This window comes from Actinacidiphila glaucinigra (genome assembly GCF_035918135.1).
Classification (GTDB): Bacteria; Actinomycetota; Actinomycetes; order Streptomycetales; family Streptomycetaceae; genus Actinacidiphila; species Actinacidiphila glaucinigra.
The window spans coordinates 1,087,610-1,141,741 of sequence record NZ_CP109144.1 but is presented as its reverse complement, the minus strand read 5'-3'; the positions used below and the strand labels follow the sequence as shown (position 1 = coordinate 1,141,741).

The window sequence follows — 54,132 nt, the reverse complement described above, 5'->3', positions numbered from 1 at the left end:
CGGCGGTAGGTGTCCATCTCGTTGCGGGGGCTCGTCACGTGCAGCATGAGGCCGTCGCCCGACTCGGATATGACCGACTCGATGCCCGCCATGAAGGCGGGGAAGAAGGGGTCGGTGCCGATCAGGTCGGGCTCGCGGGTCAGGACCAGGCCGACGGCCCTGGCCCGCCCGGTCGACAGCGCGCGGGCGCTGCGGCTCGGCGTCCAGCCCAGTTGCCCGGCCGCGGCGCGCACCCGTTCCTGGGTCGCGGCGGCCACGCCGGGGCGGTCGTTGAGAACGAAGGAGACCGTCGCCCGGGACACACCTGCCAGTTGGGCGACATCGGCGATCGTGGGGCGTCGGGCCATGCGGACTCTCCGTGTACGGCGGCGGAAGGTGGCCACATCCGCAGCCGCAGGTTCCGTCGACCGGCGTGCCCCGCGGGGCACGCCGTCCGGCGGCACCTTTGGCGCCGGAGGCAGCACGTTCTGGCACTCGCATACCGGGGCAACCAACGCGAAAGAAAGCTTTCATCTCGCGTTTGAACCGGTTTAAACGAGCGATGTGGGAACCATGAACCCCAGGGGGCGGAGTGTCAAGGGGCTGCTTTCGGTTGGGGAGTTGTATGTGGCAAGTGTGACGATATGTCCCAAATGTCGAGACGCTCTGCCGTCACCGCGGACCGAGTGAGCGGCGACGCTGCGTCACGACCCCGTGAGGCCGCCGATGTGCCGTGCCGGCCTGCTGCTACCGTCTGCCCAATCCCCCGGCCCGCGGCGGACGGAGAGAGCCACGGAAACGGATGTGTTCCCCGACACGGTCCTGCGCACCGAGCGATTCGTCCTGCGCCCGTTCACCCCGGACGACGCCCACGACACCTGGGCGAGCTGCGTGGACCCCCTCACCCAGCGGTGGCTGCCCCTGCCCCGGCCCTACAGGCCCGAAGAGGCGACGGCCTGGTGCACGACGGGCTCCCACGCCCTGCGCGCGTCGGGCGACGGCATCCACTTCGCCGTCGCCGAGCCGGACGGCGGGCGGCTGCTGGGCACCGTCGGCCTGAAGCGCACCGACTGGCGGGCGCGGACGAGCGAGGTGGGCTACTGGGTCTCGCCCTGGGCGCGGGGGCGCGGAATCGCCGCGGAGGCCACCCGGGCCCTCGCGACATGGCTGCTGGCCGAACAGGGCTTCCGGCGCCTGGAACTGCGCGCGGCGACGGGCAACACCGCGTCCCGGCGCGTCGCCGAGAAGGCAGGCCTGCGCCGCGAAGGCGTCCTGCGCGACGCGGGTTTCGTGCACACCGGCCGCGTCGACCTCGTCGTGTTCTCCCTGGTGCCCGGCGACCTGGTGGCTGCGCCTGCGGATGACCGGAGCGTGGTCGCGGACGGGTCGCCGACCGAAGCGGAACTGGACGTGATCGAGGAGCGCGCCGCGAACGCGTCGCCCGGTCCCTGGACGCCACTGCCGGAGACCCGGGCGGGGATCGGCCGGGCGAGTTTCCTCCGGATCGGGGCGGCCGGTGGTGAGGGGGACGACGAGTGGCGCCTCACCAGGGTCACCTCCGGGCGCGAGGTCGCCGGCCCGGACGAACGGCCCGACGCCGACCTCGACTTCATCGCCTCCGCCCGCCAGGACGTGCCGCGGCTGGTCGCCGAGGTGCGCCGGCTGAGGGCCGCGCTTTCGGCGGAGAACTCCTGAAGACGCCTCAGGCCCCCGCCGCGTCATTGCGGTGGGGGCCCGACTCATGGCGATGGGGACTCCGGCAGGGAGAAGCGGAGCCCTCCGACTGCACCACCGTCCAGCCTGGTCGCGGGACCGCGTAGGCGCATGTCGCGCTGGGCCGGACGGGTGACGTCCCCGCGCGCGGCGTCGGTCCGCCGGCCGGGTCTTCCGGCCGTGGTGCGATGCGGGTGGGGCCCGCGCGGTCCTTCACCGGGCGACACGACCGGTCAGGTCTGCCGACCGGTGAGGTCGGTCATGCGGCCGCGCACCCGTCACCCGCGTCGGCGACGCCCCGGGGCAGTACACCTAGAGCGGCGCCCGGCCCCAGGCCATGAGCATGCCGGGGGGCAGATCGGCGCACTCCGGGGAGTCCAGGTAGCGCACCGCCTCGTCGACGAGGGCGTCGTCGACGAGGCCCGTGGCGATCATGGTCGATCGCGTCCGGTCCAACGTCTGCGCCCAGAACCGGCTGATCGCGCTGCCCGGCACGAGTGGCGGCACGTGGATCTCGGCCGCCACCGATCGGAGCCCGGCCGCCCTGAGCATCCCGGGGTAGTGGGGCACCCCGGAGACGTCGGTGCCGATCGAGTCGCCCAGCCCCCGCCACATCGCCCGCATGGCCAGCGTGTACGGCGTGTCGGGGGCGTCGGCGGTGGTGAGGTCCACGGCGTCGCAGACCACCAGGACACCGCCGGTGGCGAGCAGGCGGCCGAGCGTGGCGATCATGCGCTGCGGCGAGGGCAGGTGCATCAGCACGAACCGCGCGTGGACGAGGTCGAACCGCCCCGGTGGGAAGTCGTCCGCGGTGACGTCCGCCTGCCGCACCGTCAGGCCTGGCGTCGGGCGTGCCGCGAGGAAGCGCACGTCCCGGTCGACGGCGACGACCTCGCAGACCCCGGCCTCGCGCAGCAGCCTGCGCGCCACGGTGCCCGTGCCGGCGCCCACGTCCAGACAGCGCCATGCGGGGCCTGCCCCGAGCTGCCGCAGGCGGGCGAGCGTGGTGTCGTCGAACGCGGCGGCGGCGAGGTCGACGCGGTCGCCCTCACCGGCGTCCTCCGGGCGGAAGAAGCACTCCCCGTAGCGACCGGCGCTGGTCATGCCCTCATTGTGGCAACGGGCGGGCGCGGCCACACGTCGGCGGCCGGTCGCTACACCGCGGTGAATCCGCCGTCGACGGTGAGCGTGGCGCCGTGGATCTGCGAGGCCTCGTCGCTCGCCAGGAACACGACGGCCGAGGCCACCTCCGCCGGGGTGCCGGCGCGGCGCGATGGCATGCGGGAGATGATCGGGGTCAGGTGCTCGCCCATCGCCGCGACCTTGTCGGTCAGGGTGGGGCCGGGGGCCACGGTGTTGACCCGGACCCCGTGCGGACCGTACTCCGCCGCCCACGACGTCGTCAGCGAGTGCACGGCCGCCTTGGTCATGCTGTAGAGCGCCGAGTTCGCCGAGCCCCGCATGCCGCTGATGGACCCCAGGTTGACCACGGTCCCGTGGCCGCGCTCCGCCATGGGCGGCGCCAGCAGGCCGGTGAGCAGGAACACCGACCGCACGCTCACCGCCAGCGCCTGGTCGACGGTCTCCTGCGGGACCTCGGCGGTCGGCGTCGGGGCGAGCAGGAGTGCCGCGTTGTTGACGAGGACGTCGATCCGTCCGCCGGCCGCCGCGAGCGCGTCGGTGGCGAGGCGGCCGACGGCGTCGGCGCCGCCGGACAGGTCGGCGCCGACGAACGCGGCCGAACCGCCGTCCTTCTCGATGCGTGCCACCACGTCGGCACCGCGGGCCTCGTCGCGTCCGCTGACGACGACGAACGCGCCCTCGGCGGCCAGGGCCGCCGCGATGGCTGCGCCGAGGCCCGTGGTGGAACCGGTGACCAGGGCCGTCCGCCCGGTGAGTCGCTGGGTCATGTGCCGCGCCTTTCTCCGTGAACCGGCTGGGAACGGCCAAGGTGCCACCCAGAAATTGGACCTGCAAGTCCAGAAAGTGGCAGGATGGAGGCATGGCAGCACGACTGACGGCCAAGGGCGCCGCCACCCGGCAACGCATCGTCGAGGGGGCCGCGGAGCAGATCCGCGAGCGCGGCGCGACCGAGACCACCCTGGACGACATCCGCGCCCGCACGGCCACCAGTAAGAGCCAGCTCTTCCACTACTTCCCCGGCGGCAAGGAGGAACTGCTGCTCGCCGTCGCCCGGCACGAGGCCGGCCGGGTGCTGTCCGACCAGCAGCCGTACCTCGGCACGCTCACCTCGCGGCAGGCCTGGTACGACTGGCGGGACGCGGTCGTCGACCGCTACCGGCGGCAGGGGCAGCAGTGCCCGCTCGGCACGCTCGTCTCGCAGCTGAGCCCCGCCACGCCCGGGGCGCAGGCCGTCACCAGGGAACTCCTCGCGTCCTGGCAGGCCCAGATCACCAGCGGCATCCGGGCCATGCAGGAGAAGCGGGAGATCTCACCGGAACTGGACGCCGACCGTGCCGCGGCCGCACTGCTCGCGGGCATCCAGGGAGGTGTCTCGATCCTGATGTCTACGGGCTCGCTCACCCACCTGGAGGTCGCCCTCGACCTGGGCATCGAAGGGCTCCTCGTCGCACCCGCGCCGGTACCGGCACCGGCACACGTACCGCCGACCCACTGACCCGGCGCGGCGCCGCTCAGAGGACCTCCAGCGGCACGGGCCCGTGGGGCGGCGGGAAGGCCGCGTCCAGCGCCGCCAGCGCGTCCGCGGGAAGCCGGAGGTCCGCCGCGGCGCGGTTCTCCCGCACGTGCCCAGGCCGCCCCGCGCGGGGGATCGCCGCCACGCCCTGCTCCAGCACCCACGCAAGTGCCACCTGGGCGGGCGTGGCGCCGAGGCCGTCCGCCACGGCCCGCAGCGGTGCGGAACGCAGCAGCCGGCCCTGCTCGACGGGGGAGTACGCCATCACGCCGGCCCGGTTGCGCCGGCACCACGGGAGCAGGTCCCACTCGATGCCGCGCCGGGTGAGGTTGTAGAGCACCTGGTCCACCGCCACCGCCGACCCGCCCGGGACGGCGACCAGTTCGGCCATGTCCCCGGCGTCCAGGTTGCTGACCCCCCAGGTGCGGATCTTGCCGGCGGCCATCAGCTCGGTGAACCCGGCGAGGGTCTCCTGCAGCGGATGCCGCCCCCGCCAGTGCAGCAGGTACAGGTCGAGGATGTCGGTGCGGAGCCGTCGCAGGCTCGCCTCGCAGGCGGCGACGACGCCACGGCGGTCGGCGCGGTCCGGAAGCACCTTGCTCACGAGGAAGACCTCGGTACGGCGTCCCGCGATGGCCTCCCCGACCAGTTCCTCCGACGCGCCGGCGCCGTACATCTCCGCGGTGTCGACGATCGACATGCCCAGGTCCAGACCGAGCCGCAGAGCGGTGATCTCCTCGCGGCGGCGATCCGGGTCCTCACCGAGGTACCAGGTGCCCTGGCCGAGCGCGGGGACGTCCCTCGATGACAGCCGGACCGTACGCATCGACACTGTCGCCATCCCTGCCTCCCCGGCACGGCACACCTTCAGGCCACCACCCCGCATCCGGACCTGCAACCCGGTGGAGGGCGACGGCCGCTACTCGTTCACCGGCAGGCGGGCGTCGCCGGTGAACGACGGGTGGAGGCGGGCGGATCCGAGCAGTTCGGCGGCGCCGCGCACCGCCGCGGTGTCCGGCGCCGGTACGACCTTGACGGCTACGTGGAGCCGGCGCGCGAGGCGGTGGACGAACTCGGGGCGCAGCGCGCCGCCGCCGGCCAGGAGGACGCCGCGCGCCGGGGCGGACGGCGCGGCCGCGGTGCGGTCCTCGTCCGGCACGGACGCCACCATGGCCGCGACCGCGTCGACGAGGCGTGCGGCGGCCGCGGGTTCCCCGTCGAGGCCGCAGGCGCCGAGCGTGGCACGGTGCGCGTCGGCCACCGCGCCGTCGACGAGCAGGACCGCCTCCGTGAACCGGGCGCCGACGTCCACCACGAGCAGCGGGCGGGACAGGTCCTCGCGGGCCGCCGCCGCCACCGCCCGCGCCGTCGGCAGGGTCAGCACGGCGCGCGGCCGCAGGACCTCCACGGCGGCCCGGGCCGCCGCACGGTAGGCCACGCCGTCCAGGACGGGCGCCGTCAGCACCACGAGCGGACGGCCGAGACGGCGCGGCCCCTGGCGGAGCAGCCGGTCGAGCATCCGGGCGGTGCCGGCGACGTCGATGTCGCGGCGGCGGACGGGGTGGAGGGTGCCCGGGCCCCGGCCCGCGTCGGAGAACGTCACCGGGGGCACGTCGAGCACCATGCCCCCGCCGAGCGCCCAGACCCGTGTGCGGGTGCTGCCGAGGTCGACGGCGAGACCCGTCCGCCGGCGCGCCGGCGGCCACGGCGCGCTCATTCCCCGGCCCCCCTCGCCTGCCGGCAGCGGCCGCAGTAGCGGGCCTGGGGGACGACCACCAGGTGGCTCAGCGGGATGGGCCCGCGGCACAGCGGGCAGTTCCCGTACCGTCCCTCCCGCATGCGTTCCAGGGCCGCCTCGACGTCGGCGAGCACCATCCGGGCGGAAGCGGCGAGCGCGGCGCGGACCTCCTCCCGGGCCGCCGCCCGTCCGTCCGGCGGCCGGTGCGCGGGGGCCGGTACGGCCGCACCGATCTGCCGCAACTGCTCCCGGCGGAAGAGGCGTTGCTCGTGGAGGCTCGCGCGCAGTGCGGCGAGGTCCTCGGCGGACAGATGCGCGGCGCGGCCGTCCGCGGTCCGGTGGTTCACCACGTCACCCTTCTCCGGCTGGTCCTCGGATCACGCGGCACGGCGCCCGCAGGCCACGCAGCGGCGCGCGTACGGGAGGATCTCCAGGCGCTCGGCCGGTATGGGACCGGCGCAGTCGGGGCACACCCCGTAACTGCCGTCCCGGAGGCGCGCGAACGCGGCCTCGATCTCCCCCAGCACCCGCTGGATGGCCTCCCTCTGCACGACCATGACGTGGTCGTCCGCAGCCCAGCCGGCCTCGGCGACGGCACGGAGCTGGGTCAGCCGGGTGTCGCGCTCGTGCTCGAGTCGCTGACGGGCCTCGTGCGCGGCCATGCGGCCGGGCGGGGGCTCGGGCCGGGGTCCGGGCCGGGCGGTGTCGGTGGACACGGCGTGCTCCTTCCTGGGAGGGGATGCGCGGGCGGCCGGCGCCGAGGAGGGCGCCGGCCGGGACCACGCGGGGGGTCACCATCCACCGTGGCCGAGCGGGCGGCTCCTGCCCATCGGCCGTGACACCCATCTCCTGTGGGCACCGGACCCCATCCGCGGGCCGGCCGGCGACCTCATGGCCAGCCCAGAGATGGGGGTCGCACCCCATCGACCAGGGCACCCGGGCGCGGGCAGGCTGGAGGGAGGCCGCCATGACGGCGGCCGCGCCCGCCTGCCGGAACCCGCGGAGGCGGGCGCCAGGTGTGCGCGCGTGGAGCGACGAGGGAAGAGCGGGAGAAGGAGGCCGACGTCAGGTGTCCCTGTTCTGGCGGATCTTCGGGCTGAACGCCGTGGTGCTCGGTACGGCCACGGCACTGCTGTTGTGGGCCCCGGTGACCGTCTCCGTACCCGTGGTGCTGGCCGAGGCGGTGATCCTGGTCGGCGGCCTCGCCGTGATGCTGGTCGCCAACGCCGTGCTGCTGCGGGTGGGCCTGGCCCCGCTGGACCGGCTGACCAGGCTGATGACCACCGTCGACCTGCTGCGCCCCGGGCAGCGGTTGCCGGCGACGCGCGGCCACGGCGGTGTGCCCGAGCTGATCCGCACCTTCAACGCCATGCTGGACCGGCTGGAGGCCGAGCGGGCCACCAGCAGCGCCCGCGTCCTGTTCGCGCAGGAGGCCGAGCGCCGCCGCGTCGCCCAGGAACTCCACGACGAGGTGGGGCAGAGCATGACCGCCGTCCTGCTCGAACTGACCCGGGCCGCCGACCAGGCGCCCGAGCCGCTCCGCGGCGAACTGCAGCAGGCGCAGGAGATCACCCGGGAGAGCCTGGACGAGGTCCGCAGGCTCGCCCGCCGGCTGCGTCCCGCGGTGCTGGACGACCTCGGCCTGGTCAGCGCGCTGACCTCGCTCACCGGTGACTTCGCCACGCACACCGGGCTGGGAGTGCGGCGCCGCTTCGACACGGACCTGCCCTCCCTCGACCACGAGACGGAACTCGTGCTGTACCGCGTCGTCCAGGAGAGCCTGACGAACGTCGCCCGCCACGCCGAGGCCGAACGCGTCGAGATCAGCCTGCGCCACCGCGGCGACCGGGTCGTGCTCGGCGTCAGCGACGACGGACGCGGCACCGGCATCGTCCACGAGGGCGCCGGCATCCGCGGCATGCGCGAACGGGCCCTGCTCCTCGGCGCCGTGCTCGACATCACCTCCACACCACGGGCCGGCACCCAGGTCCGGCTGACCGTGCCCGCCCAGAGGGAACGCTGATGACCCCGACCGAACCGGCCCCGATCCGCATCCTCCTCGCCGACGACCACGCCCTGGTGCGCCGCGGGGTGCGGCTGATCCTCGACCGCGAACCGGACCTGAAGGTCGTCGCCGAGGCGGGCGACGGCGCGGAGGCCATCGCGCTGGTCCGCGCCCAGGACGTCGACCTGGCCATCCTGGACGTCTCGATGCCCCGCCTCACGGGCCTGCAGGCCACCCGCGACCTGGCCGCGCTGAGACCGGGGCTGCGCATCCTGATGCTGACGATGCACGACAACGAGCAGTACTTCTTCCAGGCCCTCAAGGCGGGTGCCTGCGGCTACGTGCTGAAGTCGGTCGCCGACCGCGACCTGGTCGCCGCCTGCCGGGCCGCCATGCGCGACGAGCCCTTCCTCTACCCGGGCGCGGTCACCGCCCTGATCCGCAACTACCTCGACCGCGCCCGCCACGGCGAGGAGACCCCGGACCACGTGCTGACGGCGCGGGAGGAGGAGGTGCTCAAGCTCGTCGCCGAGGGGCACTCCTCCAAGGAGATCGCCGAGACGCTGGTCATCAGCGTCAAGACCGTCCACCGGCACCGCGCGAACCTGCTGGGCAAACTCGGCCTGCACGACCGGCTGCAGCTCACCCGCTACGCGATAAGGGCCGGCCTCATCGAGGCGTGAGCCGGCCTCCCGGACCCCGACCCTTCCCTCCCCACCCCCGACGACCGACGAGGAGGTGCCGCATGGCACGACGTGCCCCCGCGGCCTGCCCGCGCGGCTCCCGCCGGTCGGCGAGGGCGGTCGCCGGGACGCTGGTCGCCACCCTGTTCGCCCTCCTCGGGCTCCTCGTCCCGGCCGCCGCGACGGGAGCCGGGCACGCCCCGCCGCCCCGTGCCGCCGCCGGTGACCTCGGCCCCGGTCCGCACGCCGCCGGTCCGCACGCCGCCGGGCCGCGCACCGCCGGGCCGCGCACCGACTGTGCGGCACCCGCCCGGACGTGGCGCGACGCCCCGGGTGAGCGGCACTCGCCGACCCTCGACGCCGCGGCCTCCTCCGCCCGGACCGCCCTCCCCTGTCCGCGGTACGTCACGCCGCGACCGGCCGCCGCCCCTGCCGCCACCGCGAGCGCGCACGCCTCGCTCCGCCGCGGACGCGCCCCACCCTCCTCCACCGGCATCTGACGACCTGTCACCTCACATCTGTCACTTCACCCTCGCACGCCGCCCCGCGCGGCTGCGCCATGCCTGCTGGAGGCCCCGTGACACGCGCCGCGCGCGTGCGGGCGTTGCTCGCCCTCGTTGCCGTCGCCCTGTCCCTCTACGTCGCCGCCACCGTGCCGGTCCGCCTCGGGCTCGACCTGCGCGGCGGCACCCAGATCGTCCTGGAGACCCGCTCGGCACCCTCGGCACCCTCGGCGCCCGCCGGCGCGGAGGCCACCGCACGCACCGTCGAGGTGCTGCGCGGCCGCATCGACGCCCTCGGCGTCGCGGAACCCGTCATCGCGCAGTCCGGTGACCACCGGATCATCGTGGAACTGCCCGGCGTCGAGGACCCGGCGCAGGCCGCCGCCGTCCTCGGCCGCACCGCCCAGCTCACCTTCCACGCCGTGCTCGGCACGGCCGGAGACACCTCCGCCCCGCAGCCCGGGGGGCCCGTGGAACGCGTACTCGCCGACGAGTCCGGCCAGTCGCTCCGGCTCCGCGCCGCCTCGCTCACCGGCGGGGACGTGAAGGGCGCGCGCGCCCGCTTCGACCAGGACACCGGCGCGGGCTGGACCGTCGACGTCGACTTCAAGGGGGAGGGCCGGGACAAGTGGGCGCGTCTGACCGGGGAGGCGGCCTGCCACCCGGCGGGCGACCCCGCCCGCCGCGTCGCCATCGTCCTGGACGACAAGGTGATCTCCTCCCCGCAGGTCGACCCGTCGGTGGCCTGCGGGACCGGCATCACCGGCGGGTCGACGCGGATCACGGGCACCTTCGACGACGGCGGGGCCCGCGAACTGGCGCTGCTGATCAGCGGGGGCGCCCTCCCGGTCCCCGTGGAGACCGTCGAGCAGCGCACGGTCGGCCCGACCCTCGGCGCCGCGGCCGTCACGGCCGCCGGCTGGGCCGCCGGCATCGGCACGGTGCTGACCTCGCTGTTCGTCATCGGCGTCTACCGGCTCGTCGGCGCCCTGGCCGTCGTCGCGCTCGCCTGCCACGGCCTGGTCTCCTACGCCGCGCTGGCCGCCCTCGGCGCCACCCTCACCCTGCCGGGACTCGCGGGCTTCGTCCTGGCGATCGGCATGGCGGTGGACGCCAATGTGCTCGTCTTCGAACGGGCCCGGGAGGAGTACGCGGCACGGCGCCGCACGAGCCTGGGGTCCGCGCTGACCGCCGGCTTCCGGAACGCCTTCAGCGCCGTCGCCGACACCAATGTCACCACGCTCATCGCCGCCGCGCTGCTGTTCTTCCTGGGCTCCGGGCCCGTGCGCGGTTTCGGCGTCACCCTCGGCATCGGTGTCCTGGCGTCCATGCTCAGCGCGCTGGTGATCACCCGGGTCCTCGCAGACCTGGCCGTCGCCCGCCGCGGTGTGCGGCGGCGGCCGCACCTGTCCGGTATCGCGGGCATCGGCACCGTACGGGAGTGGGTCACGCGCCGTGACCCGGACCTGATGCGTCGTCCGAGGCGCTGGCTCGCCGTGTCGGCGGCGGTCCTCGTCCTGGCGGGCTCCGGCGTCCTCGTGCGCGGTGCCGACCTCGGGGTGGAGTTCACCGGTGGCCGGCTCATCGAGTACGCCACGGACCGGCCGGTGGACGCCGACCGGGCACGGGACGTCCTCGCCGGTGCCGGGTTCCCCCGGGCGGTCGTGCAGACCTCGGGCGAGGACCGTCTCACCGTGCGCACCGCGGAGCTGACGGAGGCGGAGGAGGACCGCGTCACCGCGGCGATCGGCGACCTCGGAGGGCAGGCGGACAAGCTCCGCGACGAGTCCGTCGGACCGGGCATCGGCGAGGAGTTGCGACGTGGTGCCGTCATCGCCCTCGTCGTGGCGCTGGCCGCCCAGCTCGTGTACCTGGCCGCCCGGTTCCGGTGGACGTTCGGCGCGGCGGCGGTGGTCGCCATGGCGCACGACGTCGTCGTAATGGTGGGGGTGTTCGCCTGGCTCGGCAAGCCCGTCGACGGCGTCTTCGTCGCGGCCCTGCTCACCGTCATCGGCTACTCCGTCAACGACTCGGTCGTCGTCTTCGACCGGGTCAGGGAACTGGCCCGGCGCGACCGGAGGCGCCCCTTCGCCCGCGTCGCCAACGCGGCGGTCCTGCAGACGGTGCCCCGTACGGTCAACACCGGGATGGGCGCTGCGTTCATCCTCGCCGCGCTCGCCGTGCTGGGGGAGGGATCGCTCGCCGACTTCGCGCTGGCCCTGTTCATCGGGCTGGCCGTGGGCACCTGGTCCTCCGTCTTCACCGCGGCGCCGCTGGCCGTGGAACTGCACCGGCGCGGGCGGGCGCCGGTGGCCGCGCGTCGCGTGGCGGCCGGCTGAGCGGGCGCCCGGCCCGGCAGGGTCCGGCGACGATGCTCCGCCCGGGTGGTCGGGGGCGCACGGCCCCCCGGGCGGGGTAGGCAGCACAGCGGGGCCAGTCCTCGCCGCCGCCGCAACCCACGGAGCCGTCGTGAAAATCGGGATCTCGACCTTCATCACCGACCAGGGCATCCGGCCCGCCCCACTCGGAACCGCATTGGAGGAACGGGCGTTCGACTCGCTGTTCATCGCCGAGCACAGCCACATCCCGGTGCGGCGCGAGAGCCCCTATCCCGAGGGCGGCGAACTGCCGGGGATGTACTACCGCACTCTCGACCCCTTCGTCGCCCTGTCCGTGATCGCCGCCGTCACCCGGCGCCTGCTGCTGGGCACCGGGATCGCGCTCGTCCCGCAGCGCGACCCGATCCACACGGCCAAGGAGGTCGCCTCCCTCGACCTGGTCTCCGACGGCCGCGCCGTCTTCGGCGTCGGCGTCGGCTGGAACCGCGAGGAGATGCGCAACCACGGCACCGACCCCGCCACGCGCGGTCTGCTCACCGACGAACGCCTGCGGGCGATGCGCGAGCTGTGGACCTCGGACGAGGCCGAGTTCCACGGCCGGTTCGTCGATTTCGACCCCGTCTTCGCCTGGCCCAAGCCGGTGCAGCGGCCGCACCCGCCGATCTACGTCGGCGGCGGCGAGGGCGGGTTCCGCCGGGTCGCCGAATTCGGTGACGCCTGGATCGCCAACAGCGACGGGCCGGACGACCTCGGCCCGCGCATGGAGCGGCTGCGCGAGGTCGCCGGACGGGACGTGCCCGTGACGGTGTACGCGGTCCGCGGCGGCCCGGACCACCTCGAGGGCTACCGGCGGCTCGGCGTCGAACGGGTCCTGCTCTACCTGCCGACGCTGCCCGAACGGGAGACCCTGGAGCACCTGGACCGGCTGGCGGCGCTCGCCGACGGGTTCCGCTGACCGGCGGGCCACGACGAGGGGAGGCCCGATGCCGGCCCTGACGAGCGGCGAGGCGCGCGAGCGCTTCGCCGCGGCACGCGTCGCCCGCCTGGCCACCGCCGACGCCGCCGGAACACCGCACCTGGTGCCGGTGGTCTTCGCCGTGGACGGCGACACGGTCGCGCTGGCCGTCGACCACAAGCCCAAGCGGACCACACGCCTCAAACGCCTGGCCAACATCGAGGCCAACCCGGCGGTCTGCCTGCTCGCCGACCACTACGACGAGGACTGGGACGTGCTCTGGTGGGCCCGCGCCGACGGCACGGCCCGCGTCCTCCCCCCGGCCGGTGGATCCGCCGCGGCCGCCCGCCTCGTCGCCCTGCTGACCGCCGAGTACGGCCAGTACGCCGGCCGTCCGCCCGCGGGGCCCGTGGTCGAGATCTCCGTACGGCGCTGGAGCGGCTGGCGGGCCGCCTGAGCCCGCGGCGCCTCATCTGACGCCCCGTCAACCCGTCAGCCGGCGTGCCAGGTAGGGCGCCGTACGGCTCCCGTCCGCCCCGGCCACCTGCGCGGGCCGCCCGGTGGCGACGACCCGGCCGCCCGCGTCCCCGCCGCCGGGGCCCAGGTCGACTACCCAGTCGGCGCCCGCCACGACGCTCATCTCGTGCTCGACGACGAACACCGAGTGGCCCGCGTCGACCAGCCCGTGCAACTGCCGCATCAGCAGCTCCACATCGGCCGGGTGCAGCCCCGTGGTGGGCTCGTCCAGGAGGTACACGGTGTGCCCGCGGCGGCCGCGCTGCAGTTCCGAGGCGAGCTTGATGCGCTGCGCCTCGCCGCCGGACAGCTCGGTGGCGGGCTGCCCCAGCCGCAGGTAGCCCAGCCCCACCTCCTGCAGGGTGCGCAGGCTCCGGGCGACCGGGGGGACGTCCGTGAAGAAGCCGGCCGCCGCGTCCACGGTCATGCCGAGCACCTCCGCGACGTTCCGCCCCCGGTAGCGGACGGCCAGCGTCTCCTCGTTGTAGCGGTCGCCGTGGCAGGTCGGGCAGGGCGCGTAGGTGCCGGGCAGGAACAGCAGCTCGACGGCGACGAACCCCTCGCCCTGGCAGGTCTCGCAGCGGCCGCCAGCGACGTTGAAGGAGAACCGCCCGGCCTTGTGGCCGTGCCGCCGGGCGTCGTCGGTGGCCGCGAAGAGCTTGCGCACCGCGTCGAACAGGCCGGTGTAGGTGGCCAGGTTGGAGCGCGGGGTGCGGCCGATGGGCTTCTGGTCCACCCGCACCAGGCGGTCCACCACCTGCAGCCCCTCCGCCAGGACGCCGACCGCCGGCCCGGCGCCGGCGCCGTCCCACGCGTCGCCGTCGCCCTCGCCCGCGTCCGCGGGATCGGCCGCCCCGTCCGCGGTGCCGGCCGGCCCCAGATGTTCGGTCAGCACCCCCGCGAGCACGCCCACCAGCGTGGACTTGCCCGAACCCGACACCCCCGTGATCGCCGTGAACACCCCTAGTAGCGTGTCGTTGCTTAATCCTGGGTTATTTGGTTGGGATGGTGGTGTCCGGCAGATGTTCCTTCCCTTCTGTCGAGCGGGAGTTGGTGTGATGGGTTCGCAGAAGAAGAGGCCGGTGGTGCTGACCGCGGGCGATCGTGAAGTGCTGGTTCGGGTGACCACGACGGGGGTCCATCCGGCCTCGGTGATCAGGCGGGCGCGGGTGCTGCTCGCGCTGGACACCTCTGCTGGTGAGATCGACTCGCAGGATGCGATCGCTGCCCGGGTCGGGGTCTCGGGCGAGACGCTGCGGCTGGTGGCCAAGCGGTTCGCCGAGAGCGGTGGTGACGTCGAGGCGACGATCCAGCGGAAACCGCGGGATCTCCCGCCGGTGCCCTCGCCGGTGACTGGTGAAGTCGAGGCCCGGCTGATCGCCCTGGCGTGCTCCCAGCCTCCTGCAGGCCGTGCCCGGTGGTCGCTGCGGCTGCTGGAGAAGCACGTCGCCCTGGTCGAGGGCATCCCCGATCTGGACCACTCAACCATCGGGCGGATCTTAAAAAACGAGGCTGCGTCCTCATCTGAGGAAGTGCTGGACCATCCCACCACGAGCAAACCCGCAGTTCGCGGCCCGGATGGAAGACGTGCTGGCCGTCTATGCCCGACCTTATGACCCGGCCCGCCCAGTGGTGTGCATGGACGAGAAGCCCTACCAACTCCTCGCCCATGCCCGCGACCCGCTCCCGGCCCGCCCCGGCCGCGACGCCCGCCAGGACAGCGAGTACATCCGCTGCGGCACGTGCTCGATCTTTGTGTGGGTTGAACCCCTGCGCGGGTGGCGCCGAGTAGACGCCCAGCCTCGTCGCACCCGGATCGACTGGGCCGGCCAGGTCAAGCGATTACTGACCGAGGACTACCCCGACGCCGAGACCGTGGTCCTGGTCATGGACAACCTCAACACCCACGACATCGCCTCACTGTACGAAGCATTCGAACCAGCCGAGGCCTTCGCCCTGGCCCAGCGCCTCGAGATCCACCACACCCCCAAACACGGGTCATGGCTCAACATCGCAGAGATCGAACTCTCCGCACTGACCCGGCAATGCCTCGACCACCGCATCGCGGACCTCGACACCCTCAACACCGAACTCTCAGCCTGGCAGAACACCACCAACACCGACCAACGTCAGGTGAACTGGCAGTTCACCACCCACGACGCACGCACCAAACTCCGCCACCTATACCCCACACATTAGCTGCGACAGTCTACTAGGGGCAGCTCGACGTCCACGCCGCGCAGATTGTGCCGGGTGATACCCCGCAGGCCCAGCCACGACGACGGCTGCCGCGTGGTGCGGCCGGCTGCCGGATCGGGTCCCGAGGCGAACAGGAAACGGCGGGTGGCGGACTCGGCGACCGCCTCCAGCCCGTCCACCGGGCCGCTGTACAGCACCCGGCCGCCGCGCTCGCCCGCGAGCGGGCCGACGTCGACGATCCAGTCCGCGCGGCGCACCACGTCCATGTCGTGCTCGACGACGAACACCGAGTTCCCCGCCTCCCGCAGCCGCACCAGCACGGTCAGCAGCGCCTCGCTGTCCGCCGGGTGCAGCCCGGCCGAGGGCTCGTCCAGCACGTACACGACACCGAACAGTCCGGAACGCAACTGGGTCGCCAGGCGAAGGCGTTGCAGCTCCCCGGGGGAGAGCGTCGGCGTCGTGCGGTCCAGGCTGAGGTAGCCCAGGCCGAGTTCGGTGACGACCTCGATCCGGGCGACGAGGTCGGCGCAGAGCGTCGTGGCGATCCGCCGCTGAGGGCCCTCGGGCAGGTCGTCCACCGCGCCCCGGGCGACCGGGCGCAGCACCTCGGCGAGCCGGGCGAGCTGCATCGCGTTGAGTTCGGCGATGCTCCGCCCGGCGAAGGTGACGGCCAGCGACTCCGGGCGCAGCCGGCTGCCGCCGCAGGCGGGGCAGAGCGAGCTCTCCAGGAACCGTTCCGCGCGTGTGCGCAGCGCCGGGCTCTTGGAGTCGGCGAAGGTGTGCATCGTGTAGCGCCGCGCGCTCTGGAAGGTGCCCTGGTACGGACGCTGGATCCGGCCGGCCTCCCGGACCGGGTGGACGGTCACCACCGGCTGCTCGTCGGTGAACAGGATCCACTGCCGGTCCCGCGGGGACAGATCGCGCCAGGGCCGGTCGACGTCGTACCCGAGGGTGCGCGTGACGTCCCGGAGGTTCTTGCCGTGCCAGGCGCCCGGCCAGGCGGCGATCGCCCCGTCGCGGATGCTCAGCGAGGGGTCCGGGACCATCAGTTCCTCGGTGGCCCGGTGCACCCGGCCCAGCCCGTGGCACACCGGGCAGGCGCCCGCGGCCGTGTTGGGCGAGAAGGCGTCGGAGTCCACGGCCTCCGCGCCGGGCGGGTAGCGGCCCGCGCGGGAGAAGAGCATCCGCAGCGTGTTGGACAGAGTCGTCACGGTGCCCACGTACGAGCGGGAGGTCGGTGCCCCGCGGCGCTGCTCCAGGGCGACCGCCGGGGGCAGCCCCAGGACGTCGTCGACCGCCGGGGCGCCCACCTGGTGGATGAGCCGGCGGGCGTACGGGGCGACGGACTCGAAGTACCTGCGCTGTGCCTCGGCGTAGATCGTGCCGAACGCGAGCGAGGACTTGCCCGAGCCGGAGACCCCCGTGAACACCGCCAGCGCGTCCCGGGGGACGTCCACGTCGACGTTCCGCAGGTTGTGCTCGCGGGCGCCGCGCACCCGGACGTACGGGTCGTGGGCCGAGGTGTTCATGCCCCTCCGGGGAACGGCGCTACGGTACGGGACGGGGGCGCGGCGCCGCGCCCCCGGCACCAGTGTGCGCGCGGGTACGGGCGCCCGCAGGTCCACGGCGGGGCCGCCGGCGCGGGCGGGAAAGGCGACGTCACGGCAGGTAGGACAGCAGCTTGCGGGCGGCGGGGGAGACCCGGTCCTCCTGGGGCAGGGCGGCCGACACCTCCCAGATGTGGTCCTCGGCGCCCGCCAGCTCCACGGTGCGCAGGCCTGCGGCGTGCTTCTTGCGGGCGATGGGCTGCGGCACGACCGCGATCCCCAGGCCGTGGTGGACCAGGTCGATCAGGCTGTGCACGTCGTTGACCTCCAAGGCGACCCGGCGCTCCACACGGTTCGCCGCGAAGGCCCGGTCGGTGAGCCCGCGGGCACCCCAGTCGGGGTGGAAGTCCACGAACTCCTCGCCGCCGAGGTCGGCCCAGCCGGCCGTCTCCGCCCCGGCCAGCCGGTGCCCGGGATGGCAGAGCAGGACCATCGGGGCCCGGGTGATCGGCCGCAGCCGTACCCCCTCGGGCGCCTCCCCGCTCAGGGCGGTGAAGGCCACGTCCAGCCGGCCGCTGGTGATGTCCTGCACCAGGGCCGCCGACCCGGCCTGCCGCAGCCGGACCTCGACGCCAGGGTGCCGGGCGCGGAAGCGGGCCAGCAGTGCCGGCACGTCGACCCCGGCCAGGCACTGCTCGGTGCCGATGGTGAGCACACCGCGCATCAGGCCCTGCACCGCCGCCACCGCCTCCTTCGCGGCCCGTACGCTCGCCAGCGTCCGGCAGGCCTCGTCCAGCAGGGCCCGGCCCGCAGCGGTCAGCTCGACGCTGCGGGTGCTGCGCACGAACAGCGGCGTCCCGAGTTCCTGCTCCAGGGCACGCACGGAGGCGGACAGACCCGACTGGGAGATCATGAGGCGCTCGGCGGCGCGGGTGAAGTGGTGCTCCTCCGCTACCGCGACGAAGTACTCCAGATGACGTAGCTCCATGATTCAGAAGCCTAGCTCCTGAATGTGTTCGCTTTCTTCTATTGGACGTGTGGGTGCAGCTCCGGCGAGGCTTGCCCCGTGCCCGCACGGCCGCGGCCCGTATCCGGTCGTGCCGGCACGCCATCAGCGCCGTCGGTACGCAAGAGCCGAGACGCAAGCCCAGAAAGGCCACGGACACATGCAGACTCGCCGCATCGGCGCCACCGAGGTCAGCGCGATCGGCCTGGGCGGCATGCCCATGTCGATCGAGGGCCGGCCGGACGAGGCGCGGTCCATCGACACCATCCACGCGGCGCTCGACGCCGGTGTCACGCTGATCGACACGGCGGACGCCTACCACCTGGGGGCCGACGAGGTCGGCCACAACGAGACCCTGATCGCCAAGGCGCTGGCGTCCCACGGACGCGGCTCCGAGGTCCTCGTCGCCACCAAGGGCGGCCACCTGCGCCCCGGCGACGGCCGCTGGACCCTCGACGGCTCGCCCGAGCACATCAAGCGGGCCTGCGAGGACTCGCTGCGTCGGCTGGGCGTGGAGGCCATCGGCCTCTACCAGTTCCACCGCCCCGACCCCAAGGTCCCGTACGCCGAGTCCGTCGGCGCGGTGCGCGACCTGCTCGACGAGGGCAAGATCCGCATGGCCGGCGTCTCCAACGCGGACCCGGAGCAGATCCGGCAGGCGGACGAGATCCTGGGCGGCCGTCTGGTCTCCGTGCAGAACCAGTTCTCCCCGGCCTTCCGCTCCAGCGAGCCGGAGCTCGAACTGTGCCACGAGCTCGGCATCGCCTTCCTGCCGTGGAGCCCGCTCGGCGGCATCTCCCAGGCGGGCGAACTCGGCTCGTCCTACGCCCCGTTCGCCCGGGTCGCGCAGGTCCACGGGGTCAGCCCGCAGCGCGTGTGCCTGGCGTGGATGCTCGCCAAGTCCCCGTACGTGATCCCGATCCCGGGCTCCAGCCGCCCGGAGACCATCCGCGACTCGGTGGCCGCGGTGGAACTCGTGCTCACCGCCGAGGAGATCGCGGAGCTCGACGCCGTCTGACGCGGCCGTGCCCGGGACGGGGCGGGGCGGTGCGCCGCCCCGTCCCGGCGCACGCGTCAGGCGTTGGGGTCGAACGGGATGCCCGCCGGCTTGGCCTTCGCCAGGTGGGCGTTGAAGTTGCCGTCCTTCAGCCCGAAGACCGCGCTGCCGAAGTCGGCCTGGCTCAGCTTGTCGCGCAGACCCGCGGGGTAGCCGTTCCAGCCGATCAGGTCCGGGAACTGCCAGCCGTGGTAGTGGTTCTCCGGCGGCTCGTCGTTGGTGTTGGCGGGACGGAAGCAGTGCGTGCTCGCGCCGTCCTTGTGGTAGACGACCTTGGGGTGGGTCCCGTCCCAGCGGATCTGGTCGCGGCCGTAGACGTTGAAGTTGCCGTGCGCCGACGTGGACACGTACTGGGCCTGGTCGTCCTTCACCCAGACCACGACGTGCTCCCAGTCGTGGCGGTGGCCGCCGAGGCTGATGCCGGGTATGGCCTGGTCCTTCTCGAAGTAGAGGCCGTAGATGATGGCGCACCAGCCGTTGTTGCACTTGTAGCGGGCGTAGCCGTTGGTGTTGTCCAGGTCCGACTGGTCGCGGCAGTTGCCGTTGAGGGCGCCGGTGGGGTTCAGGCCCGGGTTGATGGTGCCGTCGGGGCCGATGGCGGGGGTGGCGTAGCAGCCGTCCGTGTCGTAGTCGAACGCCGGCTGGAACGTCTGCTCCAGGCCGTCCGCGTTGGCGGGCAGGGCGGTGGGCGGGGCGGCGAAAGCCGTCCCCGGAAGGGCGATCACCAGCGCGACCGCGCTGCCGACGACAGCCGGGACCCTGCCGATACGCGAGCTTCTCTTCACTTGCTTCCTCCTGGTCGACCGCGGTGGGGGAGTGCACGGCCTGATTGACATGCCCGGATCAGCCTGGCCGAACCGCGTTGACGTGTCGAGCCTCGTCGGATGTCCCCTCGATGAAGCGTCAACCAATAGCGGGAGCAGGCCTCTTCGGCCGTGACGTCCGGTGACGGTCACCGCCGGGTACCGATCCGGCCCGCTCCCGGGACATGCGCAAGACGATGCCGTTGGATGGCGGTGCCGGAGGCCGTGGGGGTGTCCCGGAGGAGGGGGGAATCCATGAAGTACGCAGTGTCCGCGGCCCTGTTGCTGCTGCTCCTGACCGCCTGCGGCGGCAAGGGCGCCGAGGCCGGTGGCGGACCGTCGACCAGTGCGCCGGCGCCGGACGCGAGCGCGAGCGCGTCGCGGAGCGCCTCGGCGGGGGACCCGTCGCCCGGCGGCGACGCCAACCCGGTCGACGCCTCCTCGTTCTGCGCCTTCGTCACCGATGAGCAGTCCAAGGTGGAGGACACCGGCTCCGGTGTCGGTGCGCAGGCCGCGCCGGCCATCGACGTGGCCACCTGGCTCGCCGACCACCCGGAGCACCAGCCGTGCACCGCCGCGGACTTCGACGCCGCGGCGCAGGAGGGCTGCCCCGGGCCGGCGAGTCGATCCTGGCCGCCACGGGTCACGACAGCCTCATGGAGGCGCTCGGCTGACGGGCGCGTCGGTACGGCGGTCCGCCGGGCTCCGGCACAGCGTCCCGGGCGGGCGGGGGGTGAGCCGACGGCGGCCGGTCGGCGTAGTCCGCCGCGCGCAGTGCGGGCCCGGCGCCGAAGCTGGTGAGCAGCCGTCCGCCGGCACGACCCGAGGAGACCCCCATGACATCCATGAGCGCGGAGGCCGACGCCCGCGACTCAGGCACCTTCGAGCTAGGCGGTGACCTGCCCGTCCGCCGGCTGGGGTACGGGACGATGCAGCTCACGGGGGAGGGGGTCTGGGGCGATCCCCCGGACCCCGAAGAGGCCGTACGGGTCCTGCGGCGCGCGGTCACCCTCGGCGTCACCTTCATCGACACCGCGGACGCCTACGGCCCCTTCACCGCCGAGCTGCTCATGCGCAAGGCCCTCCACCCGTATCCGCAGGACCTGGTGATCGCCACGAAGGCCGGCTTCGCACGCCCGGGACCCGGTGAGTGGGTCGCGGTCGGGCGGCCCGCCTACCTGAGGCAGCAGGTCGAGCTGAGCCTGCGCCACCTGGGCGTCGAGCGCATCGACCTGCTCCAGCTGCACCGTGTCGACCCCGAGGTGCCCATCGCGGACCAGGTCGGCGAACTCGCCGCCATGCAGCAGGAGGGCAAGATCCGGCACATCGGGCTCAGCGAGGTGACCACGGCCCAGATCGAGGAGGCCTCGAGGACCGCGACCATCGTCTCCGTCCAGAACCGCTACAACCTCGCCGACCGCGCGTCCGAGGACGTCCTCGCCCACGCCGAGCGGAACGGCATGGCCTTCATCCCCTGGTTCCCGCTCGCCACGGGCGGACTGGCCCGGGAGGGCGGCCCCCTGGACCGCATCGCCGAGGCGCACGGCGCCCAGCCGTCCCAGCTCGCCCTCGCCTGGCTGCTGCGGCGTTCACCGGTCATGCTGCCCATCCCGGGCACGTCGAAGGTCGCCCACCTGGAGCACAACATCGCCGCCGCGGGCATCCGGCTCACCGACCGGCAGTACGAGGAGCTGACGGCGGCGGTCTGACCCCCGGACGCGGACGCGACGCCGCCCGGTGGCGCGGGTACGCCGCCATCGGGCCGCGCAGCGGGTCCCGTCAGGAGTCCTGTGTCTTGAGGCACTGCGCCTCGGGGTCATGGGCGTCGATCTCGCCGCCGAGGTTCAGGACGCGGGCCTGGAGTTCGTCTGCGTCGTCCGGGCCGTCGGACTGCGTGGTACCCGCCTGCAGGTCGGCGAGTTCGAGGCTCGCCGAGGTCTGCTCCGCCACCCGGGACAGCCCCAGGGCGAGTTCCTGCCAGTCCGAGTCGAGGCGGGCGGCCTGGGCGGCCTGGCGTGCGCTGTCCTCGAGAGCGGGTACGACCCTTCTGTGGGCCGTCGCCCGGTCGTCCGGAGTGCCGAAGTCGGAGGAGAGGAACATCTCGTAGTTCGCGCACGCCTCACGGGCGAGGTCGCGCGCCCGGTCGGCGTCACCCGATCCGCAGGCACCGACCGAAGCCGTCACGGCGAGGACGAGGGCGAATGCGCCCAGGGATGATCTTGGCATGGTGACATCATTCCTGTGGCCGGGGATATGCACGTGCGAATTCCCCGTTGCCCGCGCGACACTGCGGGGATGACGTCCGACACCGACGGCCTGACTCCGCGGGAGCGGGCCCTGCGACATGTGGCGGGGCTGTCGTCGGGACCTCCGGTCGATCCTGCGCCGCGTGTGACGCTGAACTTCCACCCGGACAGGGTGGCGCGGGGCGAGACGGTGCTGGAGGCCCTGGCCAAGGGCGGGGTCTACCTGTCGCAGTTCGCCACGGGGACGAGCAACGGCGGCCTGACCGCCCGCCCGGGCGGCGACCGGTGGCGGTGGGAGAGCCGCATCTTCAACGGTGCGTACGATGCCGTGCCGGCCGCCGAACGACCCGTGTACGGAGCGCTGAACTTCCGCCGCAGGACGGTCGGCGCCGCACCGCGCTTCGGGTCCGCCCACTTCCGCCTGACCGCCCGGACCTCGGCGCGGACGACGTTCTGCTACCCCGACAGCTACTTCGACCCCTCGGACTTCGGCGTCGGGGAGCGCATGGGGCTGGTCGCGCTCGCCCTGGCCGACTCCAAGGACGCCCTCGACGACCACATCGAGGCGCAGGTCCACGGACCGGTGCGCCCGGACGGCGACGTCGAGGCGCTCGTCTTGGACCCCTGTTACCGGGGCACGGCCGTGGAGGCCGCCGCCCGGCGGCTGCCGTGCCCCCTGGAGTGGCACGGCGGCTTCCGGCTCACCGTGGAGGAGTTGCGCCTCAGGCCCGCGTACCGGGGCCAGGAGTACGTGGACCTGGGCGTCGGGATCGCGGTCGACGGAGTGCTCGACCCGCGCGCGATCGGCCTGGCGGCCGCCACCGGGCGGCACGACGGGCAGGCGCTCAAGAAGGTGTGGCACTACGTCGCCCGTTTCGGGGCCGCCGCAGGCTGACGCCGTGGGCAAGGCAACACGGCAGCCCGGGGCGTCCGGTGGTGCCGCCGGCGCTTCGCCCGCGTCCTGTCCCGCAAGACCGGATGACAGCGCGCCGCCCCTGCCGCCCCTGCCGTCCGGGCGACCCTGGCGGGGCGCCCGGAGCGTGCGGTAGGAAGATCGAATGACACTCGCTCCGGTCTGCGGTCCCGAAGGTCCCCTGCGTGCCACGGCTGCCGCCCGCGGGCCGCTGCCCGTGCGCGCCGTGCTCTTCGACTTCTCCGGCACCCTGTTCCAGATCGCCTCGTACGCGGACCGCATCCGCGCCGCGCTCGGACGGCCCGTGGACGGAGCGGAGATGGAGCGGCTGCTCGACGGGCTGGAGGCGGGGCTCGCGGACCCCGAGGTGGTGCGCGCGCAACCGGGGCGGGACGTCTCCTCCAAGGCGCACCGTCACGCCTTCACGACGTGGTACGCCTCCGTCCCCGAACTCGCGCCGTACGCCGACGCGCTCTACGACCAACTGCAAGCCCCCGGCCACTGGGTGCCGTACGCCGACGCCGGGGCCACGCTGGAGGCCCTGCGGGACGCGGGCATCGCCCTGGGTGTCGTCAGCAACGTCGGCTGGGACCTGCGGCCGACCTTCGCCCACCACGGGCTCGACCACCACTTCTCCGCCTGGGTGCACTCCTACGCGTACGACACCGAGAAGCCCGACCCCGTCCTGTTCGGGCACGCCTGCGGAGCGCTGGGCGTCGACCCGGCCGAGACGCTGATGGTCGGTGACCACCCCGCCAAGGACGGCGGCGCGGCCGGCGCCGGACTGCGCTCGTACGTCCTGCCCGCCGGTGCCGCCCCCGGCGCGCACCGCGGCCTGGACGCGGTGCTCCGGCTGGCGGGGGTGCGGCCGTGAGCGGGCGGTGCGGGACGAGGGCCGGGTGCGTCACGCGGAGCTGAAGCAGTCGTCGGGTTCGGGCCCGCGGCGCGGGTGACGCCTCCGCGCGGTCCGTCGCGCGGTCACCCCCGGCTCCACCGCAGCCGCAGCTCACGGCCCTGAGCCCGGCCGGCCTCGGCGGCGGGGCGGCGGGTGGCGGGGTCGAGGGGGTTCGTGCCGATCGCCGCCGCTGACGCGTCGTCCGGTCCGATGACGGCGACTTCGGCGCCGGCGGCCCGCAGTTCCGCCACGGCGAGCTCCAGGGGGTGTTCGCTGGGGAAGAGCTCCGTGGCCCCCATCGGCACGATCGCCAGCACGCGCGACGCGCCCCCGGCGTAGTCGGCGTTCGCTGCGGACCGCACCCCGCCGTCCACGAAGCGGCGACCGTCGATCGTCACCGGCGGCCAGATGCCCGGCACGGCGCAACTCGCGGCGACGGCGTCCACGAGGGCCACCCCGGACGAGCCGTCGAAGACGCGCGGTTGCCCGGTCTCCGCGTCCACGGCGACGATGCGCACCGTCCGGGACGCGGGCCAGTCGTGGGAGGGGAGTCGGGACTCGATCACCCGCCGCCGTTCCGCCTCCGGCACGGTCTCGGCGCCGAGGGCGTACCGGCCGACCGCGCGCCGCATGTCGGGGACGGAGGCGACGCCCTGCAGCACCTCGGCGATGCCCGCGCCGAAGTTCGCCAGATCCACGTCGGCCATGATCTCGGCCGACTGCAGCTCCGGCTCGGTCTGCCGGGCGTAGAGCTCGTCCAGCGGCAGCCCGCTGCCCAGTTGGGCCGCGACCGTCGCCCCCGCCGACGTCCCGACCAGCACCTCGGCATCCGTCACGTCCTGCCCGGCGTCCGCGAGCCCGGCCAGCAGTCCGGTGATCCAGGCGATCCCGGCGACACCGCCGCCGCCGAGCACCAGTGCGTCGGTCATCTTCAGTGCTCTCCCTCGGCGTTGCCTTCGTGAGCCCTCCCCTCATCCTCTCCCATCCCGAAGGGATCGTGGGGTTCCGCGAGAAGGGCGAGTGCCGTCGGCCACAAGGGGTGACGAGGTGCTCACGCGCGCCGGCGGGGCGGTGAGCCCACTGAGAGTGGAACTCTTCGTGCGGATATAAGATGAATTGCCCGGGCAGTGGGCAGCGGAGATCTCCGCGGACCGAAACGCGGTTCCGGAGCGCGCCGGCTGACGCCGCCCGACGTGACGCCGTGCGGAGCGATCCCGTGTCCGCCAGAGGAACGTCCGGAGTGGTGAGCATGTCCGACACACTGATCCGTCCCCGGCCGTCGATCGGTCCCACGATCGGCCCGGGCTTCGTTGCGAGCGGCACCGCGGCGCAGCCGGCGCCCGCCCTGCGCCCGCACCGCGCCCGGGTGGCGCCCACTCCCACGCCGGCCTGCGAGGAGAGCACCACCGCGGGGATCTCGTACGCCGAGCCCCCCGAGGTCCCGAAGGCCTGGGAGGTCGTGGCCCTGGTGGCGATCTTCGCTGTCACGCTTCTGATCGCCGTGGGGACGTTCGGCCGCGTCCTGACGCTCTGACCCCGACGGGCCGGTGCGGCGCCCACGTCGCTCCGCGGGCGCGTAGCGCGCGACGCGGGGACTCAGGTCGGTGCCGGTGACCCGGTCGGGCGCGCGCCGGACGAGGCGGGCTCAGGGGGAGGAACGGCCGCCGCGGCGACGGCTTCCGAGCCCGCGCCCCGCGCGCCGACGAGAGCCAGCCCCTCCTCCAGTTCGTCCAGGGCCCGCCGGGCGGTGGCGATGCGTTCCCGCAGGTCGCAGGGTGCCTCTCCGTCTCCGTCGGCGGTTCGGCGCGGTTCCTCGCGCTCGCGCTCGTGCTCCAGCTGCCTGGCCTCCTCCAGCGAGCTGATGACCACGCCGATGAGCAGATTGACCAGCACGAACGAGCCGATCAGCACATAGGAGGCGTAGTAGAGCAGGCTCCATCGCGAGATCTGCAGGCCGCCGTGGACGGCGTCGCCGATGCCGTCCAGGGTGATCAGCAGGAAGAGCGACAGTGCGGCCCGCCCGATGGACCCGTAGTGCTCGGGATCGGCGTCGGCGAAGAAGACCCAGCCGGTCATGGCGTAGACGTACAGCAGCATGGTGCCGACCAGCAGGAAGCTGAGCGTGCCCGGCAGGCTCTTGCCGACGGCCACGATGATGATGCGCAGCTGCGGCAGGAAGCGGGCGGCACGCACGACCCGGGCCAGCCGCAGCAGCCGCAGCACCGTGGCGTTCTCGCGTGCGAAGGGCAGGTACGCCAGCGTCACCACGGCCAGGTCGAAGAGGTTCCACGGGTCGCGGAGGAAATCCCTGGGACGGTCGGCGTGGGCGCAGGCCCGTAAGACGACCTCGGCGGTGAAGACCGCGAGGAAGCAGTGCTCCACCAGCTTCAGGGAGCCGTGCCAGCGCGCGGTGATCCCGTCGTACGTCTCGACGCCGAGGACGGCCGCGTTGGCGAGGACGAGGGCGAAGACGGTGACGCCGAACCACTCGGATTCGACGACGTCACGGCATCGTACGGCGAGCGCGGCGGCACGGCCCGGAGGAGGATTGGCGATGTGTTCGGCCATGTGCGTGTACCCGGTCCTCCGCTGCCGCCTGCCTGCTGACCCGACTGAAGTGGATCTTATTCGGAGAGGGGGGTCGAGGGGCCCGGGAAGCCGCGGAACTGCCCTGTAAGAGTGGGCGGTTCGGCCCTCGGTGCCCCTGGCCGCATCGTGCCGCGGGCGGCGCGGGAGGCGGAGGCGCGCAGGTCCGGTGGCGCATGCGCGGTCCGGCGGATCGCGTGCTCAGGTGGCCGGAGGCCCGCACCGCCGGAGATCCGCCGGAACCGGGCCCTCGGCATCCGGTACGGGCGGTGGCACCGGGTGCTGGCACGCGGGGCACAACTGGTGCCCCCGCGCCGTGATCCGGGTGCCCCACCCGAGGCAGAACGGGCAGTCGCGCGCCGAGGCCGGGTCAGGGTGCGGGACGGCGGGAGCGGAGTGTGCTCCGTGGGACATCCGGTACTCCTCGAGATGCGCGGAGAGCGGGGCACGGCTTTAAGCCTTATGGGCTCTTTATCCAGGTATAAACGAAATCCTTCAATCGGTACAAACGTCCTGCGTCACGACGAGGAAACCGTCGGTGACACCCGCCCTCGGCCGCCCCGCCGCCCGCGACGGGAAGGACCGCGTCCGCCCGGCGGTTGCACCTCACGCGGGTGACCGGTGGCGGGAGTACGCCGCCTGGCGCCGTGGAGGCCGCGCAGCGGTCCGGTCCCCACGCGGACGCCGGCGAGCGGCACCCGCCTGCCTCCCGCGCCGGTCCGGCTCCCTCCGGGCCGGCGCGGGCCGTGCCCCGGGGGATTGTCGGTGCCGGGTGACACCGTGGAGGCCATGGACGAGCTGATGCGACCCAGGGTCTACGGTGCCGACGTCGACGACCCGGATCCCGGCCCCCGGCCCGGGCACCTCTACCGGGAGCTGGTCGGCGGCCCGCTGGACGGGCTGCTGCTCGACGTGACCGGCTGGACCGATTCGCAGCACTCGGCGGGCGCCGAGCTGCGCACCGACGTCGGCCGGTTCGGCCCGGGCGGCCGCGCCCGGTACGCCCCTCGCGCAGAGGACGTCGTTCACTGGGACTGGCGCGGTGACAGCCGCTGACGGCGCGCTCGATCCCGGCGCCCCGGACGCCTCGTCATACATGTGTCCACCGCGCTTGGTTGCGCGGGAACCCGGGTGGGTCAGTCCAGCTCGCCGGATCGTGTCACGGGGTGTCTGATGAACACAGCGGACCCGGGGCCCCGGAGTGGCCCCCGGCGGCCCCGGGCCGCTCTTGGCTGCCGCCGTGCCCGGCGGGTACGTGCCATCACCGCGCGCCCGTCGCGGAGTTGACGGGGCGCGTGTGTGCGACGCAGGCGGCGGGAGAGGAGCCCGCGGCTACGGCTTCCGGGCCAGCCCGGCGGCGATGAGACGTTCCCAGACGGTGAGTTCGCGCTCGGCGTCGCCGATGCGGGAGACGCCGTCGCCCGCGTCCGGGCGCCACAGCGACGCGGGGACGATGCCCGGCTCCAGGATCTCCAGGCCGTCCAGCAGATCCTCGATCTCCTTGTCGGTGCGCCACCGGCCGCGGCCGAAGGTCTGCTGGAGGATGCGCTCCGCCTCGGCGGTCTCCGGGTTGTTGCCGGACCGGAAGTGACTGACGAAGAAGTAGCTGCCGGACGGCACTTGGCCGCGCCAGTAGTCGACGATGCCCGACGGGTCCTCGTCGTCGTTCACGTGGTGGAGGATCGCGCTGAGGATGACGGCGACGGGCTTGTCGAAGTCGATCACCTCGAGCGTGTCCGGGTGGTTCCGGATGACCTCGGGTTCGCGTATGTCGGCCTGGATGACCCGGGTGTCGTCGTTCTGCTCCAGCAGCGCTCTGCCGTGGGCGAGCACGATCGGGTCGCTGTCCACGTACACCACCGTGGACCCGGGTACGTGCCGCTGGGCGACCTGGTGGACGTTGTCCGCGGTCGGAAGACCGCTGCCCAGGTCGACGAACTGCCGTACACCGGTCGTGGTGGCGATCTCCCGGATCGCACGGATCAGCGCCGCGCGGTTGGCGAAGGCGATCGCCACCGAGCCGGGCAGGTCCTGCTTGAACACGTCGCCGATCTCCCGGTCGACGGCGTAGTTGTCCTTGCCGCCGAGCAGGTAGTCGTAGACGCGCGCGATGCTTGGTTTGGTCTGGTCGACCCAGGAGACGTCGTCCGTCATGACATCCATCCTTCTCCGCGATGACGCCGGGCAACCGTCATCCTAGGGAAGGTCGCGCGCGGTTCACCCACGGCGGCGCTGCTCAGCCCAACCGGTCGACGAGCCGGGTCAGGATCCGGCCGGTGTTGCGGGGCGGCTGAGACTCGGCCGCGAGCCGGTCCATGACGGTCAGGTAGTGCTCGACGTCGTCCTGCTTGTCCAGGTAGAGCGCGCTCGTCAGCTGCTCCAGGTAGACGATGTCGGGCAGGTCGGGCTCGGAGAAGCGCAGGATGGTGACGGGGCCGCCCGCGGCGGCCAGACCGCCGATGTCGAAGGGGGCTATCTGCAGCGTCACGTTGGGGAGGGCGGCAACCTTCATCAGGTGCTCCAGCTGACCCCGCATCACCTCCACGCCGCCGAGCGGCCGGTGGAGGCAGGCCTCGTCGAGCACCACCCACAACTGCGGCGCGTCCTGCTTGGAGAGCAGCGCCTGACGGGTCATCCGCAGATCGACGCGGCGGCTGATCTCCCGCTCGGAGGCGCGGGGGTGGCCGAGCCGGGTGACGGCCCGGGCGTACCCCTCGGTCTGCAGCAGGCCGGGGACGAACTGCACCTCGTAGGTGCGGATGGTGTGCGCGGCCTCCTCGAGGCCGATGTGCGTCTCGAACCAGCTCGGCAGGACGTCGGCGTACTGGTGCCACCAGCCGGGCGTGTTGGCGCGGTGGGCCAGCGCCAGCAGGTCGGCGCGCTCCTGGGCGTCGGTCACGCCGTACAGGGTGAGCAGGTCGGCGACGTCGCGCTCCTTGAAGCCCACCCGGCCCAGCTCCAGGCGGCTGATCTTCGCGTGCGACGCGCGGATCGCCTCACCGGCCGCCTCGCGGCTGATCCGCCGGGACTCGCGCAGCCGGCGCAGCTGCGTGCCCAGAACGATGCGCAGCACGGTCGGTCCACCGCGCTGCACGGCGAGCGGTGAACCGGTGGCGGGTTCGTGGCCCGGCCGGGCGGCAGTCATGTCGGATCCCCCTGAACGACTGGTTGCGGATCCAGTGTTCCATCGCGGGGCCCCTCAGTACAGGCGCATCCGCCCCGTTGCGGTGCGCGCCGCGCCCACGCCGTACGGGCCCGGCGCGGTCTCCGGGACCGGGCGGGGACGACGCCGGGACTAAAGAGGCTGCCGGGAGGGTTGTCCCCGACATGCACGGTGAGTACAAGGTGCCCGGTGGGAAGCTCGTGGTCGTGGACCTCGACGACCACGACGGGGTGTTCCGCAACGTCCGCGTGGCCGGCGACTTCTTCCTCGAGCCGGACGAGGCGATCTCCGCCATCGACCGCGCCCTGGAGGGTGCCCCCGCCGATACCGACGCCGCCGGCCTCGCGGCCCGGATCGAGGCGGCCCTGCCCGAGGGAACGGTCATGTACGGCCTGACCGCGGAGGGGATCGCCGTCGCCGTACGGCGGGCCCTCGCCCAGGCCACGGACTGGACCGACTACGACTGGCAGCTGATCCACGAGGCGCCGCAGTCCCCGGCTCTGCACATGGCCCTCGACGAGGTGCTCACCGCCGAGGTCGCGGCCGGTCGCCGCCCGCCGACCCTGCGGGTGTGGGAATGGGGCGGCCCGGCGGTCGTCATCGGCAGTTTCCAGTCCCTGGCGAACGAGGTCGACGCCGACAACGCCGCGCGCCACGGCCTGACCGTCGTGCGGCGGATCTCGGGCGGCGGCGCGATGTTCGTGGAGCCCGGGAACACCATCACCTACTCCCTCTCGGTGCCCGCGTCCCTGGTGTCGGGGCTGTCGTTCGCCGACTCCTACGCCTACCTCGACGACTGGGTCCTCGACGCCCTCGGCGACATGGGCATCAAGGCCTGGTACCAGCCGCTGAACGACATCGCCACCGAGGCCGGCAAGATCGCCGGTGCCGCGCAGAAGCGGGTCGTCGCCCCGGACGGCGGGGCGGGGGCGGTCCTTCACCACGTGACGATGTCCTACGACATCGACGCCGACAAGATGCTCGAGGTGCTGCGCATCGGGCGGGAGAAGATGTCCGACAAGGGCACCCGCAGTGCCCGGAAGCGAGTCGACCCGCTGCGCCGCCAGACCGGGCTGCCGCGCGAGGCGGTCATCGACCGCATGATCGAGTCCTTCCGCGCCCGATACGGCCTCACCGACGGGAGCGTCACGGCCGAGGAGCTCGCGCGCGCCGAGGAGCTCGCCGCCGCGAAGTTCGGCTCCCCGGAGTGGACCGCCCGCGTGCCGTGACCCCGCCCGGGTACCGGCAGGGCGCCACGCCTTGCCGTGATCCGCGTGTCCCGGGCGCGGATCACACAGCCTCCCACTTGATTGACGAGTCAATGATATGCATATGCTTGACACGTCAAATACTTGGAGGTGCGGCATGGAGGCGAACGCGTCGTTCCCCTTCGTCATCGGCGTCGACAGCTTCGGGGACATCACCAAGGACGCCGCGGGGCGTCCCCACGATCACCCCGAGAACCTCCGCACGCTGGTCGAGGAGGGCGTGGCGGCGGAACGGGCCGGGCTGGACTTCTTCGGGCTCGGGGAACACCACATCGAGGAGATGCCGCTCTCGGCACCCGACCTGGTGCTGACCGCCGTCGCGGCACGCACCTCGCGGATCCGGCTCGGCTCCGCCGTCACCGTGCTCAGCTCCGACGACCCCGTGCGCGTGTTCCAGCGGTACGCCACGCTCGACGCGCTCTCGCACGGACGTGCGGAGGTGATCCTCGGCCGCGGGTCGAGCAAGGAGTCCTTCCCGCTGTTCGGCTTCGACCTCGCCGACTACGAGCGGCTCTTCGAGGAGCGGCTGGAGCTCTTCGCCGCACTGCGCGCCGAGCGCCCGGTCACCTGGTCGGGCACGACACGGGCCGCGCTGCCCGGACTCCAGGTGTTCCCGCGCACCGCCTCCGGCGCCCTGCCGACGTGGGTCGGCGTGGGCGGCAGTCCCGCGTCGGTCGTCCGGGCGGCCAGGTACGGGTTCAACCTGATGCTCGGCGCCATCGGCGGCAACCCGGCCCGCCTCGCACGGCTCACCGAGCTCTTCCGCCGCTCCACGGCGGAGGCGGGGTACGGCCCGCGGCCGATCGGCCTGCACTCGCCGGGACACGTCGCCGCGACCGACGAGCAGGCGAGCGAGGAGTACTGGCCGTACTACGAGAGCTTCATGCTGGAGGCCCGCCGCGAGCGGGGCTTCCCTCCCATCACCCGCGAGTACTACGAGCACGAACGGGCCTACGGCTCGCTCTATGTCGGCTCGCCCGGGACGGTCGCCCGCAGGATCGTCAGGACCATGCGCGTCCTCGGCGCCACCCGGTTCGACCTCAAGTACGGGATGGGCCCGATGCCGCACGCGCACCTGATGGAGAACATCCGGCTCTTCGGTACCGAAGTCGCCCCGCGCGTACGGGCGGAGCTCGCCTCAGGGGCGACGCGGTGCCCGGGCGCGCCCGCCGGCGCGGACTCCTGAACCGCGGACTCCTGAACCACCCCACCATCCGTCCGCACACCAGAAAGACGAACCACCATGCAATTCGGCATCTTCGGAGTCGGCGACGTCACGCGGGACCCGGTCAGCGGACGCACCCCGAGCGAGGCGGAGCGCATCGACGCGATCGTCCGCATCGCCCGGCGCGCGGACGAGGTGGGCCTGGACGTCGTCGCCATCGGCGAGCACCACAATCCGCCGTTCATCCCCTCCTCGCCGACCACGATCCTGGCCCACATCGCGGCACTCACCGAGCGGATCACGCTGAGCACCTCCGTGACGCTGATCACGACCAACGACCCGGTGCGCATCGCGGAGGAGTACGTGATGCTGCAGCACCTGGCCAAGGACCGGGTCGACCTCGTACTCGGCCGCGGCAACACCGCCCCGGTCTACCCCTGGTTCGGGCAGGACATCCACAAGGGCGTCGAGCTGGCCCTGGAGAACTACAACCTGCTGCACCGCCTGTGGCGGGAGGACGTGGTGGACTGGGAGGGCAACTTCCGCTCCACCCTGCAGGGCTTCACCTCCACCCCGCGCCCCCTCGACGACGTGCCGCCCTTCGTGTGGCACGGCTCCATCCGCACCCCGGAGATCGCCGAGCAGGCCGCCTACTACGGCAACGGCTTCTTTGCCAACAATGTCCTCGCGCCGTACGGGCACTTCGAACGGCTCGTCGCCTTCTACCGGCAGCGGTTCGCGCACCACGGCCACGGCACCCCGGAGCAGGCGATCGTCGGCCTGGGCGGCCAGGTCCACATCGCCAGGCGCTCGCAGGACGCGGTCGCGGCCTTCCGTCCGTACTTCGAGGGCTTCCCGCTGTTCCGCGGGAGCTCGCTCGACGAGTACCGCAGGCTCACCCCTCTGTCGGTGGGCAGTCCGCAGGAGGTCATCGACAAGACGATGGACTTCCGGGAGCGCTTCGGCGACTACCAGCGCCAGTTGTGGAACGTGGACGGCATGGGCCAGCCCCTCGAGGCCGTGCTGGAGCAGGTGGAACTGCTGGCGACCGAGGTGGTGCCGGTGCTCCGCAAGGAGATGGGCTCGCTACGCGCCCCGGGCGTGCCGGACGCGCCCACGCACGCGAGCCTGGTGCGGGCGAAGTACGGTGACGCGCAGCCGCGGCAGCCGCGGCCGAACCCCAACCGCGGGGACAACGTCACCGGCGCCTCGCCGTACCAGGACGGCGCTCCGTCGGTCGGCGCGCGACGACCCCTGGCCGGCTGAGCCATGAGCACCGCAATCCCGGACGGCGACGCGTCCGCCGCCCGCCCGCTCACCCTCGTCGTGGTCGACGCGGGCGTGAGCGACCCCTCCTCGTCGAGGCTGCTGGCCGACCGCATCGCCCACCGGGCCGTCACCGCGCTGGGCGAGTCGGGCCGCACGGCCACCACCCGGTCGGTCGCACTCGGCCCGCTCGCCGTGGACATCGCCCGGGCGATCGTCTCCGGGCATCCCGGCGAGAGCCTGAGGGCGGCGATCGGCGAACTGGCCGCCGCCGACGGTGTGATCACCTCGACCCCGGTCTACACCGCGGGCGTGAGCGGCCTGTTCAAGTCGTTCTTCGACGTCCTGGACGGCGACCTCGTCGTCGCCAAGCCCGTCCTGCTCGCCGCGACGGCCGGCAGCCCGCGTCATGCGCTGGTCGTGGAGGACCAGGTCCGCCCCATGTTCGCCTACCTGCGCGCACTCTCCGTCCCGACGTCGGTCTTCGCCGCCCCCGAGGACTGGGGCGCGTCGGCGCTGGGGGACCGCATCGGCCGGGCGGCCGTCGAGCTCGCGGCGCTGATGGCCAGCGGTGTGGGTGACACGATCGCGGACCGGGCCTGGTCCGGCTACCGGCACCGGTTCGACGGCAACGCCACACGAGCCGAACACACCGCCGCCGACGTCGACTTCGACACCCCGCTCATGCGCCTGGCGGCCGGGGGAGCCCCGCTGCGGAAGAACGCTTCCTCCGGCTCCTGAGCCGGCGCCCGCCGGCCCCGCCGCCGCCCCCGGTCCGTGGGCGGCGGCGGGGCGTGCCGGGCGGCATCGGGTCACGGAGAAGGATGCCGGCAAGATCTTGTATAGAGAAGATAGTCTGCAAAGCAGACGATATGCGAAACCGAAGTGAATTAGGGTGTCCTCGTGACTTCACGGCGCAGCCTCGGCGCGGAGGCCCCGGAGCCCCGGCCGTCCGGACTGGACGACGACTTCGGCTTCGCCATCGGTGCGGTCTTCCGTGCCTACGCCAAGGCGGTCGACGCCGCTGTCGGCGACATCCCCGGGGGCCCGCGCGGCTACTTGGTGCTCGCGGCCGCGGCCACCGGTGAGGCGGGCAGTCAGAAGTCCCTCGCCGAACGCCTCGGGGTCGACCGGACGGTCATGACGTACCTCCTGGACGACCTGGAGGCCGCCGGCCTCGTGGAGCGCCGGCCCGACCCCGCCGACCGCCGGAGCCGGCACGTGTTCGCCACCGAGCACGGCGCCGAGCGCCGGGAGGAGCTGCGCGCCCGCGTGGACCTGGTCGAGCAGCACCTGCTCGGCGCCCTGCCGGAGGAGTCGCGGGAGGCGTTCCGCGGCATGCTGTGCACCCTCGCCCGTCATGTGACCGGGCGCGACGGGGCCGCCGACCCCTGTCAGGTCGTCGTCGAGTTCGGGATCGCCGAGGAGGCGGCCCGCACCCCGCGCCGCGGACGGCGCCGCTCCGCGAACTGACCTCCGGGGGCGCCGTGAAGGTGCCCCCGCTGGTGTCGCCGCCGCCATCGCCGTCCGTACGGGCGGCGGTCGGGCGTGCGCGCGTACCGCCCCCTCCGTCCTGCCCGTCCCGGATCCCGCGAGCCGTGGAATACGCGGGTCTACAGATGTGCTGCAATATATATTATTTGCCAGACAGATGGGCTGTCCGGCAGCGCACTCAGAGGACGACGTCATGCCCGACCACGGTCACGAACTCCTGCTCGGCACGTTCATCACCCCGACCGCCCACGACCCCGCGCAGGCCGTGGCGCTGGCCGAACGCACCGAGGCGGCGGGCCTGGACGTCGCGACGTTCCAGGACCACCCCTACAACCCGGACTTTCTCGACACGTACACGCTCATGACCTGGGTCGCGGCCCGGACGAGCCGCCTGCGCGTCTCGGCGAACGTCACGAACCTGCCGCTGCGCCCGCCCGCGATGCTCGCCCGCACGGCGGCGAGCCTGGACCTCCTGTCCGGAGGGCGGTTCGAACTCGGCCTCGGCGCGGGCGCGTTCCCCGACGCCGTGCACGGCATGGGCGGCCGGCGCCTGACGCCGGGGCAGGGCGCCGAGGCGCTGGAGGAGGCCCTCGACGTCATCCGCGGCGTGTGGGACGGCGACGCCCCTGACCCCCTGCGCTTCCAGGGCGCGTACCACTCCGTCCCCGGGATGAAGCGCGGCCCGCGTCCCGCCCACGACATCGGTGTCTGGCTCGGGGCGTACAAGCCGCGGATGCTGCGCCTGACGGGCCGCAAGGCCGACGGATGGCTGCCCACGCTGGAGTACCTGCGGGCCCCGGGGATGGCCGAGGCGAACAAGACGATCGACGAGGCCGCCCTCGCGGCCGGCCGCGACCCCGGCGAGATACGGCGCCTGCTCAACGTCCTGCGAGTGGACTTCTCCCCGGTCCGTCGCGGCCACCTCCAGGGCCCGCCCGCGCAGTGGGTGGAGGAACTGCTGCCCCTGGTCCTGGAGGACGGCTTCTCCGGGTTCTTCATCGGCCGGGACGACCCGCACGTGATCCGCACCTTCGGCGAGGAGGTGGCGCCCGCCCTGCGTGAGGCCGTCGCCCGTGAGAGGGCGGCCGCGGGGACGAGCACCGCACCACGGCGCCCGGTGGCCGTCCTCGCCGCGCGGCACGGCACGCTCGACTACGACGCCGTCCCGGAGTCCCTGGCCGGCAAGGTCGTCGAGCCCGGCGACCGCGGCTACGAGGACGTGCGCCACACCTACACCCGCACCGGTTCGCCCGCCCTGGTCGTCCGCGCGGAGAACGCCGGCGACGTCGTGGCGGCCCTCGGCTACGCCCGCGGCCAGCAGGCGGCCGTCGCGGTGCGCAGCGGAGGCCACGGCATCAGCGGCCGTTCGACGAACGACGGCGGGGTCGTCATCGACCTCTCCCGGATGAACGCGGTCGAGGTCCTCGACCGGGCCACCGGACGCGTGCGCGTCGAGCCCGGCGCACGATGGGGGGACGTCGCGCGCGCACTCGCGCCGTACGGACTGGCCATGAGCTCCGGCGACTACGGCGACGTCGGTGTCGGCGGACTCGCCACCGCCGGGGGCATCGGTTACCTGGCCCGCAAGTACGGACTCACCATCGACCACGTCACCGCGGCCGAGATCGTCGTCGCCGACGGCCGCACACTCCGGGTCGACGCGGAGCACCACCCCGGCCTCTTCTGGGCGATACGCGGCGCGGGCGGCAACTTCGGCATCGTCACGGCCTTCGAGCTGCAGGCCTACGAGGTCGAGGACGTCGCCTACGCCACGCTCGTCGTCGACGCCTCCGACACCGCGGACTTCCTGATGGAATGGGGGCGCCTCGTCGAGGCCGCCCCGCGGGAGATCAGCAGCTTCCTGTCCCTCTTCCCCGCACGGCGCGGCGCGCCGGTGACCGCTCAGATCACACTGGTGTACGCGGGGGACGACGTCGAGGAGGCGCAGCAGGCCCTCACCCCGTTCCTCGGCACCGGGCCGGTCCTCGACCAGCAGGCCCAACTCGCCCCCTACCACGCGATCGTGGCGCCGCCCGGGAATCCGCACCGCGGCCAGGGACTGGAGGACACGCGCAGCGGACTCCTCGCGCACATGACCCGCGAGGCCGCGGAGACCGTCGAGGCCATGATGAAGTCCGGCGACCTCCTGATCATGCAGTTCCGCTCGATGGGCGGCGCCGTGCACGACGTTCCCGCCGACGCCATGGCCTGGCCGCACCGCACCCAGGAGTTCTCCGTCCTCGGCGCAACCGCGCCGGACTTCGTCCCGCGCATGAACGCCCAGTGGGCCCGCCTGTACCCGCATTTGGGCGGCATGTACCTGAGTTTCGAGACGGACACCGACCCGGCCCGCCTGACGGACGCCTTCCCCGGACCGGTCCTCGCGCGGCTGCGCCGGCTCAAGGCCGAGTGGGACCCGGAGAACGTCTTCGACCGCAACTTCCCCATCCCGCCCGCGATCTCGTCCGACGACGGTACGGCCGGAGGGTAGGCACATGACCGGCCCGCGGCCCCCGCTGCGATGCACTGGGGGCCGATCGCCCGGCTCCGCGCCCCGACCGGACCCTGCGCGAGGCCATCCGGAGTGCCGTCTCCACTTGGTAGCCTGGGTACATGGCAGCGACCGAGAGTCCCCGATCCGCCGAACGGGGACTGCGCGCGGACGCGCTGCGCAACAGGCGGCGGATCGTGGCCGCCGCGCGCCAGATTTTCGAGGAGCGGGGTCTCGACGCGCCGTTGGACGAGGTCGCCGAGCGCGCCGGTGTCGGCGCGGGCACGCTCTACCGGCGCTTCCCGTCGCGCGAGGACCTGGTCGAGGCCGCCTTCGCGGAGGAGCTGACGCGGGTCGGGGCCATCGCCGAGGAGGCGCTGCTCTGCGAGGATCCGTGGACCGGTTTCAGCACGTTCGTCGAGCGGCTGTGCGGCGCCATGGCGGCCGACCGCGGCATCAGCGACCTGCTCGTCCTCAGGCTCCCCAACTCGCGGGTCGCCGCGGGCTCGTGCGAGCGCCAGAACCGTGCCGTGGGCGAACTCGTACGCCGGGCGCAGGAGGCCGGGGTCCTGCGCGAGGACGTCGTTCCGGAGGATGTACTCCTGTTCCTGATGGCCAACGCGGGCGTCATCGAGGTGACCCGGGGCGCAGCCCCGCACGCGTGGCGGCGCCTGGTGGCCTTCCTGCTGGAGGCCTGCAGGCCCGTCCACGCAGGCCCCTTGCCGGCCGCGCCGACCCCGCTGCAGACCGAGCGCGCGCTGCTGGGGAACGCAGAGGCCAAGGGCCTGCGGGCGCCGGGCCGCGAGGGCCACGGCCGCGACTGACCGTACCGCCGGGCCGGCGGGCGCTGTTAGGTGCGTCACGGCGGAAATAAGTGGAGAGCCACGTCCGGTTGCCTGATCGGAAGACGATGTCGACGCGCCGCCGTGGCGACGCGTAACCGGCTGATCAGGAGGCCGCGGTGAACCCATCCCCATCCGCGAGAGATGGCTGGACGGCGCTGGGGCAGGACGCGGCACACGCGCTCGACCGGATCCACGCCGTGGCCCCCTGGCCGCTGATGGCGGTGACCCTGCTCTGGCTGGCCAACCGGCATCCCGCGGTCTACGTCCGCGTCGCCGTGGCGCTGCTGCTGTCCAGCGGGGCCGGGCTCGCGCTCTCCGCGTCGATGGGCCGCGTGCCGGTGCGCGGGACGTCCCCCGCCCGTGACTACCTGGCGGACTACTTCGCACTGCCCGGTGCCGGGGCGGGCTGGTACCTGCTGACCGCGCTCGCCGTCGTCGCCACCGTCCCGGCCGCCTGGGCGCGGATCGCCGTGTCGGCGGTCGCCGTGTCCTCGGTGGCGGCGGCGGTGGCGACCGCCGACGACCCGGTGGCCGGCTTCCTCCTGGCCGCGGGCGTGCCGGTGCTCGCCTGGTTCACCGCGCGCCTCGTGCCCTACCGGCGGCGGGCGCGACGTGCACCCGACGCGGCGCCGCTGCGGCAGGCGGGCTGACGGCCATGCACCTGGACAGCCTGATAGAGGCGGCCGGATGGTGGACGTACGCCGTCGTGTTCGCCGTGACGGCGGGGGAGACCAGCGCTTTCGTCGGTCTGCTGCTCCCCGGTGAGACGGTCATCCTCCTGGCGTCGGCCATCGCCGGCCGGGGGGACCTCAACCCCCTTCTCCTGGCCGCCGCGGTGGTCACCGGCGGCATGCTCGGTGACAGCCTCGGCTACGCGCTGGGACGGCACTGCGAGCGGCACCCGGGCAGCCGCATGCACCGGATACGGCCCGACAGCCGGACCGGACGCGCCCAGCACTTCCTGGTCCGGCACGGCGGGGTGGCGGTGTTCACCGGGCGGTTCGTCGGTTTCGTCCGCACCTTCCTGCCCTTCGTCGCGGGCGCCTCCGGCATGCCGTACCGCCGCTTCTTCCTCTACAGCAGCGCCGCGTCGCTGGTCTGGGGCGTCGGCAATGTGCTGCTCGGCTACTTCGCCGATGCGGCCGCCACCGAACTGCTCCACCGGGCCGGGCTCCTGGCGATCCCCGTGCTCGTCGCCGCGGGCGCCGCCGTGCTGGTCGCCACCCGCCTCCTGTCCCGGCACCGCCGCGGGACCGCGCGGTCGGCGTCACGGATCGTGGCGACGGGCGGCGCCGCCAAGCGCGCGCCGGAACAGGACCCGGCGGGCGCGTACACCTCCGCACGGGAGTCCTGAGCCGCGGTCCGCGGGTCCGCCGCTGCGGACGGCGGCACGCGTGGTCCACCGACCTCACCCGCGACCTCCGGCACGGGCCGGGCATCGTGCACGCCGTCCGCCGTCCGGCTCGCGAACGCCCTGCCGCGCGGGGCGCGATCGCCCTAGGATCCCCGCGTGCCCGAGACCGAGATCGTGACAGCAGGCGAGCGCCCAGACCTTCGTGAGCAGGCGCGGGCCGCGCTCTGGGGCGGGTGGCCGGAGTTCATCCTGCACGCCCCGTCCTCGGCGGAGTACCGCCGCCGGGCGCTGGCGTACTTCCCGCGGTTCGACGTGCTGCTGCTGGACGGCGGCGAGGTGGTGGCCGGCGGGGCGGGGGTCCCGCTGTGCTGGGACGGGGAGGTCGGCACGCTGCCCGACGGGTACGACGGCGCCATGGCCGCGGCGGTGACCGGGCACGAGGCCTCCGTGGTGCCGGACACCCTCTGCGTCATGGTCGCGGCCGTGCGTTCGGACCGCCTCGGCGGCGGACTGGCCGGCAGGGTGCTCACCGCGCTGCGCGACCGCGCCGTGGAAGCCGGGCTGCGGCGTGTGATCGCGCCGGTACGGCCCACGCTCAAGGCGCGGTACCCGCTGGCGGCGATGGAGGACTTCGCCGGCTGGGCGCGCCCGGACGGTCTGCACCTCGACCCGTGGATCCGCACCCACCAACGGCTCGGGGCGACCGTCCTCGCGCCCGTGCCGCGTTCCATGGTGATCCCCGGCACCGTGGCCGAGTGGGAGGCGTGGGCGGGCATGGCCTTCCCGCGGACCGGCGGTTACGTCGTCCCGGGAGCACTCGACCTCGTGGAGATCGACCGCGAGCGGGACCGGGGCGTCTACGCCGAGTCCAACCTCTGGATGCGGCACCTGTAGCCGCCGCGGGAGCGCTCGCTCAGGCGGCGCTGACGAGGCCGTCGCGGCCGAAGAGCGGGGCGTAGCCGCAGGGCAGCTGGTGGAGGACGCGTGTCGTCAGGTCGCGTCCGGCCAGCCGGGCGACCGCGGTCAGCACGGTGCGGCTGTCCCAGCGTGCCGTGGCCGTGGTGCCACCGGTGCGGGCGGCCAGGTCCTCGACGAAGGCGCCGCAGGTGATGGGCCGGATCTCCGGGATCTCGGCGGTGAAGACGAGCGCCGCCTCGACGGGCAGGCACGCGGCCAGCGCGACGCGTTCGTCGCCGATGAGCCGGCGGCCCAGCGCGGCGAGCACCGCGCGCACTGCCTCCTCGGCCCGCTCCCGGGTGGGGTAGACGCCGTCGTACCGCACCCGCTCCAGCATGCGGTCGAACGTCATGGACGCCGTAGGCCGACCCGGTTGGGGCTGGGGGGACATCGGAGGACCTCCGCGGTGGGTGTGCGTGCCGGCCGGTGAATCCGGCCGCTCGCGCCGCGTCTACCCCGAAAGCGGCGGAGTATGACCGGCGACCCGTCATGGGGACGGTACGAGCGGATCGCCATGAAGCGGATCAAGACCTTTTACCGCCGCACATCTTGACCTGTGCACTACAAAACCGTACATTCCGCCTGCCCGGCCGTTCCGGACGGGCTTACGGTCGTCGCCCTTGGGGGGTTCCGCATGCACTGGTACCTGGACGTGCTCAAGAAGTACGTCGTCTTCGACGGGCGCGCGCGCCGCACCGAATACTGGATGTTCGCGCTGGTCAACCTGGTGGTCAGCATCCTGCTCCTCTTCGTGGGGCGCGCCATCGGCTTCGACTACCTCCAGTCGGTCTACGCGCTCGCGGTGCTCCTGCCCACGCTCGGCGTCTCCGCCCGCCGCCTGCACGACACCGGGCGTTCCGGTTGGTGGCTGCTGATCGGCCTCGTGCCGATCGTCGGCGCGATCGTCCTGCTGGTCTTCTTCTGCATCGAGGGCCAGCCCTCGGAGAACCAGTACGGCGCGAACCCGAAGTTCGCCGGTACACCCGCCTGACCTCCGCGCGGCCCGCCCCGGCCGGCCCGGCCGGGGCGGGTCCGCGACGCTCGGGCCGTGCGGTGTTTGATTCGCCGGTCGGGGGGTGTGGGGGGATGCTGGTGTATATGGGTACGCGTGTTCCTGCGGATTCTGTGGCTCGGGCGGATCTGCCCGCGTGGTCGCCGATGCTGGCGGTGGCGGGTCCGTTGCCGGGGGTGGGGGTGGAGGCGGAGTACGGGTTCGAGCCGTTGTTCAACGGGGCCCGGGTGCTGGTGTATCTGCCGGGGGACGGGCGGGTGCGGTTGGTGTCGGGGATCGGGCAGGACGTGACGGCGGGGTATCCGGAGTTGGAGGGGTTGGCGGGGGTGTTGCCGCCCGGTCTGGTGGGGGTGCTGGACGGGGAGGTGGTGGCGTTGGGGAAGCATGGCGGGGTGTCGGTGGAGCGGTTGCAGCGGCGGATGAGTGTGCGGCATCCGGCGGCGGTGGCGGAGGCCGCGGCGGCGATGCCGGTGCGGTTGGTGGTGTACGACATTCTGCATTTGGGGGAGCCGGTGTTGCATTCGCCGTATACGGCGCGGCGGGCGTTGCTGGATGATCTGGGGGTGTCGGGGCCGCATGTGGTGGTGCCGCCGTACTGGCCGGCGATGGCGAGTGAGGCGTTGCACTACATCCGGCAGGAGGGGTACGACGGGGTGGTGGCGAAGCGGTTGACCAGTACGTATCTGCCCGGTCGCCGCAGCCGTGACTGGATCAAGGTCAAGAACCTCCACGCCGACGCCACCTGAGCCCCGTTCGCGCCGCCGCGGCCGGTGACCGCCGGGCCCGGGTCGCGCCGCACACCGTCCGGGCCCGGCCCGCCCCCGTCACCGCCGGCGGGTGATCGTCTTGTACTCGACGTAGCCGGTCAGGCCGACCGCACCGTACTCGCGGCCGGTGCCGCTCGCCTTGTGACCGCCGAACGGGCCGTCGAAGCTCATCGGGGAGCCGTTCAGGGTGACGGTCCCGGTGCGCAGCCGGCGGGCGACCGCCAGAGCGCGCTCGGGGCTCGCGGTCCAGACGCCTCCCGACAGGCCGTACTCGGAGTCGTTGGCGATGCGCACGGCGTCGTCCTCGTCGTCGTAGGCGATCACGACCAGTACGGGGCCGAAGATCTCCTCCTGGGCGATGCGCATGCCGTTGTCGACGTCCGCGAACACGGTCGGGGTGACGTAGTGGCCCTGCTCCAGCCCGGGCGGCACCTCGGGGCCGCCGGTGACCAGGCGGGCGCCCTCCTCGATCCCCAGCCTGATGTAGTCGATCACACGCTCCTGCTGGTCACGGCGGATCATGGGGCCGATGAAGGTGTCCGGCTCGGAGGGGTCGCCCACCTTCAGCGACTCCACCATCTCCTTCAGGGCCGTGACGACCTCCTCGTAACGGCTGCGCGGCGCCAGGATCCGGGTCTGCAGGATGCAGGCCTCGCCGTTGTTCGCCAGGGAGCCGAAGCGCAGCCCCTGCATCACTGCGGGAAGGTCGGCGTCCTCCAGGACGACGGCCGCGGACTTGCCGCCCAGTTCCAGGCTGACCCGCTTGAGCTGCTCGCCGGCGATCGAGGCGATGCGCCGGCCGGCACGGGTCGACCCGGTGAAGGCGATCTTGTCGACGTCCGGGTGCGAGACGAGGTGTTCGCTGGTCTCCCGGTCCGCGGGGAGGACGCTGAGCACACCCTCGGGGAGACCCGCCTCGTGGAAGAGGTCGGCCAGCAGCATCATGCTCAGCGAGTTCTCCGGGGAGACCTTCAGGACCACGGTGTTGCCCGCCAGCAGGGCCGGGGTGAGCTTCGCCGTGGCCGCCGAGAAGGGCGAGTTCCAGGGGATGACCGCGGCGACCACGCCGATGGGCTCGCGCCTGACGACGGTGTCGAAGTCCACCGAGGGGTCCGAGGGCGCGAGCACCTCCTCCCAGCCGAGCTCCCCGGCAGCCTTGAGGTAGGCCTCGACCTGGCGGGTCAGGAAGGGCTGGCCGGCCTTGGTGAACCAGCCCGCCGAACCGTTCTCGGCGGATATCGTCGCGGCGATCTCGTCGGCCCGGGCCTCGCGCAGCGCGTTGACCCGGCGGATCACGTCCTGCCGCTCCTTGGGGTCGGTGCGCGGCCAGGGCCCGTGGTCGAAGGCCTCGCGCGCCGCGGCCACGGCCGTGTCCACGTCCGCGTCGGCCGCCTGGGCCACCCGGCCGAGCAGCGACCGGTCGTGGGGGGAGCGGATGTCGAGGAGGAGGTCCGGGTCGCTGGGGGTCACCCAGGAGCCGCCGATGTAGAGCCTGTCGCGAATGATCATCAGTGATGTCCTTCCGGTGGAGGGGCAAGGGAGCAGTGGGAAACGGCAGGGGCCGGGCCGGGGGGTCAGGCGGAGCCGGGTGCGGCCGGATGGTCCGTGGAACGGCTGACGTGCGCCCACGTCCTGGCCTCCGCGAGCCGTGCCTCCTCGGCGCTCAGCGCGATCTCCAGGGCGTCACTGCCGAGCAGCAGGCGGCGCGGGGGCTCCTCGGCGCCGACGACGTCGACGATCGCGCGGGCCATACGGGCCGGGTCGCCGGGCTCGTAACCGCTGTAGGCCGCGAACCGCTCCCCCCACAGCCCGACGGTCTGCCGGTAGTCGGCCGTGATCGGACCCGAGGTCAGCGCGGCGCCGGCGGCCCAGCCGGTGCGGATGCCGCCCGGCTCCACGATGGTCACCTTGATGCCGAGCGGGGCCACCTCGTTCGCCAGGACCTCCGAGAAGCCCGCGACGGCGAACTTGGCGGTCTGGTAGGCGCTGAGGCCGGGCGTGCCGCCGACGCGGCCCCCGATGGACGAGATCTGCACGAAGTGTCCCGAACGCCGGCCGCGCAGGACGGGCAGCGCCGCCCGTGTCACGTTGACGACCCCGAAGAGGTTCGCCTCGACCTGCGCCCGGAACTCGTCCTCCGGGAAGTCCTCCACCGTGCCGTTGGTGGCGTAGCCCGCGTTGTTGACCACGACGTCGAGGCCGCCGAAACGCTCGACCACCGCCGCGACCACGTCCCGGGCCCCGGAGGGCGAGGTGACGTCCAGCGCGAGGCTCTGCAGGCGCTCGGGGTGGGCCTGCGCCAGTTCGGCCAGAGCCTCCGGCCTGCGCGAGGTCACCGCGACCTGGTCGCCCGCCTCCAGCGCCGCGACCGCGAGGGCCCGGCCGAGGCCCTGGGAACCACCGGTGATCAGCCACGTACGTGCCATGGAACGTTCCTCCTGTCCTGTGACGAGCGCTCCCGGGCCGATGGGCGGAACCGAGATCACTGTGGAAGCTCGTCGATTAACTGCAACACCAATGTAGCACTAGAGATTGCGAATGCTGCGGGCGTGATGGTGATGTATGTCTAACTGCGACTCGCTGTTACCATGTCGCCATCATGAGAGCTGATGCCGCACGCAATCTCGCCGTGGTCCTGCGCACCGGGGCCCGGCTGCTGGCCGAGGACCCCGGCACCTCGATGTCGGCCATCGCCAGTGCGGCGGGGGTGGACCGGACGACCGTCCACCGCCGCTTCGCCACGCGCGAAGCGCTGCTCAGCGCGGTCTTCCACGCGAAACTCGACTCCGCCGAGCGCGTCCTCGACGAGGCGCGGCTCATGGAGGCGCCCGTGCCCGTCGCCCTGCACCGCTACGTGGAGGGGATCGTCCCCGTCAGCCGCGAGTGGCCCGTCGACACGCGCCGCATGATGCGGCAGGACCCCGACGCGGACCGCCGGCGCGCGGTGCAGAGCGCGCGGCTGGACGCCTTCCTGCGGCGCGCCGCCGACGAGGGGTATCTGCGTCCCGACGCCTCCCCGGAGTGGGTGAGGGCGGTCCTCGACCAGCTGGTGGACACCGTCGCCCACCGTTTCCCCGATGTGGAACCGCCTCGGGCCGCCGACCTCGTGGTGGACACGTTCCTCAACGGTTTCGGCCGGTCCTGACCTTGCGGGCGGACGGGGTCGCGGGGGCTCACAGTCCGAGCGCGATGGCGGTGCGGGTGAGTTCGGCGGTGCTGTGGATGCCGAACTTGGCGCGGATGCGGCGGAGGTAGGCGTCGACGGTGTGCTTGGACAGTCCCATGTGGCGGGCGGTCTGGAGGTAGGTGCGGCCCGCGGCGATGTGGCGCAGCGTCTCGCGTTCGCGGGGGGCGAGTTCGGGGAGCCCGGTGCCGGTGTCGGCACCCGTCTCGGCGTCGGTGTCGGCGTGGGGCGTGGCGGGTGCGGGGCTCATGGGGGTGTCCTTCGGCGGGGCGGCTGTCGTGGCTGCTCGCGCCCTCGGAAGCGGGAGGCGGATGTCCGATTAGGGTGTTTTGCCCTACATCCACTACCTTCGCGCTGCGGCGTCATCACCCTGTCCGCCGACTGTCACAGACGTGTCACACCGCGGCCCCCGAGGGGGACGGCCCCGCGACCACCTCCCGCGCAATGCCGGTGCGCACGAAGGAAGTCGGACCGCTCGGGCGGTCATTCGAGGGGCGGTACGGCGTCCAGGTCGAACGGCTCCGGCGACGGCGCGCAGACGTCGGGGTCCGGCAGTTGCTGCGCCGTCCAGATGCACTTGCCGTTCGGGGTGTAGCGGGTGCCCCACCGCTGGGACAGGGAGGCGACGAGCTGCAGCCCCCGGCCGCCCTCGTCGGTGTCGGACGCGTGACGGATCCGGGGCATCGTCAGGCTGTCGTCGGAGACCTCGCAGACCAGGTCGATGTCCCGCAGCAGCCGCAGCGTCATCGGGCCCCTGCCGTGGCGCACGACGTTCCCCACCAGCTCGCTGGCGAGCAGCTCCGTCGTCGGCGTCAGCTCCTCCAGACCCCAGGTCGCCAGCTGATCCCGTACGTGCCCGCGGGCGATCCCCGCCGCCCGTGGATCCTCGGGGAGCGGCCAGCAGGCGATCCGGTCGGGGGCGAGCGCGTGGACGCGGGCGACGAGGAGCGCGATGTCGTCGCTGGTGGTCCGTCCGACGGGGAGCAGCCTCGAGATGAGGGTGTCGCAGAGCGCGCCCAGGTCGGCCCCGTCCGCGTCGGCCAGCAGCCGCGCCAGGTCGCCCAGGCCCTCGTCGATCTCGCGCTCGGAGGACTCGACCAGCCCGTCGGTGAACAGCACGAGCAAGCTCTCCTCGGGGATCTGCAGCTCGATGCTCTCGAACGGCTGCTCGGCCGCTCCCAGGGGCGGGTTCGGCGCCGCCTTCGGGAAGCGCACGGTCCCGTCGGGATGGACGACCGCGGGCGGGGGGTGCCCGGCCCGCGTGACCGAACAGGTGCCGGTGGTCGAGTCGTAGAGGACGTACAGGCAGGTCGCGTAGGAGTCCGCGCCGAGTCCGCCGACGATGTCGTTGAGATGTCCCATGATCTCGTCGGGGGGCAGTTCGAGGCCGGCCAGCGTGTGGACCGCCGTGCGCAGGCGCCCCATCGTGACCGCCTCGGACAGGCCGTGGCCCATCACGTCGCCGATGACGAACGCGACCCGGCCGGCGGACAGCGGGATCACGTCGTACCAGTCGCCCCCGACGTCCGCTCCCTGCTCGGTCGGCAGGTAGCGCGCGGCGAGCTCGCAGGACGGCAGCGCGGGCAGTTGCTGGGGGAGCAGGGCGCTCTGCAGTTCCCGGGAGCGGGTGTGCTCGGCGTCGTACAGCCGTGCGCGTTCCAGGGCGTGGGCCACCAGGGCGCTGATGGCGCTCAGCAGGGTGCGCTCCTCGTCCGTCAGGCGCCGCGGCTGGTCGAAGGCGACCACGCAGACGCCGAAGGTGAGCCCGGAGGCGGTCAGCGGCAGGAAGGCCCACGATCCCTTCCCCGTCAGGTGCGGGCGGTCCGCCATCGCGGGGTACCGCGCCGCGTACTCCTCCGCGGAAGAGACGAACACCGGCCCGCTGGTCGAAATCGCTTCCCACACCGGGTCCTCGGCGCCACGGGGACGGCCCTGGAGGTTGTCGAGGAAGGACTGGGGATAGCCGACGGACCCCACGTTGTGGGCCCTGCCGTCCTCCAGCGCCTGCACCAGCAGCCCGGTGGCGGCGAACGGCGGCAGCACGCGCTGGGCGACGGCGTCCACCACGTCGCGCGAGGTCGTCGCCTTGGCGAGGGCCGCGGTGAGTTCGGCGATCCGTGCCGCGCGTTCGCCGGCCGCGCGCTCGGCGGCGGCGCGCTCGGCCTCGTGCCTGCGCCGGTCGGTGACGTCGGTGAAGTACAGCGTCACCCCGTCGGGCAGCGGGACCAGCCGGACCTGGTAGCAGGAGCCCGTGTCCGGCATCCGTACGTCGAAGCTCGTGGGCGCCGCCTTGGCAGCGGCCTCCCGGCAGCGGGACTCCAGCCCGGGGACCTGCCGCACCGACGGCAGCGTCCAGAGCACCCGGCCGAACAACTCCTCCTCGGAGGAGCCGAGCACGTCCTCCGCCTCCAGGTTGACGAAGGTGATCCGCCAGTCCTCGTCGGCGGAGAGGAAGCCGTCGCTCATGTACCGCAGGGCGCGGCTCAGCGCGTCGCGCGCGGACCGCGACTCGTTGCTCTCCCACGCCGTGCCGATCATCCGGTACGGCTCGCCCCGGTCGTCCAGGACGACCTTGGCGCGGGTCTCGGTCCACCCGTAGCTGCCGTCCGGGCGGCGTACCCGGTACTCGGCCTCGAACACGCCGCGGTCCCTGATCGCCTTCTCGGCGGCGGCCAGCGTCCAGCGCAGGTCGTCGGGGTGCACGACCTTCATCCAGCTCTCGACCCGCGGCACGAAGTCGGTGGGATCGGTGCCGTAGACGGCCATGGCCGCGTCGTCCCAGGCGAGTTCGCCCGTGCGGATGTTCCAGTCCCACGTGCCCACCTCGACGGCCTTCAGGGCCTGCCGCAGCCGGCTGCCGCTGGGTTCCTCGTGTGTGGGGCGGGTCGGGGGCGGGGCCTGGTCCACGCGCTCCTGGGCCCAGGCGGTCACCGCCTCGAGAAAGCGCCACTGCTCCTCGGTGGGCTCCCCGGCCGGGCCGGTCACGACGGTCAGCGACCCCACCGAGCTCACGCCGTCCGACAGCGCCACGGACGCCAGCCCCGAGCCGGGCCACCCCTTCCCCACCCCGGGCCGGACGGCGCCGGCCGATCCGTCGGCCGCCCACACGCGGCCGCGCCGGCGCACCGCGCGGGCCGGTACCGCGGGGCTCTCCTGGTCGATGATCTCCCAGGGGCGTACGGACCCCGACGACAGTCCGACCGTGGACACCAGGCGCAGTGCGGACATCGGCCCGCACAAGTGGACCGTGCCGCCCAGCCCGTCCAGCTCGGCGACCGCGTGCTGCAGTGCGAGCCGGAGCACCTCGCCCTCGGCGATGCCCTTCTCCACAGCGGCGAGCAGCGCCAATCGGTCGTTCACCATGTAAATGTACATTTCGGGCGGAAAGCTGGCAGGCGAGGCAGGCCTTACCTCGTAACCCGGTTCTGTCCGGGTTCCAGGACGCCGTCGGACCGCGGGCCGTGCGCGGGTTCCTGCCGGACGTGCAGGCGGAAGAGGGCGTTCAGCACGTCGTCCGACATGCCGGCGAGGACGGCCTCCGGTGTGGTGGCCATCGCGTGCGCGAGGTCGTCGACCAGGTGCGCCAGACCGTCGATGCCGGTCTCCTGTGCGCCGGGGGCGGGGCCGGGGGCCGGGCCGACGGGGCCGTGGTGGGTGGTCGTCTGGTTGCTCATGCGTATCTTCCGAACGGGGCGGGGTCGCCGCGGCGGGAGGCCGTGCGAGGTGTGCGGGACAAGGCCAAGGCTGCGTCAACGCGGCGGAGCGGGCCACGGAACGCTGTTCCTATGCCTCCCGGTACCAGGCCCGGCGGGAGGGGCCGTGTCCCGCCCGTCTCCTGGCAGGACTCGGGCGGGATACGGGCAGGACAGCCGCAGGCGTCAGGCGGCCCTGACGCGCTGAGCGACCTCCTTGCCCTTGGCGGTCGCGTCCTCCAGCGCCCGGGCCCACGAGGCCTCGGCCAGCGGGACGAGCTCGGCCATGGCCGGGTTCGAGGCCGCCGCGGTGAGTTCGGGGACGATGAAGTCCAGGTCCAGGCCCATGTACTCGCCGAGGATGGCCCGCAGGTAGTTCTGGACGTACTCGGAGGACTCCCGCGGGGTGCCCGGCGCGTAGGAGCCGCCGCGGCTGGCGATGACCGTGACCGGCACGCCCTTCACGCTGGACGTGTCGCCCGTCGTGCGGCCGACCATGAGGACGTGGTCGATCCAGCTCTTGAGCGTCGAGGGGATCGTGAAGTTGTACATCGGGGCGCCGAGGAGCACGGCGTCGGCCCGCTCCAGCTCCTCGATCAGGGTCAGCCGGCCCGCGAAGGCCGCTTCCTGCTCGGGCGTGCGGGACGGGGCGTCGACGAACGCCGCGGAGAAGCCGTGCACGTCGAGGTGGGGGAGCGGGTCGGCGGCGAGGTCGCGGTAGAGCACCGTGCCGTCCGGGTGCTGCTCCCGCCAGGCGTCGCGGAAGGAGAGTGCGACGGTGCGGGAGCGGGAGTCGGAGCCCGGGTGGAGGGAGGAGTCGAGGTGCAGCAGGGTGGCCATGTGAAGTTCCAGTTGCGTCAGGTGGGTTCGTGTCCCCGTGGGGCGGCTCCCCGGCGCATGGCGCCGGGGAGCCCGGTTGCCCGCGTCGCCGGGGGGTGCGAGGTGCGGGTCCCACGCCTCCACCGTGGAGCACCCGGCTGCCGCGGCCCAAAGAGGGGATTAGCCGCTAACTTTTGGTAAGTGGGGTGGTGTGCGGCGGCGAACCCATCCGGACGGATGGGGAGTTGACATGCCAAGAGCGCCCCTGCTCGAGCTGTCGCCGGGGCGTCACGAGGCGGCGCGCAGAAGGGGCGCCGGTGGGAGCGGCGGATCGCCGCTTCGTTCCCGCTCGCGTGGGCGCGGGAATGCCCGGCGTCGTGCCGGAGGGCAACCGGAGCCCCGCGGCGGCGCGTTGCGTCGCCGGATCGCGGGCGCACGTTGCGCCGAAGTCGTCAGCGACGACGTTCACGGGGTGCGGATCGCCGTGAAGACGGACCGGACGGAGCCGGTCCGCGAGGCCGGGGGACGGCGGCCCCGGCGGGGCGCGGGCCGTGCGCCGGGGCGCGTGGTGCGCGCGGACCTGCGGCCGACTCGTCCCGGAGGCGCCGGAGTCCGTTGTCCCCGCCGGGCGTCGACCCGGGCACGGGCGGAGGCCGGCGAGACCCGGACGCAGGTCCCGCCAAGGGCGCGGACCAGTGTTCGTCGGTGCCGGAGCCGGTCACGGAGTTCGGGTCACGGAGCTCGGTGACGCGCGACGACGCCGTGGTGGTTCAGTCCTGGCTGGTGGTGCCGCCGGGGACAGGAGCGTCGAACGGGCGGCGGTGGGTGCCCAGGCCCGGAGCGTCGATGGCGGTGAGGCCCTCGCTGGCGGGCCGGCCGCGGTGCCGTCCGGTGCCGGAGGCGGCGGCCCGGGTCTGCCGGCGCCGCATCGCGACGAAGGCGTTGGTGAGCAGTCCGCCGGACTTCGTCGTCGGGATGGCCTTGAGCATGGTGCTTGTTCTCCGGGTCTTTCGGTGTGCCGGCGGCATCAGGGGAGGAAGAGGGGCGGGAGCCGGCCGGTGCCGGGCCGTGCGAGGACGGGACGGTTCGGCACCGGTGCGGCTCCCTGCCCTGGCGGCCGGGACGTCGCCGTCCGGTCGCCGGGGCGCGCGTGGTCCGGCGGGGTGTGCCGGATGCGGTCGCGCCTCAGCGGACGGGTCCGTGGCCGTAGGACAGCCAGACGGTCACCCAGTGGCCGTGGCTCCAGCGGGCCAGGCGGTGGCCGTCGAACCGGTAGAGCTTGCCGTCGTACCCCTGCCAGTACTGCACGCCGTGGTGGCCGTAGTCGTAGTGGTGGCGGGTGATCTCGTTGTTCCAGCGCCGGTCGTCGTTCCCGGCGCGGTCGCCGGTCCTGTCCCATGCCGTGCTGCCTGCGGTCACGGTCTGCCGGTCCTGGCCGGAGGGCCGGGGAGCGGCGGAGGCGGACCCGGTGGCTCCGAGCAGGGCGGTGCCGGCGAGTGCCACCGAGGCGGTGGAGGTGGCGATGATGCGCGTCCACTTGTTCATGACTGGTTCTCTCCTAGCTGTGCCCCGGTGTGCGGGGCGTCGGACGACGGTCCGGCCGGTGGGCCGGTCCCCGTCGTGCGGGGGCGATTCCGCGGGGCCGCCGGGGCGGGGCTCCTGGTTCGCAGGCGCTGGATCCGTGAGGGCCGGCGTCGCTGTGAATCGCTGGTGAATGGAACCTAACAGATGATTGATGGCGGTCAATCGTTTAAGGGATGTGACCATCGCCTCGCGCAAGGAATCCTGAGAAGTGGAATAACCCGGCCCAAACATCCGCCCGGGGGGGTGTGACGGATGCCCGTCCGCACGCGCGTCATGATCACTAAAATCGTTGAAGGTCATGGATTACCCGACCTTCACGATGGTTGGTGTCGCGCTATGATGGGGTCATGGCAGTGAACGAGATCGCGATTGAGGGTGCTGCCGGCGGCGACCCGCTGGAGCAGCTCGGTTTTCTGCTGGCCCGACACGGCGCCGTCGCCAACAGCCGCGTCCAGCGCGCCTTCGGCTCCTGCGGCCTGGCGCCGCGGGCGGGGGCCACTCTGATGCTGCTCGGCGGGTGCGGCTCCATGGGGCAGCAAGGTCTTGTCGCGGCGCTCGAGGTGGATCCGAGCATCATGGTCGCGATCCTCAACGACCTGGAGTCCGCGCAGCTCGTCGAGCGCCGTCGGGATCCGGCCGACCGGCGCCGCCACATCGTCGCCATCACGGACCGGGGGCGCGGCGTCCTGGCCGAGGCCCGGGCCGCGGTGGACGAGGTCGAGCGGGGGCTCTTCGGGGACCTGTCCCCTGAGGAGATCGCGGCGCTCCGCGGGCTCCTGGCCCGGGTGCGCACCTTGCCGGGTGACGAGGTCTGCTCCGAGGGGTGAGCCGGGCCCTTCCGGCCCCGTCGGCGTACCGGTACGGGAACAGCACCCCCGGTGGCCGGGGGCGCTGTGGTCTTCGGGTCGGCGGGAACGTCGCCGGACGCTCAGTCGAGGATCACGCCGTTGTTGACGGTGCCGTTGTTGATGTTGGTGGAGTTGTTGTTGCCGAGGACGATGACGATGCTGCCGTTGCCGCTGCTGTTCGGGCGGTTTCCGTCGTGGTTCCAGCGGCCGCCGCCCCAGTCCTGGTCCCAGTCGCCGTGCCCTCCGCCGTGACCGCCGCCCCGGCCGGACGTCTTCGCGGCGGACGCGTGGGCCTCGGACGGTGTGGTGGCGGCGAACGCGGTGGTGGGGATCAGCGCCCCTCCGGCGGCCAGGGCGGTCGCGGCGGTGAGGGTGACGAGGCGCTTGGTGCGGTGGGTGCGGGCCATGGTCTTCGTCCTTCGGGAGCGGTGGTGGAGGGGTTCCGGCGGTGTCCGGTGGGCTGCCCCTGGGGGCGTGAACCCGATGCCTCCAGTAAGCCGGGCGCGGCGCCCGGCGTCATGTCGCTGCAATTCGGGACTTGACAGGAATTTTGGGCCCGGGGTACAAGCTCGCGGGCCGCGGTCAGCCGGTGACCATCCCGGCGACCAGGTTGATGGTGGTGGCCAGGATGCTGGTGCCGAAGACGTACGACAGCAGCGAGTGCCGCAGCACCGTCGCGCGGATCGCCGGGCTGGAGACGTCCGTGTCGGAGACCTGGTACGTCATGCCCAGGTTGTAGCTGAAGTAGAGGAAGTCCCGGTACGTCGGCGGGTGCGGGGAGTTGAAGTCGATCCCGCCCGCCGACGCCGCGTAGTAGAGGTACCCGTAGCGCGCGGCGTACATCAGGTGGAGCGCCGCCCAGGCCATGAACACCCCGCCCAGCGCGGTCGCCGCCGCGGCGTGATCCCTGTCGGAGGCGCCGCGCAGGAGCAGGACGACGATGGCGAGCAGCCCGCACAGGGCCGCGCCCACCACCACGAGTTCCTCGACGACCGGCCGGAAGTCCTCCCGCCGGGCGTTGCGGTGGGTGGCGGCCGCGTCCATCGCCCACAGCACGAGCCAGCCCGTCACGACGAAGACGGTCTCCGTCGCGGCGATTCCGGCGAGGACCCCCAGCGACGCGTCCGTCAGGGCGCCGCCGACGACCGCGCCGGCGGCCGCTCCGACGACGATCGCGCCTGCCAGTCGGGGGACCGCTGAGAGCGGCGAACCGGTGCTCATGCCGCATCACGCTACAACCCGGCATACATGGTTCACGGCAGCGGCACTTGGGATCGCCCGGAGGGGCCGGCGGTGCCCCGGCCCGCGGGCACGGGCCGGGGCGTCCGCCCGCCCTCAGCCGAACTGGCCGGGCCGGTAGTCGCCGGCGGGCTGGCGGTTGACGACGTTGACGCGGTTGTAGGCGTTGATGACGGCGATGAGGCCGATCAGGGCGACGAGCTGGTCCTCGTCGTAGTGCTTGGCGGCGTTCTCCCAGACCTCGTCCGTCACGCCGCCGGCGGCGTCGGCGATGCGCGTGCCCTGCTCGGTGAGTTCGAGGGCGGCGCGCTCGGCCTCGGAGAAGACCGTGGCCTCGCGCCAGGTCGCGACGAGGTTCAGGCGCACCGAGGTCTCGCCGGCCGCGGCGGCCTCCTTGGTGTGCATGTCGGCGCAGAAGGCGCAGCCGTTGATCTGGCTGGCGCGGATCTTCACCAGCTCCTGGGTCGCGGCCGGCAGCCCCGACTCCGCGGGCACCTTGCCCGCCGAGTTGAGGTGCTTGAAGAACCTGAGTGCGAGGGCGTTGCCGAACAGGTTCACGCGGGCTTCCATGGCGGTCTCCTCTTGCGCGGTGACGGTTACGCAGCCATGACGGGCGGGCCGGTGGAAACGTGACACGGCCACGGA

General features: G+C 73.2%; 57 protein-coding genes and 2 pseudogenes (1 of these 59 running past the window's edge). 31 read left to right on the top strand and 28 right to left on the bottom strand.

Annotated elements, in window-relative coordinates; translation table 11 throughout:
* A protein-coding gene (locus OIE69_RS04985) for a LacI family DNA-binding transcriptional regulator (protein ID WP_326570705.1) crosses the window boundary here: on the bottom strand, positions 1 to 347 show its beginning. 685 nt of this gene lie to the left of the window's left edge; only the first 347 of its 1,032 coding nucleotides appear in the window; it begins with the start codon at positions 345 to 347; its stop codon lies beyond the left edge, outside the window.
* Between the two features lie 436 nt (positions 348 to 783).
* Between OIE69_RS04985 and OIE69_RS04980 the strand changes: the two genes are divergently transcribed.
* On the top strand, positions 784 to 1,674 hold the full coding sequence (locus tag OIE69_RS04980) for a GNAT family N-acetyltransferase (protein WP_326570704.1): 891 nt from the start codon (positions 784 to 786) through the stop codon (positions 1,672 to 1,674).
* 330 nt (positions 1,675 to 2,004) lie between these two features.
* Here the strand turns inward: OIE69_RS04980 and OIE69_RS04975 are convergent, their stop codons facing one another.
* Complete coding sequence (locus OIE69_RS04975; RefSeq protein WP_326570703.1) at positions 2,005 to 2,796, bottom strand: class I SAM-dependent methyltransferase; 792 nt, start codon at positions 2,794 to 2,796, stop codon at positions 2,005 to 2,007.
* A gap of 50 nt (positions 2,797 to 2,846) precedes the next feature.
* Positions 2,847 to 3,602 (bottom strand): SDR family NAD(P)-dependent oxidoreductase, encoded by a 756-nt coding sequence (locus OIE69_RS04970; RefSeq protein WP_326570702.1) that lies wholly within the window; start codon positions 3,600 to 3,602, stop codon positions 2,847 to 2,849.
* A gap of 92 nt (positions 3,603 to 3,694) precedes the next feature.
* On the opposite strand from OIE69_RS04970, the gene OIE69_RS04965 reads away from it, so the two are divergent.
* On the top strand, positions 3,695 to 4,330 hold the full coding sequence (locus tag OIE69_RS04965) for a TetR/AcrR family transcriptional regulator (protein ID WP_326570701.1): 636 nt from the start codon (positions 3,695 to 3,697) through the stop codon (positions 4,328 to 4,330).
* Positions 4,331 to 4,346: 16 nt separating this feature from the next.
* On the opposite strand, the gene OIE69_RS04960 is transcribed toward OIE69_RS04965, so the two are convergent.
* From OIE69_RS04960 to OIE69_RS04945, 4 genes are all read right to left on the bottom strand, one after another.
* Positions 4,347 to 5,189, bottom strand: a complete 843-nt coding sequence (locus tag OIE69_RS04960; RefSeq protein WP_326570700.1) for an aldo/keto reductase — start codon at positions 5,187 to 5,189, stop codon at positions 4,347 to 4,349.
* A gap of 78 nt (positions 5,190 to 5,267) precedes the next feature.
* Positions 5,268 to 6,065 (bottom strand): hypothetical protein, encoded by a 798-nt coding sequence (locus tag OIE69_RS04955; RefSeq protein WP_326570699.1) that lies wholly within the window; start codon positions 6,063 to 6,065, stop codon positions 5,268 to 5,270.
* Positions 6,062 to 6,436, bottom strand: coding sequence for a TraR/DksA family transcriptional regulator (locus OIE69_RS04950; protein WP_326570698.1), 375 nt, complete (start codon positions 6,434 to 6,436; stop codon positions 6,062 to 6,064). The genes OIE69_RS04955 and OIE69_RS04950 overlap by 4 nt, the downstream gene beginning before the upstream one ends.
* A gap of 27 nt (positions 6,437 to 6,463) precedes the next feature.
* Positions 6,464 to 6,802, bottom strand: a complete 339-nt coding sequence (locus OIE69_RS04945; protein WP_326570697.1) for a TraR/DksA C4-type zinc finger protein — start codon at positions 6,800 to 6,802, stop codon at positions 6,464 to 6,466.
* Positions 6,803 to 7,155: 353 nt separating this feature from the next.
* On the opposite strand from OIE69_RS04945, the gene OIE69_RS04940 reads away from it, so the two are divergent.
* The 6 genes from OIE69_RS04940 to OIE69_RS04915 all read left to right on the top strand — a co-directional run bounded on the left by OIE69_RS04940 (position 7,156) and on the right by OIE69_RS04915 (position 13,028).
* Positions 7,156 to 8,109 (top strand): sensor histidine kinase, encoded by a 954-nt coding sequence (locus OIE69_RS04940; RefSeq protein ID WP_326570696.1) that lies wholly within the window; start codon positions 7,156 to 7,158, stop codon positions 8,107 to 8,109.
* Positions 8,109 to 8,774, top strand: a complete 666-nt coding sequence (locus OIE69_RS04935; RefSeq protein WP_326570695.1) for a response regulator transcription factor — start codon at positions 8,109 to 8,111, stop codon at positions 8,772 to 8,774. Before OIE69_RS04940 ends, OIE69_RS04935 begins: the two co-directional genes overlap by 1 nt.
* 62 nt (positions 8,775 to 8,836) lie before the next feature.
* Positions 8,837 to 9,274: a hypothetical protein gene (locus tag OIE69_RS04930; RefSeq protein ID WP_326570694.1), complete on the top strand. Its 438-nt coding sequence runs from the start codon at positions 8,837 to 8,839 to the stop codon at positions 9,272 to 9,274.
* A 77-nt stretch (positions 9,275 to 9,351) separates the two neighbouring features.
* The gene (secD, locus tag OIE69_RS04925) at positions 9,352 to 11,616 is read left to right on the top strand and encodes a protein translocase subunit SecD (RefSeq protein WP_326570693.1); all 2,265 of its coding nucleotides are present in this window, start codon (positions 9,352 to 9,354) and stop codon (positions 11,614 to 11,616) included.
* Positions 11,617 to 11,746: 130 nt separating this feature from the next.
* Positions 11,747 to 12,571: an LLM class F420-dependent oxidoreductase gene (locus OIE69_RS04920; protein ID WP_326570692.1), complete on the top strand. Its 825-nt coding sequence runs from the start codon at positions 11,747 to 11,749 to the stop codon at positions 12,569 to 12,571.
* 28 nt (positions 12,572 to 12,599) lie between these two features.
* On the top strand, positions 12,600 to 13,028 hold the full coding sequence (locus OIE69_RS04915; RefSeq protein ID WP_326570691.1) for a TIGR03668 family PPOX class F420-dependent oxidoreductase: 429 nt from the start codon (positions 12,600 to 12,602) through the stop codon (positions 13,026 to 13,028).
* A 27-nt stretch (positions 13,029 to 13,055) separates the two neighbouring features.
* Here the strand turns inward: OIE69_RS04915 and OIE69_RS04910 are convergent.
* A pseudogene (locus OIE69_RS04910) lies at positions 13,056 to 14,057 on the bottom strand (ABC transporter); the annotation flags it as partial.
* Between the two features lie 88 nt (positions 14,058 to 14,145).
* On the opposite strand from OIE69_RS04910, the gene OIE69_RS04905 reads away from it, so the two are divergent.
* Entirely contained in the window at positions 14,146 to 14,703 is a 558-nt protein-coding gene (locus tag OIE69_RS04905; RefSeq protein WP_326570060.1) for a helix-turn-helix domain-containing protein, read from the top strand.
* Entirely contained in the window at positions 14,600 to 15,286 is a 687-nt protein-coding gene (locus tag OIE69_RS04900) for an IS630 family transposase (protein WP_326580982.1), read from the top strand. Before OIE69_RS04905 ends, OIE69_RS04900 begins: the two co-directional genes overlap by 104 nt.
* 14 nt (positions 15,287 to 15,300) lie before the next feature.
* On the opposite strand, the pseudogene OIE69_RS04895 reads toward OIE69_RS04900, so the two are convergent.
* Positions 15,301 to 16,815 (bottom strand): annotated as a pseudogene (locus OIE69_RS04895) (ABC transporter); the annotation flags it as partial.
* A 130-nt stretch (positions 16,816 to 16,945) separates the two neighbouring features.
* On the bottom strand, positions 16,946 to 17,821 hold the full coding sequence (locus tag OIE69_RS04890) for a LysR family transcriptional regulator (RefSeq protein ID WP_326570690.1): 876 nt from the start codon (positions 17,819 to 17,821) through the stop codon (positions 16,946 to 16,948).
* 178 nt (positions 17,822 to 17,999) lie between these two features.
* On the opposite strand from OIE69_RS04890, the gene OIE69_RS04885 reads away from it, so the two are divergent.
* A complete protein-coding gene (locus OIE69_RS04885) occupies positions 18,000 to 18,857 on the top strand; it encodes an aldo/keto reductase (protein WP_326570689.1) in 858 nt (285 codons plus the stop codon).
* A gap of 56 nt (positions 18,858 to 18,913) precedes the next feature.
* Here OIE69_RS04885 and OIE69_RS04880 read toward each other — a convergent pair whose 3' ends face one another.
* The gene (locus OIE69_RS04880; protein ID WP_326570688.1) at positions 18,914 to 19,681 is read right to left on the bottom strand and encodes an NPP1 family protein; all 768 of its coding nucleotides are present in this window, start codon (positions 19,679 to 19,681) and stop codon (positions 18,914 to 18,916) included.
* A 273-nt stretch (positions 19,682 to 19,954) separates the two neighbouring features.
* Between OIE69_RS04880 and OIE69_RS04875 the strand changes: the two genes are divergently transcribed.
* Complete coding sequence (locus tag OIE69_RS04875) at positions 19,955 to 20,500, top strand: hypothetical protein (RefSeq protein WP_326570687.1); 546 nt, start codon at positions 19,955 to 19,957, stop codon at positions 20,498 to 20,500.
* A gap of 35 nt (positions 20,501 to 20,535) precedes the next feature.
* Positions 20,536 to 21,408, top strand: coding sequence for an aldo/keto reductase (locus OIE69_RS04870; RefSeq protein ID WP_326570686.1), 873 nt, complete (start codon positions 20,536 to 20,538; stop codon positions 21,406 to 21,408).
* A gap of 70 nt (positions 21,409 to 21,478) precedes the next feature.
* On the opposite strand, the gene OIE69_RS04865 is transcribed toward OIE69_RS04870, so the two are convergent.
* Positions 21,479 to 21,925 carry a hypothetical protein gene (locus OIE69_RS04865; RefSeq protein WP_326570685.1) on the bottom strand — a complete coding sequence of 149 codons (447 nt, stop codon included), beginning with the start codon at positions 21,923 to 21,925 and terminating at the stop codon, positions 21,479 to 21,481.
* Positions 21,926 to 21,994: 69 nt separating this feature from the next.
* Between OIE69_RS04865 and OIE69_RS04860 the strand changes: the two genes are divergently transcribed.
* The gene (locus tag OIE69_RS04860; protein ID WP_326570684.1) at positions 21,995 to 22,840 is read left to right on the top strand and encodes a DUF3626 domain-containing protein; all 846 of its coding nucleotides are present in this window, start codon (positions 21,995 to 21,997) and stop codon (positions 22,838 to 22,840) included.
* 163 nt (positions 22,841 to 23,003) lie between these two features.
* Entirely contained in the window at positions 23,004 to 23,732 is a 729-nt protein-coding gene (locus OIE69_RS04855) for an HAD family hydrolase (protein WP_326570683.1), read from the top strand.
* Positions 23,733 to 23,836: 104 nt separating this feature from the next.
* Here OIE69_RS04855 and OIE69_RS04850 read toward each other — a convergent pair whose 3' ends face one another.
* On the bottom strand, positions 23,837 to 24,682 hold the full coding sequence (locus OIE69_RS04850; RefSeq protein ID WP_326570682.1) for a patatin-like phospholipase family protein: 846 nt from the start codon (positions 24,680 to 24,682) through the stop codon (positions 23,837 to 23,839).
* A 320-nt stretch (positions 24,683 to 25,002) separates the two neighbouring features.
* On the opposite strand from OIE69_RS04850, the gene OIE69_RS04845 reads away from it, so the two are divergent.
* On the top strand, positions 25,003 to 25,287 hold the full coding sequence (locus OIE69_RS04845; RefSeq protein WP_326570681.1) for a DUF6480 family protein: 285 nt from the start codon (positions 25,003 to 25,005) through the stop codon (positions 25,285 to 25,287).
* A 62-nt stretch (positions 25,288 to 25,349) separates the two neighbouring features.
* On the opposite strand, the gene OIE69_RS04840 is transcribed toward OIE69_RS04845, so the two are convergent.
* On the bottom strand, positions 25,350 to 26,321 hold the full coding sequence (locus tag OIE69_RS04840) for an ion transporter (protein WP_326570680.1): 972 nt from the start codon (positions 26,319 to 26,321) through the stop codon (positions 25,350 to 25,352).
* A gap of 807 nt (positions 26,322 to 27,128) precedes the next feature.
* Here OIE69_RS04840 and OIE69_RS04835 point away from each other — a divergent pair.
* Positions 27,129 to 27,395, top strand: a complete 267-nt coding sequence (locus OIE69_RS04835; protein WP_326580980.1) for a hypothetical protein — start codon at positions 27,129 to 27,131, stop codon at positions 27,393 to 27,395.
* A gap of 276 nt (positions 27,396 to 27,671) precedes the next feature.
* Here the strand turns inward: OIE69_RS04835 and OIE69_RS04830 are convergent, their stop codons facing one another.
* Together OIE69_RS04830 and OIE69_RS04825 are read right to left on the bottom strand one after the other, a co-directional pair.
* Positions 27,672 to 28,493 (bottom strand): SAM-dependent methyltransferase, encoded by an 822-nt coding sequence (locus tag OIE69_RS04830; protein WP_326570679.1) that lies wholly within the window; start codon positions 28,491 to 28,493, stop codon positions 27,672 to 27,674.
* An 82-nt stretch (positions 28,494 to 28,575) separates the two neighbouring features.
* On the bottom strand, positions 28,576 to 29,484 hold the full coding sequence (locus tag OIE69_RS04825; protein ID WP_326570678.1) for a helix-turn-helix domain-containing protein: 909 nt from the start codon (positions 29,482 to 29,484) through the stop codon (positions 28,576 to 28,578).
* Between the two features lie 182 nt (positions 29,485 to 29,666).
* On the opposite strand from OIE69_RS04825, the gene OIE69_RS04820 reads away from it, so the two are divergent.
* From OIE69_RS04820 to OIE69_RS04775, 10 genes are all read left to right on the top strand, one after another.
* Entirely contained in the window at positions 29,667 to 30,731 is a 1,065-nt protein-coding gene (locus OIE69_RS04820; protein ID WP_326570677.1) for a lipoate--protein ligase family protein, read from the top strand.
* Between the two features lie 136 nt (positions 30,732 to 30,867).
* Positions 30,868 to 31,956, top strand: a complete 1,089-nt coding sequence (locus OIE69_RS04815) for an LLM class flavin-dependent oxidoreductase (RefSeq protein WP_326570676.1) — start codon at positions 30,868 to 30,870, stop codon at positions 31,954 to 31,956.
* A 57-nt stretch (positions 31,957 to 32,013) separates the two neighbouring features.
* Positions 32,014 to 33,201 carry a CE1758 family FMN-dependent luciferase-like monooxygenase gene (locus OIE69_RS04810; protein WP_326570675.1) on the top strand — a complete coding sequence of 396 codons (1,188 nt, stop codon included), beginning with the start codon at positions 32,014 to 32,016 and terminating at the stop codon, positions 33,199 to 33,201.
* 3 nt (positions 33,202 to 33,204) lie between these two features.
* A complete protein-coding gene (locus OIE69_RS04805; protein ID WP_326570674.1) occupies positions 33,205 to 33,942 on the top strand; it encodes a CE1759 family FMN reductase in 738 nt (245 codons plus the stop codon).
* A gap of 162 nt (positions 33,943 to 34,104) precedes the next feature.
* Positions 34,105 to 34,674: a MarR family winged helix-turn-helix transcriptional regulator gene (locus OIE69_RS04800; RefSeq protein WP_326570673.1), complete on the top strand. Its 570-nt coding sequence runs from the start codon at positions 34,105 to 34,107 to the stop codon at positions 34,672 to 34,674.
* Positions 34,675 to 34,888: 214 nt separating this feature from the next.
* Complete coding sequence (locus OIE69_RS04795; RefSeq protein ID WP_326570672.1) at positions 34,889 to 37,186, top strand: LLM class flavin-dependent oxidoreductase; 2,298 nt, start codon at positions 34,889 to 34,891, stop codon at positions 37,184 to 37,186.
* A gap of 122 nt (positions 37,187 to 37,308) precedes the next feature.
* The gene (locus OIE69_RS04790; protein ID WP_326570671.1) at positions 37,309 to 38,010 is read left to right on the top strand and encodes a TetR/AcrR family transcriptional regulator; all 702 of its coding nucleotides are present in this window, start codon (positions 37,309 to 37,311) and stop codon (positions 38,008 to 38,010) included.
* Positions 38,011 to 38,147: 137 nt separating this feature from the next.
* Positions 38,148 to 38,681: a hypothetical protein gene (locus OIE69_RS04785; RefSeq protein WP_326570670.1), complete on the top strand. Its 534-nt coding sequence runs from the start codon at positions 38,148 to 38,150 to the stop codon at positions 38,679 to 38,681.
* A 5-nt stretch (positions 38,682 to 38,686) separates the two neighbouring features.
* Positions 38,687 to 39,385, top strand: coding sequence for a DedA family protein (locus tag OIE69_RS04780; RefSeq protein ID WP_326570669.1), 699 nt, complete (start codon positions 38,687 to 38,689; stop codon positions 39,383 to 39,385).
* Positions 39,386 to 39,541: 156 nt separating this feature from the next.
* Entirely contained in the window at positions 39,542 to 40,279 is a 738-nt protein-coding gene (locus OIE69_RS04775) for a hypothetical protein (RefSeq protein ID WP_326570668.1), read from the top strand.
* A 19-nt stretch (positions 40,280 to 40,298) separates the two neighbouring features.
* On the opposite strand, the gene OIE69_RS04770 is transcribed toward OIE69_RS04775, so the two are convergent.
* Positions 40,299 to 40,694, bottom strand: a complete 396-nt coding sequence (locus OIE69_RS04770; RefSeq protein ID WP_326570667.1) for a DUF2267 domain-containing protein — start codon at positions 40,692 to 40,694, stop codon at positions 40,299 to 40,301.
* Positions 40,695 to 40,976: 282 nt separating this feature from the next.
* On the opposite strand from OIE69_RS04770, the gene OIE69_RS04765 reads away from it, so the two are divergent.
* Complete coding sequence (locus OIE69_RS04765) at positions 40,977 to 41,333, top strand: DUF805 domain-containing protein (RefSeq protein ID WP_326570666.1); 357 nt, start codon at positions 40,977 to 40,979, stop codon at positions 41,331 to 41,333.
* A gap of 95 nt (positions 41,334 to 41,428) precedes the next feature.
* Positions 41,429 to 42,100 carry an ATP-dependent DNA ligase gene (locus OIE69_RS04760; protein ID WP_326570665.1) on the top strand — a complete coding sequence of 224 codons (672 nt, stop codon included), beginning with the start codon at positions 41,429 to 41,431 and terminating at the stop codon, positions 42,098 to 42,100.
* A 78-nt stretch (positions 42,101 to 42,178) separates the two neighbouring features.
* Here the strand turns inward: OIE69_RS04760 and OIE69_RS04755 are convergent, their stop codons facing one another.
* A complete protein-coding gene (locus tag OIE69_RS04755) occupies positions 42,179 to 43,630 on the bottom strand; it encodes an aldehyde dehydrogenase (protein WP_326570664.1) in 1,452 nt (483 codons plus the stop codon).
* 65 nt (positions 43,631 to 43,695) lie between these two features.
* Positions 43,696 to 44,547, bottom strand: coding sequence for an oxidoreductase (locus OIE69_RS04750; protein WP_326570663.1), 852 nt, complete (start codon positions 44,545 to 44,547; stop codon positions 43,696 to 43,698).
* 173 nt (positions 44,548 to 44,720) lie between these two features.
* Here OIE69_RS04750 and OIE69_RS04745 point away from each other — a divergent pair, with 173 nt between their 5' ends.
* The gene (locus tag OIE69_RS04745) at positions 44,721 to 45,266 is read left to right on the top strand and encodes a TetR/AcrR family transcriptional regulator (protein ID WP_326570662.1); all 546 of its coding nucleotides are present in this window, start codon (positions 44,721 to 44,723) and stop codon (positions 45,264 to 45,266) included.
* 28 nt (positions 45,267 to 45,294) lie between these two features.
* Here OIE69_RS04745 and OIE69_RS04740 read toward each other — a convergent pair whose 3' ends face one another.
* The 6 genes from OIE69_RS04740 to OIE69_RS04715 form a co-directional block, all read right to left on the bottom strand.
* A complete protein-coding gene (locus OIE69_RS04740; RefSeq protein ID WP_326570661.1) occupies positions 45,295 to 45,555 on the bottom strand; it encodes a response regulator transcription factor in 261 nt (86 codons plus the stop codon).
* 233 nt (positions 45,556 to 45,788) lie between these two features.
* Positions 45,789 to 48,665 carry a SpoIIE family protein phosphatase gene (locus OIE69_RS04735; protein ID WP_326570660.1) on the bottom strand — a complete coding sequence of 959 codons (2,877 nt, stop codon included), beginning with the start codon at positions 48,663 to 48,665 and terminating at the stop codon, positions 45,789 to 45,791.
* 47 nt (positions 48,666 to 48,712) lie between these two features.
* A complete protein-coding gene (locus tag OIE69_RS04730; protein WP_326570659.1) occupies positions 48,713 to 48,979 on the bottom strand; it encodes a hypothetical protein in 267 nt (88 codons plus the stop codon).
* Between the two features lie 204 nt (positions 48,980 to 49,183).
* Positions 49,184 to 49,837, bottom strand: a complete 654-nt coding sequence (locus tag OIE69_RS04725; protein ID WP_326570658.1) for an FMN-dependent NADH-azoreductase — start codon at positions 49,835 to 49,837, stop codon at positions 49,184 to 49,186.
* A 749-nt stretch (positions 49,838 to 50,586) separates the two neighbouring features.
* Entirely contained in the window at positions 50,587 to 50,805 is a 219-nt protein-coding gene (locus OIE69_RS04720; RefSeq protein ID WP_326570657.1) for a hypothetical protein, read from the bottom strand.
* Positions 50,806 to 51,001: 196 nt separating this feature from the next.
* Positions 51,002 to 51,361 carry a hypothetical protein gene (locus OIE69_RS04715; RefSeq protein WP_326570656.1) on the bottom strand — a complete coding sequence of 120 codons (360 nt, stop codon included), beginning with the start codon at positions 51,359 to 51,361 and terminating at the stop codon, positions 51,002 to 51,004.
* A gap of 386 nt (positions 51,362 to 51,747) precedes the next feature.
* Here OIE69_RS04715 and OIE69_RS04710 point away from each other — a divergent pair, with 386 nt between their 5' ends.
* Positions 51,748 to 52,227: a MarR family winged helix-turn-helix transcriptional regulator gene (locus OIE69_RS04710; RefSeq protein ID WP_326570655.1), complete on the top strand. Its 480-nt coding sequence runs from the start codon at positions 51,748 to 51,750 to the stop codon at positions 52,225 to 52,227.
* 101 nt (positions 52,228 to 52,328) lie between these two features.
* On the opposite strand, the gene OIE69_RS04705 is transcribed toward OIE69_RS04710, so the two are convergent.
* The 3 genes from OIE69_RS04705 to OIE69_RS04695 form a co-directional block, all read right to left on the bottom strand.
* Complete coding sequence (locus OIE69_RS04705) at positions 52,329 to 52,655, bottom strand: hypothetical protein (RefSeq protein WP_326570654.1); 327 nt, start codon at positions 52,653 to 52,655, stop codon at positions 52,329 to 52,331.
* A 175-nt stretch (positions 52,656 to 52,830) separates the two neighbouring features.
* Positions 52,831 to 53,469 (bottom strand): DUF1345 domain-containing protein, encoded by a 639-nt coding sequence (locus OIE69_RS04700; RefSeq protein ID WP_326570653.1) that lies wholly within the window; start codon positions 53,467 to 53,469, stop codon positions 52,831 to 52,833.
* A gap of 114 nt (positions 53,470 to 53,583) precedes the next feature.
* Entirely contained in the window at positions 53,584 to 54,057 is a 474-nt protein-coding gene (locus OIE69_RS04695; protein WP_326570652.1) for a carboxymuconolactone decarboxylase family protein, read from the bottom strand.
* Between the last annotated feature and the right edge of the window lie 75 nt (positions 54,058 to 54,132).

What these genes read in the sequence shown, in the direction of transcription:
- OIE69_RS04975 (WP_326570703.1), bottom strand. Translation starts at nt 2,796, where the DNA reads ATGACCAGCGCCGGTCGCTACGGGGAGTGCTTCTTCCGCCCGGAGGAC.
- OIE69_RS04970 (WP_326570702.1), bottom strand. Translation starts at nt 3,602, where the DNA reads ATGACCCAGCGACTCACCGGGCGGACGGCCCTGGTCACCGGTTCCACC.
- OIE69_RS04965 (WP_326570701.1), top strand. Translation starts at nt 3,695, where the DNA reads ATGGCAGCACGACTGACGGCCAAGGGCGCCGCCACCCGGCAACGCATC.
- OIE69_RS04960 (WP_326570700.1), bottom strand. Translation starts at nt 5,189, where the DNA reads ATGGCGACAGTGTCGATGCGTACGGTCCGGCTGTCATCGAGGGACGTC.
- OIE69_RS04955 (WP_326570699.1), bottom strand. Translation starts at nt 6,065, where the DNA reads ATGAGCGCGCCGTGGCCGCCGGCGCGCCGGCGGACGGGTCTCGCCGTC.
- OIE69_RS04935 (WP_326570695.1), top strand. Translation starts at nt 8,109, where the DNA reads ATGACCCCGACCGAACCGGCCCCGATCCGCATCCTCCTCGCCGACGAC.
- OIE69_RS04930 (WP_326570694.1), top strand. Translation starts at nt 8,837, where the DNA reads ATGGCACGACGTGCCCCCGCGGCCTGCCCGCGCGGCTCCCGCCGGTCG.
- OIE69_RS04915 (WP_326570691.1), top strand. Translation starts at nt 12,600, where the DNA reads ATGCCGGCCCTGACGAGCGGCGAGGCGCGCGAGCGCTTCGCCGCGGCA.
- OIE69_RS04905 (WP_326570060.1), top strand. Translation starts at nt 14,146, where the DNA reads ATGGGTTCGCAGAAGAAGAGGCCGGTGGTGCTGACCGCGGGCGATCGT.
- OIE69_RS04890 (WP_326570690.1), bottom strand. Translation starts at nt 17,821, where the DNA reads ATGGAGCTACGTCATCTGGAGTACTTCGTCGCGGTAGCGGAGGAGCAC.
- OIE69_RS04885 (WP_326570689.1), top strand. Translation starts at nt 18,000, where the DNA reads ATGCAGACTCGCCGCATCGGCGCCACCGAGGTCAGCGCGATCGGCCTG.
- OIE69_RS04875 (WP_326570687.1), top strand. Translation starts at nt 19,955, where the DNA reads ATGAAGTACGCAGTGTCCGCGGCCCTGTTGCTGCTGCTCCTGACCGCC.
- OIE69_RS04870 (WP_326570686.1), top strand. Translation starts at nt 20,536, where the DNA reads ATGACATCCATGAGCGCGGAGGCCGACGCCCGCGACTCAGGCACCTTC.
- OIE69_RS04865 (WP_326570685.1), bottom strand. Translation starts at nt 21,925, where the DNA reads ATGCCAAGATCATCCCTGGGCGCATTCGCCCTCGTCCTCGCCGTGACG.
- OIE69_RS04860 (WP_326570684.1), top strand. Translation starts at nt 21,995, where the DNA reads ATGACGTCCGACACCGACGGCCTGACTCCGCGGGAGCGGGCCCTGCGA.
- OIE69_RS04855 (WP_326570683.1), top strand. Translation starts at nt 23,004, where the DNA reads ATGACACTCGCTCCGGTCTGCGGTCCCGAAGGTCCCCTGCGTGCCACG.
- OIE69_RS04850 (WP_326570682.1), bottom strand. Translation starts at nt 24,682, where the DNA reads ATGACCGACGCACTGGTGCTCGGCGGCGGCGGTGTCGCCGGGATCGCC.
- OIE69_RS04845 (WP_326570681.1), top strand. Translation starts at nt 25,003, where the DNA reads ATGTCCGACACACTGATCCGTCCCCGGCCGTCGATCGGTCCCACGATC.
- OIE69_RS04840 (WP_326570680.1), bottom strand. Translation starts at nt 26,321, where the DNA reads ATGGCCGAACACATCGCCAATCCTCCTCCGGGCCGTGCCGCCGCGCTC.
- OIE69_RS04835 (WP_326580980.1), top strand. Translation starts at nt 27,129, where the DNA reads ATGGACGAGCTGATGCGACCCAGGGTCTACGGTGCCGACGTCGACGAC.
- OIE69_RS04830 (WP_326570679.1), bottom strand. Translation starts at nt 28,493, where the DNA reads ATGACGGACGACGTCTCCTGGGTCGACCAGACCAAACCAAGCATCGCG.
- OIE69_RS04825 (WP_326570678.1), bottom strand. Translation starts at nt 29,484, where the DNA reads ATGACTGCCGCCCGGCCGGGCCACGAACCCGCCACCGGTTCACCGCTC.
- OIE69_RS04820 (WP_326570677.1), top strand. Translation starts at nt 29,667, where the DNA reads ATGCACGGTGAGTACAAGGTGCCCGGTGGGAAGCTCGTGGTCGTGGAC.
- OIE69_RS04815 (WP_326570676.1), top strand. Translation starts at nt 30,868, where the DNA reads ATGGAGGCGAACGCGTCGTTCCCCTTCGTCATCGGCGTCGACAGCTTC.
- OIE69_RS04810 (WP_326570675.1), top strand. Translation starts at nt 32,014, where the DNA reads ATGCAATTCGGCATCTTCGGAGTCGGCGACGTCACGCGGGACCCGGTC.
- OIE69_RS04805 (WP_326570674.1), top strand. Translation starts at nt 33,205, where the DNA reads ATGAGCACCGCAATCCCGGACGGCGACGCGTCCGCCGCCCGCCCGCTC.
- OIE69_RS04795 (WP_326570672.1), top strand. Translation starts at nt 34,889, where the DNA reads ATGCCCGACCACGGTCACGAACTCCTGCTCGGCACGTTCATCACCCCG.
- OIE69_RS04790 (WP_326570671.1), top strand. Translation starts at nt 37,309, where the DNA reads ATGGCAGCGACCGAGAGTCCCCGATCCGCCGAACGGGGACTGCGCGCG.
- OIE69_RS04780 (WP_326570669.1), top strand. Translation starts at nt 38,687, where the DNA reads ATGCACCTGGACAGCCTGATAGAGGCGGCCGGATGGTGGACGTACGCC.
- OIE69_RS04770 (WP_326570667.1), bottom strand. Translation starts at nt 40,694, where the DNA reads ATGACGTTCGACCGCATGCTGGAGCGGGTGCGGTACGACGGCGTCTAC.
- OIE69_RS04765 (WP_326570666.1), top strand. Translation starts at nt 40,977, where the DNA reads ATGCACTGGTACCTGGACGTGCTCAAGAAGTACGTCGTCTTCGACGGG.
- OIE69_RS04760 (WP_326570665.1), top strand. Translation starts at nt 41,429, where the DNA reads ATGCTGGTGTATATGGGTACGCGTGTTCCTGCGGATTCTGTGGCTCGG.
- OIE69_RS04755 (WP_326570664.1), bottom strand. Translation starts at nt 43,630, where the DNA reads ATGATCATTCGCGACAGGCTCTACATCGGCGGCTCCTGGGTGACCCCC.
- OIE69_RS04750 (WP_326570663.1), bottom strand. Translation starts at nt 44,547, where the DNA reads ATGGCACGTACGTGGCTGATCACCGGTGGTTCCCAGGGCCTCGGCCGG.
- OIE69_RS04745 (WP_326570662.1), top strand. Translation starts at nt 44,721, where the DNA reads ATGAGAGCTGATGCCGCACGCAATCTCGCCGTGGTCCTGCGCACCGGG.
- OIE69_RS04740 (WP_326570661.1), bottom strand. Translation starts at nt 45,555, where the DNA reads ATGAGCCCCGCACCCGCCACGCCCCACGCCGACACCGACGCCGAGACG.
- OIE69_RS04730 (WP_326570659.1), bottom strand. Translation starts at nt 48,979, where the DNA reads ATGAGCAACCAGACGACCACCCACCACGGCCCCGTCGGCCCGGCCCCC.
- OIE69_RS04725 (WP_326570658.1), bottom strand. Translation starts at nt 49,837, where the DNA reads ATGGCCACCCTGCTGCACCTCGACTCCTCCCTCCACCCGGGCTCCGAC.
- OIE69_RS04720 (WP_326570657.1), bottom strand. Translation starts at nt 50,805, where the DNA reads ATGCTCAAGGCCATCCCGACGACGAAGTCCGGCGGACTGCTCACCAAC.
- OIE69_RS04715 (WP_326570656.1), bottom strand. Translation starts at nt 51,361, where the DNA reads ATGAACAAGTGGACGCGCATCATCGCCACCTCCACCGCCTCGGTGGCA.
- OIE69_RS04710 (WP_326570655.1), top strand. Translation starts at nt 51,748, where the DNA reads ATGGCAGTGAACGAGATCGCGATTGAGGGTGCTGCCGGCGGCGACCCG.
- OIE69_RS04705 (WP_326570654.1), bottom strand. Translation starts at nt 52,655, where the DNA reads ATGGCCCGCACCCACCGCACCAAGCGCCTCGTCACCCTCACCGCCGCG.
- OIE69_RS04700 (WP_326570653.1), bottom strand. Translation starts at nt 53,469, where the DNA reads ATGAGCACCGGTTCGCCGCTCTCAGCGGTCCCCCGACTGGCAGGCGCG.
- OIE69_RS04695 (WP_326570652.1), bottom strand. Translation starts at nt 54,057, where the DNA reads ATGGAAGCCCGCGTGAACCTGTTCGGCAACGCCCTCGCACTCAGGTTC.